The organism is Mariniflexile sp. (assembly GCF_052728615.1).
This window is the reverse complement of record NZ_JBFVFE010000027.1, coordinates 1-56,798: the sequence shown is the minus strand read 5'-3', so window position 1 is coordinate 56,798 and position 56,798 is coordinate 1. Positions and strand designations below refer to the sequence as shown.

The following is a 56,798-nucleotide window of genomic DNA, read 5'->3' as shown; positions in this document are numbered from 1 at the left end:
TGCTTGTGATTTTCTGCTCATCGGTTTTTAGGTCAAAGATAATATTTTTTGGAAAATGGAAATTTGTCGTACACCCAGAAAAAAGGAGTTACCGATGAGGAAGAATTGGTTATTACAAATCAAATCAATTCATTAAAAAATGACAGTCAACAGCTCTACACTTTAAAAAACAAAAATGGAGAACGAGTTCCAATTAAAAAGGTTAGGGTAAGAGAGGAAATGTCCAACGCCCAAAAATTAAAGGAAACAAATCAATATGTGAATCCGAGAAATAATCATCATATTGTAGTTTATGAAGATGGCAAAGGTCAACTAAAAGAAACCATTGTCACATTCTGGGAGGTTGTAGAAAGACGAAAACAAAATCAAGACATTTATCAGCTTCCTGAAGCGGATAAAAACGGTAAAATTATAAATACCTTACAAGAAAATGATATGTTTGTTTTGGGATTAAATGATGAGGAATTTAATGATAATAAAATAGACTATAAATATGTAATACAATATTTATATCGAGTTCAAAAAATATCAGCTGGAGATTATTCATTTAGACATCATTTGGCATCTACACTCGGAAACAAGGACGAGGAAGTTAGGATTGCAAGTTTAAAGAAATGGACTGAAATGAATCCTATTAAAGTAAACCTAACAGAAACAGGTTCGATAATTTTAGCTTAACAAATTGACAAAGTTCTTTGACATAAAGTTATAATCTTAAACAGCTAAAAAAAACCACAACAAAATCTCGCTTCGCTCGATTTTGTTGTGGTTTGATTAAAGATTAGAAAACACGATATTTGCAAGGTGGCGAATATATTACCGGCTCCAGTTGTGGTTTGATTAAAGATTAGAAAACACGATATTCTTTTCACATTGTGAACAAGAATCCTTAACGTTGTGGTTTGATTAAAGATTAGAAAACACGATATTCCGCGTTCTCTGCTATTAATATCCCTTTTTGTTGTGGTTTGATTAAAGATTAGAAAACACGATATTTGTTGCCCGTAAATAACGGTGGAGTAGCTTGTTGTGGTTTGATTAAAGATTAGAAAACACGATATTTATAATTGTGAATATCTATTGTTTACGCATGTTGTGGTTTGATTAAAGATTAGAAAACACGATATTGTAGATTTATTAACCGTATCGCAGGAATTAGTTGTGGTTTGATTAAAGATTAGAAAACACGATATTTTTCAGGTGATATGCTTTTAGGTACAATACGTTGTGGTTTGATTAAAGATTAGAAAACACGATATTCGTACAAAGGCACAATTAAAAGCTTTGAGGGTTGTGGTTTGATTAAAGATTAGAAAACACGATATTCAGCCTTTATGTAATAAGCATCATAATAGTGTTGTGGTTTGATTAAAGATTAGAAAACACGATATTCAGAACCATAAAACAAACCCATGGCGCGTTGTTGTGGTTTGATTAAAGATTAGAAAACACGATATTAACGATACGGTATGTCGCCCGTGCGTGGTTGTTGTGGTTTGATTAAAGATTAGAAAACACGATATTAAACAATCTGAAATAATTTGCCATCCTTTTGTTGTGGTTTGATTAAAGATTAGAAAACACGATATTAGTTTATGAACTATTATAAGCTTAAACTGAGTTGTGGTTTGATTAAAGATTAGAAAACACGATATTACCTATTTAGAGTCTTCTGGAATGTTTTCGGTTGTGGTTTGATTAAAGATTAGAAAACACGATATTCTATCTTTTCATTATCTGTTAAGTTATACAGTTGTGGTTTGATTAAAGATTAGAAAACACGATATTTTTAGGCATAAACTATATACCGTGTTGTAGTTGTGGTTTGATTAAAGATTAGAAAACACGATATTTGGTTGTATGTCATAACAACGGGGTCTTTTGTTGTGGTTTGATTAAAGATTAGAAAACACGATATTTTAACGCCTCCAGTAAAATACCGAGTCGCGTTGTGGTTTGATTAAAGATTAGAAAACACGATATTTTTGGTTTTACCGAAAGATTAAGCTCATTAGTTGTGGTTTGATTAAAGATTAGAAAACACGATATTAGTTGGCTTGTTACCTTCTAACCATCAAACAATTAAAGTTAAATATCGTAAGGAAAAATGCTTCTTTTTTGCAGTGATAAGGCAAGATTGAGGCATTTTTTTGTTTGTAGGGACAGCTAGCTGACCTTCTCCGTACAAGATTCAAATTCCAATCCCTTTTATAGAAATACACAATTTTGTAATTATCCACCAATCATGTACGTCTGCTTATAGAAATAGATGGTTTGAACACACAAAATATGGCAGTTAAATTAAATAGCTGTCTGGTTTAATGGCTGCGTTTAAAACTACCTCATCCAAATTGGTACATGAATCCGGTATTATGGATTTTGTGTGGTGTGGCAACCTTCTTTCCATGACCATATAACCAGGAATGAAAAACCGTATAAAAATATCATGAATTATATATATTTGAATACGAAAAAACAAAATTAAGATCACTTTTTTATGTTGATAAATAATTAAAACACTGATTTACAAATGTTTAATATAAATTATTTGTAAACTTTATGACATTTATCATGTTCCTATATTAAAATATTTTGTTACTTTGTGCTGTAATTAATCCATAAGCAAATTAAAATAGCATGAGTACAGAAGTCACCAAAACATTACCAAGAACCTATTCACAAGATGAAGCATTCCAGGCTTCCTTAAACTATTTCAATCAAGATGATCTTGCTGCCCGTGTATGGCTGAATAAATATGCCTTAAAGGATTCTGTGGGCAATATTTATGAGCTAACACCAAACGACATGCACCGCCGTATAGCCAAGGAATTGGCAAGAGTGGAAAAAAAATATGCCAATCCCTTATCTGAAAATGATATTTTCGATTTAATAAAAGATTTTAAATACATCGTTCCACAAGGCAGTCCTATGGCAGGTATTGGCAATCCGTACCAAATTGCATCGCTCTCCAATTGTTTTGTTATTGGCAATTCGGGGAATTCAGATTCTTATGGAGGCGTTATGAAAATTGACCAGGAACAGGTGCAACTTATGAAACGGCGCGGTGGTGTGGGTCACGATTTGTCGCATATCCGTCCAAAAGGTTCTGCGGTAAACAACTCCGCGTTAACCTCTACAGGCATTGTTCCTTTTATGGAACGCTATTCAAATTCTACCAGGGAAGTGGCCCAAGATGGTAGGCGAGGTGCACTTATGTTATCGGTTTCCATTAATCACCCAGATGCTGAAGATTTTATAAATGCCAAGTTGGAACAGGGCAAGGTTACAGGCGCCAATGTGTCGGTTAGAATAGACGATGCTTTTATGGAAGCTGTCAAAAACAATACGGAATACACCCAAAAATATCCCATTTTTAGCAGTGAGCCTAAAGTATCAAAAACGATTGATGCCAATTCCTTGTGGAAAAAAATTGTATATAACGCTTGGAAATCCGCCGAACCTGGCATGTTGTTTTGGGATACCATCATCAAGGAATCGGTACCGGATTGTTATGCCGATTTAGGCTACAAAACGGTTTCAACAAATCCATGTGGCGAAATTCCGCTGTGTGCTTACGATTCATGCCGATTGTTGGCTATTAATTTGTTTTCGTATGTTGAAAACCCATTTACAAAAGAAGCTAGTTTTAATTTCGATCTGTTTAAAAAACACATAGCCACGGCACAACGCATTATGGATGATATCATCGATTTGGAATTGGAGAAAATCGATAATATTTTACTTAAAATTGATAAAGACCCGGAATTGGATGAAGTAAAAGCTAACGAACGCAATTTATGGATGAACATAAAAAAGAAGGCACAAGAAGGAAGAAGAACGGGTATTGGCATTACTGCCGAAGGCGATATGTTGGCCGCTTTAGGTATTCAGTATGGCAGTGGAGCCGGAAATGCGTTTTCTTTGGAAGTCCATAAAACCATAGCCATTGAAGCGTATAGAGGTTCGGTGCATTTGGCAAAAGAGCGCGGGGCCTTTTTGGTTTTTGATGCGGAGCGCGAAAAAAACAATCCGTTCATTAAACGCTTAAAAGATGCCGATAGTAAATTGTATTATGAAATGTTGGAACATGGCAGACGCAATATTGCATTGCTTACCATTGCACCAACAGGAACCACCAGTTTAATGACGCAAACAACCTCTGGAATAGAGCCTGTTTTTTTACCTGTTTATAAACGAAGACGGAAAATAAACCCTAATGATAAGGAAGCGCGCATCGATTTTGTGGATGAGGTAGGCGATTCTTGGGAAGAATATGTGGTGTTCCACCACCGTTTTAAACAGTGGATGGAAGTAAACGGTATCGATACTTCCAGAAATTATTCCCAAAAAGAAATTGATAAATTGATCAAAAAATCGCCCTATCATAAAGCGACTTCCAATGATGTGGATTGGATGAGCAAAGTGAGCATGCAAGGGGCCATCCAAAAATGGGTGGACCACTCTATAAGTGTGACTATCAATTTGCCCAATGATGCTACCGAAGATCTGGTGGGCGCATTATATTTAAAAGCCTGGGAAGTGGGCTGCAAAGGGGTTACCGTTTATAGGGATGGTTCGCGTTCCGGGGTGTTGATTGCCAATGATGAAAAAGATGACAAAAACCAAAATATACTAACCGCATTTCCTAAAAAACGCCCGGAAATTTTAGAAGCCGATGTGGTTCGTTTTCAAAATAGCAAGGAAAAATGGATTGCTTTTATTGGCATCATAGATGATAAACCGTATGAGATTTTTACAGGTTTGGCCGATGATGAAGATGGAATTTTAATTCCGCGTTGGGTAAACGAAGGGTTGATAATAAAGAACAGAAATGAAGATGGCAGCTCGCGTTACGATTTTCAATATAAAAACATACGGGGCTATAAAACCACTATTGAAGGACTGTCGCATAAATTTGATCCTGAATTTTGGAACTATGCCAAACTGATTTCTAGTACGCTTCGCCATGGCATGCCCATCGATAAAATCGTTGATTTAATCAACAGTTTACAACTCGATAGCGCCTCCATAAACACATGGAAAAATGGGGTAGTGCGAGCATTAAAACGCTATGTGGAAGATGGTACACAAGCCAAAGGGCATGTGTGCGAAAATTGTAAATCTGAAAATCTGATATACCAGGAAGGCTGCTTGACTTGTAAGGATTGCGGATCCTCTAAGTGTGGGTAATGGTATTTTTTAAGAATTGAATCAATTAAATACACATATTTAAAATGAACCTCTCAAATAAGTCCTCCCCTTTTTTAAGGGGAGAGCCTGTGCCGAATTTATTTCGGTATGCCTTTAGGCGGAGGGGTCAGGAAGTTGGTTTTATAATTGGCTTCCTTTTTTTTTTGAATTTATTGATGTATTCTTATAACTTGCTTGTATATCTTGAAAGGTAGAAGTTTTGTATGTGAAATTTTCGTGCTTAAACAAAAAATAGCAGAAAAGAAATAAACTATTGATTTAGTTCTTAACTGCTATTTTCATAGGACACCTTGTTATAAGCTGCTCTTTTTTCCCATTCAGTTTAAACCCTTGTTCAATTAATAACCGTGGAAACAGACTGACTACAACCATTACTATTACAAGCCCGTACACTTACATTCGTATTACTGCTTGAAAATTGTAGAAAAATAATACTACCATCATTTGGTTTAGCATAATAACTATCACTTGTAGTCCATTCCCAATAATCCACATCACTACTAATGCCGTAATAGTAAACTTTCACCATTTTCCATTGGCTATAAGGGTAAACATTATAGTCATTTTGAATTCTTTGAATAGAAATATAATTTTCATTTGGTAAAACAGGTGGTGGGATGGTATTAATTGGAAACTCTTTATAAATACCATTTCCGCCTGTTATGCCCATATAAATCCAACCTGTACCGGAGTTTGAAGAAGAAGAAATTAAATATGCATAATTGGAACTCACATAATCAAACGTTAAGCCACTTGAAGCATATGTATCAGATATTTCGCCACATCCGTTTGTGTTTATAAGGTCAATAAGAACGTCACCACCTGCATCAATGCCATTTTCAAGTCCTGTAACATCCACATTATCGTTTTCGCCAACTTGGATGTTTTTTGTTTTGGTAACCGTTTGCAAGCAAGTGTTTTGTAAAACAACGGAAAGCGTTATTGTACCATTTGAAACTCTTGTAACCGTTATCGCGTTATTTGAACCCAAACTTACGGTTGCGATATTGTTATTGGATGAGCTTACGGACTGGATTGAAGCTCCACTAGGTATATTGTCAACGGTGTATATTCCAGAGGCACAAACATAATTGTTACCAGAAATTGATAATGAACCCACAGAAAACGAAGCTCGAGTAACATTAAAAGTTGCAGGTAGTTGGTTTTGCCCGTTATAAATCGGAGTAACCGAAATATTTGAAGGTAATATGGTGCCAGAATTTGGTGTAAGAGTAATTGAACTACCGCTCCCTACATTACCAGACCAACCGTTTCCAATGTTCCATTGGTAAGTTACACCATTTAAGTTAGAACTGTTTGTAACCGTAAATGTTTTTGCTGATATATTGCCACAAACTAAATATAAAGGATTTTGTGTCGGTTGAAAAGAGGGTGTCTTAATAATTGTTTTATGTTGAGATTCCCATTCTGCCCCAGGCTGATTATTCTGTTTTAGCGTAGCAGAAAGATAATTGCCATTTCCAAAATCAATTTCTGATGCAAGAATATCAAATCCAAAATTAGCTGAAGTTCCTGTGATAAATTGACTTACAGAAACATCCGCTGTTCTTTTTTCAGTGCGATTTCCTGAACTATTGAATACATCAATAAAAACCTTTGCAGGACCAATTGTATATGATGATAGCTTTGTTAAATCTACCCTAAATGTTACATTAATAGAGGCATCACTTCCCATATTTATTGATGAGCCATTGGATACGGCTACATTGTTTGCTTTTAAATTTTCTATTTTTACGGTAACATTTTGAGAGAACGAAACCATTGATAGTGTTACGATAATAAGTGATAATATTTTTTTTATTTTTTATTAAGATTTTATGGTTTTTCTAAATTTACTTGGATGCCAAATCCTAAAAGCAGATCTTGGCTACCTACATACTCATTTTTTGATTTTGAATTTAAATAATTGAGGGATACCTCTAACGCCACACTACTGTTTAAAAATATAGCGACACCTCCTTTTAATGAAAATTCTGTAGAATTGTTCTCATTTAAGATGGCATACCGATAGGCACTTTCTAAAAAGACATTAACAGGTTTATCGACTTCTAAAAAATAATACCTTGCAAAAGGTGCTATCAAAAGACGTTCAAACTCTGAAGTTCCTCTTTCAAATTTAGATTCTGAAAATGTATAATTGACTTTTGCGCCAGCAGCAATTTTATTAAAAAAGAAGTATCCAATATTTGGTGAACCCGTAACTGTGAAAGTTTTACCAGCAATATCAGATTTACCCTGTGAGTAAGTAAAAGAGACATCCCCCCCAACCATCCAATTACCTTTGGTTAATTGGGCGTTAACAGTCAATATGGTTGCAAATACAATTAAGAAAAATAATGTTAATGTTTTCATTGTTTGTTAGTATTAATAGGTTAAAAATTTGCAATATCAATTCTTACCCGATAGGCAAACGGGGTTACCTATTAAGTTTACGGCTTACTGCATACAAATAACCTAAGCGTTTTTTTGTCTATGCAGTCTATAAATTTTAGTCTATGAAAGCAGTCTATTTTTTTTTTTGGTCCAAGCAGTCTAAAACCCAAACCTATTTTATTTAAGGGAGAATAAAATAATCAGCGCTGGTTTGTTGCAACATGTTGCCCAAAAACATCTTTTTGTATAGACTAAACAAAACTTTGCTCTTGAACAGTATTAATATAAAAAACAAAGGAATAAAACACAACTTTTTCTTTCAAAAAAAATAAGAATTTTTATTTTACGGGTAACCCGTAATGGTGTTGAAGAAAAGTACTTCTTAGTGGTATTTGCAAAGAAAAAATTATATGGAAGATGGTACGCAAGCCAAAGGCCATGTGTGCGAAAACTGTAAATCTGAAAATCTGATATACCAAAAAGGCTGCTTAACGTGTAAAGATTGTGGGTCTTCTAAGTGTGGATAATGGTATTTTTTTAATTAGATAATAAATCAATTAAGCACAAATCATTAAAAATAAGCCTCACAATAAGTCTTCCCCCTTTTATCTTTTACAATTTCGAGGCAAATAATTTCACATCGGTTTCGCTCACTTCAGTGCCTCCAAGAATAATCAACCGTTCCACCACATTGCGGAGCTCACGAATATTTCCCGTCCAATCATAATCTTGAAGGAGCTTTATGGCACTATCTGAAAATACTTTTTTGGTATTACCCTGCTCCCCTGCTATTTTTTCAGCAAAATAATTTACCAATAATGGAATATCATCGCGCCTATCATTTAAAGAAGGTACTTGTATTAAAATAACGGCCAACCGGTGGTACAAATCTTCACGAAACCGTCCTTCGGCTATTTCCTTTTTTAAATCCTTGTTGGTCGCCGCCACCACCCGAACATCCACTTTAATATCCTTATCGCTGCCAACCCGCTGAATACGGCTTTCTTGCAACGCCCGAAGGACTTTGGCTTGCGCCGGCAGACTCATATCGCCTATTTCATCTAAAAAAATAGTGCCGCTATTTGCCGCTTCAAATTTACCGGCTCTATCTTTTACGGCACTTGTAAACGCACCTTTTACATGGCCAAAAAGTTCACTTTCTATCAACTCACTTGGTATGGCAGCACAATTAACCTCAATCATGGGGCCATTGGCACGCTCGCTTTTTTGGTGCAGCCAGTGTGCCACCAACTCCTTACCGGTGCCGTTTGGACCCGTAATAAGTACGCGCGCATCGGTTTGTGCCACTTTTTCAATAATGTCTTTTATATGTGAAATGGCATCACTTTCACCTATCATTTCAAAATTCTTGCCGACTTTCTTTTTGAGCAGTTTGTTTTCAACCACCAATTCCTTTCTATCCAAAGCATTCCGAACGGTATTTAAAAGGCGGTTTAAATCGGGGGGCTTTGATATATAATCAAAAGCGCCCAAACGCATGGTATTTACCGCGGTATCCAAATCGCCATGGCCAGAAATCATCACAATGGGTATTTCAGGTTTTATCTTTTTGGTAGCCTCCAACACTTCAACACCATCCATTTTCGGCATTTTTATATCGCAAAGAATCAAATCATAATCCTCATTTTTTATTCTTTCTAAGCCTGCCAATCCCTCTTCTGCTTCTTCTACTTGATAGGTGTCATTTTCTTCTGAAAGAATCTTCACAAGCACTCTTCTGATGGCGGCTTCGTCTTCAATTATTAAAATTTTTGGCATATTTTTTTTAAGATTTTAGAATATAGATTTAAGACAAAAGACATCTACATTCGTTAATTTTTTGATTTTCAAATTATATTAATCTTTGCTCAAATTCGTATTGAAATCGGATTGATTTAACCGTAGGCTTACACTTTGATCGGGCTTTTGAATGATATGGATATCGCGTTGCGGAAATGGGATGCTAATATGGTTTTCCCTGAACAGTTTATCTATTTCAAACCGAACCTCACTGCGTATGGCATTGGCATTAAAACTATCGCTGATGGTGAAAACAACCCTAAAATCCAACGAACTATCTCCAAAATTTGTAAACCGCACAGCAATGTCATTTTTGTCCAATACATTTGGATTTGCTTCTGCTGCTTTTACCAATACCTTCTTAACCAATTGCACATCGCTTCCATAAGCAACCCCAACATCTACATACTCCCTGGTGTCAGATCCATTTTGTGTCCAGTTATATAGACTGTTCTCCAAATACAAATGATTGGGGATTACCAATACTTTATTATCGATGGTAACAGCCCGGGTAGTTCTTAACTTAATTTCTTCAACCCTGCCAACTTTTCCATCTATTTCAATAATATCGCCCACATGCACGGTTTGGTCTATCAAAATAAAAATCCCGGAAATAATATCTTGGAAAAGCGTTTGCAATGCTAAACCAATACCAATCATTAATGCCGCCGAAGCTGCAAAAACCGCTGTAACATTTACTCCTACGGCGTTTAAGGTCATAAGCAAAATAAGCAAATATACCAGCCACCGGAAATAGCCATACACCACATTAAACTTACCTTTATCCTCTTCTGGAAGTTTTCTTGTGAGGATCTTTAAAACAAATCTTAGGATGACTGTTGTTACAAAAATAACGGTGATGATAATCAATATATCTTTTACTGAAATACCAATCTTGTCACTAAAATCGTATTGTTGGTTAAGAAGCTCTTTAATATCTTTCCATATAGAACTTTTTTCAACGGTTCTTTCCACTTTTTCTAGTTCTTGGTCCATTTTAATATTTAATCCATTTTATTATCTCCTTATAACTTGGCTTTTTGCCATACATTAAAATACCAACGCGGTAAATTTTTGCTGCAAACCACACCGTAAACATAAAGGTGCCAACCAATATCAACAACGATAGCAATTGTTGCCACAGAGGCACCCCAAACGGAATACGCATAAGCATGATCACGGGCGAAGTTAAAGGTATAAACGAAAATAACGTAGAAACCGTTCCGTGTGGGTCTTCAATAACTGTAAAGATACCAATATAAACCGCTAAAATTAAAGGCATTATTATGGGCAACATAAACTGTTGGGTGTCGGTTTCATTATCTACTGCGGCGCCAATAGCGGCGTAAAACGAACTGTACAATAAATAACCTCCTATAAAAAAGAATATAAATGCAATGACCAAATTAAGCAACGGAAGATTATAAAAAGCCATAAAAGCTTCTTGCAGGTGCATGTTTGATTCTGGGTTTGCCATGGCTTGTTGCATGAGTTGTTGATTTGGTGTTGGTAAGTTGACACCAAATATAACGGACACCAAAGTCAATAAAACTCCTCCAATAACGATCCAAATAACAAATTGGGTAATGCCGGCCAACGAGGTGCCAATAATTTTACCCAGCATGAGCTGTACGGGTTTTACCGACGAAATAATAACTTCTATGATTCTGCTGGTTTTTTCTTCTATAACACTGCGCATAATCATGTTACCATAAATAATGATGAACATAAACAGCAAATAACCCGCAGCGCCACCAAAAATAAGTTTGACCACACTATCTATTTTGGAGCTCTTCTCGCCCGCAAAACTTTCTTGTGCTATATCCACTCTTATTTTTGACGCATTGATCATGGCCACATCCACACCATTTTCCAGAAGTTTAGTGTTTGTGAGTTTATTTTCCAGTTTACTTTCCAAATCTGAAATTAAACCAATGGAAGGCGACTCTTCTGAATAAAATTTAATATGGTTGGAAATATCATTCACGTTTTCAACCCTGCCAATATGCAACAAACCTACCGAACCCATCTCCTTTGTTACTGTTTTGGCATCATTTAACGACATATTTTCCAAAACAGTATAGGTTATGTTATCGGTATTTTCAAAAACACCTTTTGCAAAGCCTGATTCGTCCAAAACGGTAATAACCCGAACTTTATCATTGTTCAATTGCGATAAATAGGCAACAAATGAAATTAATGCAATCATGATGAACGGACTTAAAACGGTCATCACAATAAATGATTTGTTCTTAACTTTTGCTAAGTATTCACGTTTTATTATAAGTGGTAAATGGTTCATTGGGTTTATTGGATATTGTTTATTGCTATTGGGTTATTAGTTTATTAGGTTATTAGGTTATTAGGTTATTAGGTAAAATATTAAATTTTTTGCAAGTTTGGACTAAATAACCAAACAATTTTATAATAGTTGTTGTCCGATAAAAATTTTTAGTGACAATCATTATTTCCACTTCTAGGACGCTTTGCTCTATTATTAGACTTTCAGTCTAGTTTCAGAATCTTAACAAAATTTTATTAAATATCTAAACCGTTTATCAATTAGTTACGACCAAGTCTTTATTCTTTTCCCGATAGCTATCGGGACTAACAGCGAAGCGGTCTTGATTCTTTGTGGGACAAGAATGATTTATAGCCAATAACTTTTAACAATTATCAATTGCTCTTTACGGTTTGAATAAAAATATCGTTTACACTGGGTATTAATTCCACAAAATGGGACACCTCGCCTTTTGATGTTAAATAGCCCAATAAATCATTCGGTTTATCGCCAGCATTTAGTTTAATGGAGAGTTTTAAATCGTCTTCCAAGGTTTTAAAATGAGCGACGGACACCTCAAATTTTTGCGACAACTCCTTCTGTAAAGCTTCTTTATCGGGGGAATGGATCCCAACCTCAAACGTGTTTATTTTGTACTGGCGCTTAATGTCAACCAATTTTCCGTCAAGGATTTTATTCGATTTATGGATCAAGGCAATATCATCGCACAATTCTTCCACCGAATCCATCCGGTGTGTTGAAAAAATAACGGTAGCACCATTATCGCGCAAACGCAAAATTTCATCTTTAATCAAGTTGGCATTTATGGGGTCGAAACCAGAAAAGGGCTCATCGAAAATCAATAATTTTGGTTGATGCAATACGGTAACCACAAACTGTATTTTTTGAGCCATCCCTTTTGATAGCTCTTGGATTTTTTTGTTCCACCAATCGCCAATTTCCAAACGCTCAAACCAATAGTTCAATCTCTCTTTAGCTTCGGCTTTAGTCAAACCTTTTAACTGCGCCAAATATAAGGCCTGCTCCCCCACTTTCATGGTTTTGTACAAACCGCGCTCCTCGGGCAAATAGCCTATGTCTTTAATATGTTTTGAATTCAGCAATTCGCCATCCAAATGCACCGTACCGGAATCTGGCATGGTAATTTGGTTGATGATGCGTATTAAGGTTGTTTTGCCTGCTCCGTTAGGCCCCAACAATCCGAAAATACTGCCTTTGTTAACAGAAATAGACACTTTGTTAAGAGCTTTAAAATCTCCGAAACTTTTAGAAACTTCATTAACTTCCAATAAGTTACTCATGTATGTTTTTAATTGACTTGTAGATGGTAAATATATTAAATGTTACGTGAGAAGTTAGGGGATTTATATATAATTTAAGATTTTGTTGTCGCGCAAAGCCGCAAAGGCGCAAAGGTAAAAAAAAATGGACGGGTGACGGGAGACCGATGACGGAAAACGGGTGATGGAGGAAGGATTTGGACTGGGTAAAAATTGTGGTTGTGGACTATTTCACAGAAGTTTATAGAGGAAGTACAGAGCGCACAAAGGTTTAAAAAAGGCACGCAAAGGCGCAAAGGTAAAATTAATCAATAGTTAAGAGATATTCTTGATTTTAATTTTTTTTGAAGGATTAATAACTTATGAAACGTGAGTTCGACATAACAATTTAGATTGAAACCGAGTGAATTCCCTACTTGAGGAGGATTAGGGAAGTGTTTTTCAAAACGATTACACCCCTATAATCCCCTCTAGGGGATAACCAATCCCTAATATAATCCATAAACATCTTGTTTTCATTACAATAATTCTAATCTTATATCGAACTCACGTTATAAACAAAAAAACATTCGTGCTCCCGATAGTTATCGGAAGAGCCTCCGCACAATAGCGCATGTAGTTGATATTCGGTTGTTTTATGTCAAATTCAGGTTGTTCAGTGAAAGAAAACTGAAAAACAACTTTGGCACCTGGAAAGGAACTTATTTTTACATTAAAACCATGATCATGTTGCTTTTTCCATCATCTATGTCCCTAAAGGGACAAAATATGGGTAGCCCAACAATATCCAGTTTTAAAGTCGTGCCTTTAGGTACGACAGATGTGATCTATGTCCCTTTAGGGACAAAATATGGGTAGCGGCGATTATATCCAGGAGTGGATTCGTGCCTTTAGGTACGACATAGCAGCATTTAAAGAAGGATATTTGCAATCTGATTTCATGTATGGCATTGTTTTAAAATCCGCTTTCCCATCCCGTACCTAAAGGCACAGAAAACCAGCGTATTGATATGCCACTGCACAAGAAGTCCCTAACCGGGGCAAACGCTTTTATGGACTTATTGATCTTTGTGGTTCCGATAAATCGGGACTTGTAATACTTTGGGTGCCTTCCTAAAGGCCTGTCGGCAGGTGTGTTACAGCTATTGCACAGGATACACAAAGCAAAACCATTACATATAAGGAGCTTATCATGAGCCATATAAGAACATTTTTTAAAGGCGTTTGCCCTGATTATATGACAAAAAGTAGTTAATTTTAATAGTTTATATCATTGAACCCTCCGCCTATCGGCATACCGAAAAATCGGCACAGGCTCTCCCATCAAAAAAAGGGGAGGAATTAATTTTTAATGATTTGAACTTTTTGTTTTAATTTTTGTAATGTGCTTATTCAACTCCACTATAAAAGTAAAAACATTCTCGACCCGAGCGAAAGCGAACAGGCGAAGCAATTTGTGGCTAAATTTTAAAATGAACTCATTTAAAGTTTTTGGATTGAGGCGAAAATTAATCATTTTGTGACCAGTTGAAGGCTTTTTTTGGTTGCATAGCATCGCTACGTAACTAAAAAAAGGTAAAAAATGGGTGCAAAAAGATAATTTTTTAGCCAATTGAAAAACTTTAAATGAGTTCAATATCAACAAAAGATATATAAAAACAAAACCCACCCTTAAAAAAGATTAAGGATGGGAAAAAAATTGCTATGAAAAAGAAAAATTACCACTAAAGTAAATTAGTGATGAACCAAATATAGTTTTTTTTTCTTAAAAACCATTAACTTTTTTAAGGAAGTTTGAAAAAAAACGCCTTAAAAATGTTGATTTCATTTTTTTGGGTTTTTCTAAGAAAACATATCTTTTACCTTTTCAAAAAAAGATTTATCGGTGCTGTCTGGTTTCGGTGCAAAATGCTCATCGTTCTGCATCGATTCAAAAAACTCACGTTGTTGCTTGTTCAAGGTTTTTGGCGTCCATACGTTAACATGTACCAATAGATCGCCTCTGCCATAACCGTTTATACTCGGGATTCCTTTTCCGCGCAAGCGTAAAATTTTACCCGACTGCACCCCCGCATCTACTTTTATACGCACTTTACCTGTTACGGTATCAATTTCTTGCGACGTTCCTAAAACAGCATCCGGATAACTCACATACAGATCGTAATGTAAATTATCGCCTTCACGCTGTAATTTTTCGTGTTGTTCCTCTTCAATAACCACAATAATGTCACCCGAAATACCATTTCCTGGTGCTTCATTACCTTTACCGGATACTTTAAGTTGCATGCCATCAACAACGCCGGCCGGTATTTTGATAGACACCGTTTCTTCCTGAACTTTCAGTCCTTGCGCATCGGCATCCGCAGGTTTTTTATCAATGGTCTGTCCGGCGCCACCGCACACGTTACAAGGTGCCGATGTTTGCATTCTGCCCAAAATAGTGTTTGTAATACGGGTAACCTGCCCGCTACCATGACAGGTAGAACAGGTTTTATACGTAGTACCCGGTGCTTGGACTTTACGTTTAACCTTTATTTTTTTCTCAACGCCATTGGCAATTTCCTCTAAAGTCAGTTTTACGCGAATGCGCAAATTGCTTCCCTTAACACGACGCTGGCCACCGCCGCCGCCAAAACCAGAAAAGCCGCCACCAAAGCCGCCGCCACCAAAAATATCACCAAACTGGCTGAATATGTCGTCCATATTCATGCCTCCACCGTTAAAACCGCCATTACCTTCAAAAGCTTGGTGACCATATTGGTCGTAACGCGCTTTTTTATTACCGTCACTTAAAACCTCATAGGCTTCGGCTGCTTCCTTAAATTTAGCCTCGGCGTCTTTGTTATTTGGGTTTTTATCCGGATGGTGTTCAATCGCCTTTTTACGATATGCCTTTTTTATTTCTGCAGCTGTAGCACCTTTGCTTATGCCCAATGTGTCGTAATAGTCTCTTTTTGCCATGTTCTATCTTAAATCCTTTTCTGTGGAAAGTACGCTTATAAATTTATATTTAGTGTCCGATAACAACTTTTGGAAAACGAATGATCTTCTCTCCAAGTTTATAACCTTTCTCGACAATATCTATAATTTTTCCTTTTAAATCGTTGGTTGGCGCAGGTATTTGCGTAATGGCTTCGTGGTTATCGGCATTAAAGGGGTCGCCTTTTTCAACCGCCACAACTTTAAGTCCTTTTTGCTCTAAAGTGCCTACCAATTTATTGTAAATCAACAACACGCCTTTGCGCAACGCTTCTGCTTCTTTATCGTCGCCAATATGGCTTAATGCACGTTCAAAATCGTCCAATACTGGTAACAAGGTTTTCATAACGTCTTCGCTCGCTGTTGAAAACAACTCCATACGCTCTTTCGAGGTACGTCTTTTATAATTTTCAAACTCAGCAAAAAGGCGTAAAAACTTATCTTTTTCTTGCTTTAATTCACTTTGAAGTTTCTCCTCAACCGTTTGTTCTTCAACAACTTGCTCCTCCACTTCAGCGGTTTCTATGTGTGCAGACTCTAGTTCTTCTTGTTCTAAGTCTTTTTTATCTTTTTTACTCATGGGAAATTCAATTTTTTGCAATACTAAAATTAGTTGGCAAAAGTACTGCCATTCTTTTTAAAATGTCATAATGTCATTAAAATATTTTTTGGGGTTTTTTGGAATTTGAATTGGATTGTTATTTGGGAATATTTTTATTTTCTAATGAACTTGATAATGTGAGAAAAAAATTATAGCTTCGTTTAACATCATAGTTGTACAACATTATGACAAAAACAAATCATATGAACGTAACAAAAGTATTAATACTAATTTTTACAATTTCAATTATATCATGTTCATCTAATAAAACTGAGGATGAGAAAAATTTAAAGATTTTTGATGGTGATGTTTTTTTACGGACTCAACAAGAGGTAAATGAATTTGGAAATAGCAACTATTCTGAAATAACAGGTCATTTAATAATTGAAGATTATTATAACCCTAGTAATGAATCAGTAATCAAAACTTTGGAACCTTTAATTGACTTAAAAATAATTAGAGGAGGTTTATGGGTTTGGAATAATTATTCTTTAAAAAATCTAACTGGTCTTAATAATCTAGATTTATTAGAAAACAAATTAGTTATTGAAAACAATAAAGAACTTATTGAAATCAATGCTATTAATAAGTTAGCCTCACTTAATTCTCAGGTAGAAATAATTAGCAATGAAAAATTATCATCAATCAATGGATTAATTGGTTTAGAAAGAATTGATGGAAATCTAATGATTCTTGACAATAAAACCCTTCCAAATCTAGAAGGTTTAAATAACCTACGCGAAATATCAGGCAGATTGGACATTATTGACAATGATTTACTTTTGGAAATAAATTCTCTGAAAAATCTCACTTCACTAGGTTCTGATTTATATTTGGGACATAACGATAATTTAAGTCAAATAGATGGCTTAGCGGGTATAAACTTTGTTAATTCAGAATTATTCATTATCGGACACCCGAATTTGAATAATTTACAAGGTTTAAAGAACCTTAAACATGTTAGTAGTAATTTGAGTATTAGCTTTAATGACAAAATCAATCATCTTAATGATTTAGACAAACTAGAATTTGTTGGTGGCGGAATTAGTGTAATTTACAATATAGAGTTATCAGATTTATGTGGCATTAAAACATTAATTCAAAGTAACGGATTAATTGGAAATTACGAGGTTTTGAACAATAAATTTAACCCAACAATTGTTGAAGTTAAAAACAATAATTGTAGTCTTTAATAAATTATTAAGAAAATAAATAACGTTGTACCACACCGTAAAAATAATTGCGGTTTAGCAATAAAACAAAGATAGTTGCGTGTTTGCTACATCTGATTTTCCTTCGAAAAATCCTCGCATACAAAATCGCAACGTTCCTCCTTACACATAAACGTCAAATGAACCCACCCAAACCCCATCACCCCAACAAATCCTCCAAAGCAGGTTGTAAATGGTGGTATTCAAAATAAAAGCCTTTATCTTCTACTTTTTTTGAGCTTACGCGTTGGCTTTCAAACAGTAAAATATGCATGTCGCCCAAAACAAGTTTCATAAAAAACTTGGGAATGTTGGGCAAAAACAAAGGCTTCTCCAACGTGTTTGCGATGGCTTTTGTGAGTTCCTGGTTGGTTACCGGGTTTGGTGCCACAGCATTATAAACACCTTCCAATTGGTGTTTTAAAACATATAAAAACAGTTGTGCCAAATCGGAAATATGTATCCACGATTGCCATTGTTTGCCGGTGCCAAATGCAGCGCCTACACCAAATTTTATGGGTTTTGCTATTTCGGTAAGTGCACCGCCCTTGTTGGACAAAACCAAACCAATCCTGACTTTGGAAATTTTTATATTTAATTTTGAAAAGGCATCCACTTCGTGTTCCCATACTTTTACAACAGCTCCCAAAAAGGAATCCGATACGGTTTTATAAGTTTCATCATAATAATTGATCAACGAATCTGGGTACACCCCAATGGCACTCGCCGAAATAACGTGTTTAATTGTATGTGTTTCTCCTTTTAGGGTATTGACCAATAATTGGGTGGTTTCTTTTCTACTCGCCAAAATTTCCTTTTTATAAGCTGGAATCCAACGTTTTGATATGGTGGCACCTGCTAAATGGATGATGGCATCCACATCTTTAAAACAATTTTTATCTATTTCTTGTTGCTTGGGATTCCAATAAAATCCTTTTTCCTTCTCCGATGGATCTATTTTTGACTTATGGGTGGTTAAGTAATTTACATCGATATTTTTTTGGCGACAATGTTTTACAATCTCCTGCCCAATAAGTCCCGTTGCTCCTGTAATCAATACGCGCATATTCAATTTTTATTTAAAGTTACGGAAAGACATTAGCTTCTACCAAGGTTTTGTAATAGGTTTAACAGAAATAATGAAGAATTAAAAATGAAGAATCAAGAAACAATGCTCGCAAGGAGCCGAGGAGACGCAAAGTAAAACTTAATCAACTAATAAAAAATGCGTACTGAAACTGTTTGCTGCAACTGAAAACCAAAACTACCCCCTTCTAAACTCACTCAACAAAATAGCGGTTGCTGTGGCCACATTCAAACTTTCGGTAGCTTGCAAATCCCCAAACCTTGGTATGGAAATTTTTTCTGTTATGGCAGCTTCCACTTCTTTGGAAATGCCGTGTGCTTCATTTCCCATTACCAAAACACCATTCTCTGGAAGTTGCTTTTTGTACACATTGCAACCTTCCATAAACGCTCCAAAAACAGGTAGTTTATTAGCCTTTAAAAAGTCAACCAAGTCAACATAATTGATATGTACTCTGCTTATGGAACCCATGGTTGCTTGTATTACTTTGGGGTTGAAACAATCGACCGTTTCATTACTACAAACTAAATTTTTCACACCAAACCAATCGCAAAGTCTAATGATGGCCCCTAAATTCCCTGGGTCCCTAACCGCATCAAGAGCTACAATAAGTCCGTTGGTTTCTATGGGTTTTGGTTGCGGAATTTTAAAAATTGCCAACGCTTTATTAGGTGTTGTTAAAAAACTGATGCGTTTTAAATCGGCTTCAGAAATCAAAACTTCGTTCCGATAGCTCCCGATAGCCATCTGGATGGGATTGGCATCAATATGGAATGTTTCTGTTGTATATAATTGGTGAAGTACTAATTGGGATTGTAATAGTTCTTTGATTGTTTTAACACCTTCAACAACAAAAAAGCCTGATTGCTGTCGCTGTTTTTTTTGCTTTAAACCCGTTATTGATTTTATTTGATTTTTAGACAGCATGGGGCCAGATTGATATTTGATTAATATTAAAAAGTGAAAAATGTTACCGCCATAGCAAACATGTTAAAAAAATAATGCCACAAATTGCTTCGTCTGTTCGCTTTCGCTCGGGTCACGAATTTTTTTAATTTTTTGCGGCATGGCTTTAAAATAATGTCACAGATTTTAAAAAATTCCAAAAGAATTTTTACTTAAAAAAGCAATCAATATAATTCGTGTATTCGTGGCTTTTTTACCCATAATTTATTGTAATGTTTTGACCCTGAGGTAACGCTTTTAAACTTAAATTATTTAAATATTATTTTAGATATAAATAATGTATTTTTGAGTCTGTAAAGATCAACATTTTTTTATAAATCATTCCTTTAAACCTATACAAACCAAATTAATTTTTATTTCATTTGAAATGAGTTATACAAAACTCCATAACGCAGTACTGGTTTCAATATTAGGAATTACATCTGTAACTCCCGATAGCTATCGGGATAAAAAAATAAAAATCAGCAGATGAAACTACGGCTCTCAAAAATAATGATATTATTCTTAATTACTTCGCATTTAGTATCCTGCAATGCAGTAAAGCGGGTTGCAGAAAACGAGTATTTACTTACCAACAATAAAATAATTGTAAATGGCAAAAAAGACCAAAATGAAGCTCTGAATAATTTATTATACCAAAAACCAAACAATAGAATACCCTTGATTAATACCTCTTTACGTTTGCAATTTTATAATTTAGCACGTCCAAATTTGGACTCTATTTTGAATGCCAAGATTTATAGCAACCCAGAAAAGGTAGCTTGGAAAATTAAAATGCTTTCAAAAAAACAATTTGATAAAGATATTGAAAACAGAATGGCCTTTAATAGTTGGCTAAAAAGAACGGGGGAAGCTCCTGTAATTGTAGATGAGGAAAAAGCAAAAAAATCTGTAATACGGCTTAAAGATTATTACATATATAATGGTTGGTTTGATGCAAACGCCACTTATAACATTAACAAAAATGAAAATAAACGTGCCGAAGTAGAATATGTTGTAAAAACAGGAAAACCTTATATTATAGACAGTATTTCTGAGAAAATCAAATCGCCTGTCATAGAATCCATGTATGATAGAATTAAAAAGAATGCTTTAATAAAACCTAGCGAGCCATACAAATCGGCCGTTTTTGGGCAGGAACGCGAACGTATTGCCAATGTGCTGCGCAATTCAGGCATTTATCATTTTAACCAAGATTACATCACTTTTGAAGCCGACACCCTGGGCACCAATAAAAAGGTAAATGTTACGGTTCAAATTCAAGATAGGACCATAAGAACCGCAGATTCCATACGGACAGAGCCTTTTAAAATATACAAAATAAAGGATGTCAATATAATTACCGATTATTCATTTGAAAACAGAAACAGACCATTTCAAGACTCTGTAGCATACAAAGGCTTTAAGATTTTTAGCTATGATAAGATCAAGCACCGCCCAAAGGCATTGACCGATGCCATATTTATAACCCCAGGCACCATTTTTAAAGATAGCGACAGAAGCTTGACATACAGACATATAAATGAGTTGCGCACATTTAAATACCCCAACATTGATTATACTGAAAACCCTGATAACACGCTTACCGACACCATAAGGTTGACGCCTTTAAAAAAATTCAGCTTAGGTTTTAGTGCCGATACTTCCATAAGCAATATTCAAATCGTTGGCTTTTCATTGAACCCAAGTTTATTGATTCGGAATGTTTTTAGGGGCGCTGAAACATTAGAGCTATCTGCCATTGGATCCATTGGCGCCTCAAAAGACAAAAACAATCCAAACGACCCGTTTTTTGACATCAATGAAATTGGAGCCAATTTAAAACTTGTCATCCCACGGTTCTTTTTTCCGTTCAATACTGAAAAAATAATCCCAAAACACATGTTGCCAAGTACCCGGATAAGTTTAGCAACTACCAGTCAAACCAATATTGGGTTGGACAAACAAACCTTCAGTGGCATTTTCAATTACAACTGGCTACCTTCTGCCAAAGTAACAAATAGATTGGATGTTTTTAATGTTCAATATGTTAGAAATTTGAATGTTGATAATTATTTTAAAGTATATGACAATTCTTTTCGACGATTGGAGAACATAGCGCTGGGGCCTTACAACACGCCCTCAGAATTTATTGCCTTGAACGATAATGGTGATCAAATCTTGATTAAAGAAAAATCTGATAAATTCATTGGTTTGGTCTTAGCCGACACCAATTTTGAAACAAATAACATCAATGAATACAAAGAAGTTAGCAGCATAAACGAACGTAAAAACAGATTGACCGAAAACAACCTTATAATTGCATCCAGTTTTGGTTTAACCAATGATGAGCGCACCAATTTATTTGATGAAAATTTTTCGATATTCCGTTTTAAACTGGAAGTTGCAGGGAACTTGCTTTCAAGCGTTTCTAACCTGATAGGACTTAAAAAAAACGCGAACAACCGTTACGAACTTTTTAACGTAGCCTATTCCCAATATATTAAAACCGAATTGGATTATGTAAAACATTGGGATCTAGGCAAAAAAAACATACTTGCCGCCCGAAGTTATTTTGGAATTGCCATTCCCTATGGGAACTCAAGTAACATCCCTTTTTCAAAAAGTTTCTTTGCTGGAGGCGCTAACGACAATCGTGCTTGGACCGCTTATCGTTTGGGCCCGGGAAGTTCAGAATCCACCAACGAGTTCAATGAAGCCAACTTAAAATTGGCTTTAAGCGTAGAACAGCGTTTTAACATGTTCGGAAAATTAAATGGTGCTGTGTTTATCGATGCCGGAAATATTTGGAATGTTTTGGATGATGTGGAAGCGGGTAATGCCACTTTTTCAAATTTTAATTCCTTAAAGGACATTGCTGTAGGTTCTGGTTTTGGTTTGCGTTACGACTTTAGCTTTTTTGTGTTTCGTTTTGATGTGGGCTTTAAAACCTACGACCCTTCTTACCAAAACCAAAATAGATGGCTTAACGATTATAATTTTTCCAACGCCGTATATAATATTGGTATCAACTACCCATTTTAGAAGCTGAAAATTTAAGAATAAAAAAAATCTTGAAACCGACTATCCTCGAGGCAGTCCCGAACTATCGGGACATAGAGGTATTTCGCCGTCCCGATAATTATCGGGATCATATTTTGCCCCTCCCGGAATTGCGAAAAGACAATTCCGACCTCCCCAAAGCGGAGGTAAATTCGGAAACCCCGAGGTAGAACCGTCGGGGAATTATTTAGATTAAACTATAACGTTTTAGTGGTATTTTAATATTTTCAACTACTGAGATCTGCTATAAATATTTAAAATTTGATTACTTTTGAACATTAAAACTAAAATTTAAAATTTTTAAATACCATGGGACACAACATAAAACCAGGCGTTGCTACTGGAAAAGAAGTACAAGCAATTTTTAAACTAGCTAAAGAAAAAGGATTTGCTTTACCAGCGGTAAACGTCATTGGTTCTAACACCATTAACGGGGTATTGGAAACTGCTGCTGCATTAAATGCGCCGGTAATTATTCAGTTTTCCAATGGTGGCGCACAATTTAATGCTGGGAAAGGTCTAAATAACGAGGGTCAAAAAGCCTCCATTGCAGGTGCTATTGCGGGTGCTAAACACGTTCATATCATGGCAGAAGCTTATGGTGTTCCCGTGATTCTTCATACAGACCATTGCTCAAAAAAATTATTGCCTTGGATAGATGGCATGCTTGATGCCAGCGAAAAACATTTTGCCGAAACTGGAAAATCATTGTTCAGTTCGCACATGATAGATTTATCTGAAGAGCCCATTGAGGAAAACATAGAAATATGTAAAAAATATTTGGCCCGTATGAGCAAAATGGGTATGACACTTGAAATTGAATTAGGTGTAACCGGTGGTGAAGAAGATGGTGTTGATAATACGGATGTGGATGATTCCAAACTATACACACAACCCGAAGAAGTGGCGTATGCTTATGAAGAATTGAGCAAAGTAAGCGACCAATTTACCATTGCAGCGGCTTTTGGAAACGTGCACGGGGTTTACAAACCAGGAAACGTAAAATTAACGCCAAAAATCTTAAAAAATTCCCAAGAATTCATTTCCAAAAAACATGGTGTTGGCAATAACCACATCGATTTTGTATTCCATGGTGGCTCCGGTTCTACGGTTGAGGAAATTCGTGAAGGCATTAGCTATGGCGTTATAAAAATGAATATTGATACCGACATGCAATACGCATTTATGAGCGGCATCCGTGATTACATGAGCGGTAAAAAAGATTATTTACAAGCTCAGATTGGAAGTCCCGACGGTCCAGATTCACCTAATAAAAAACACTACGACCCACGTGTTTGGTTACGTGCCGGCGAAGTTACTTTTGTAGCCAGATTAAAAAAGGCCTTCGAAGATTTAAACAATGTGGATACATTATAAGAAATCAATTTATGTGAGTTAAAAATCCTGTTAATCGCAGGATTTTTTGTTTATACCATTGAAAATGAACCCCGAAAGGTTTGCCAAAAAAGAATTTCAGTAATAAAAACCTAAGGACGTTACCTCAAAATTAAAAAAAGGTTTAATTTTGTTTTAGGCTTTCAGCAATTACTTCCTATAAAAAGTAATGGTTCAAGTACTGGAAATGTCGCAAACCACAACCAGTTTAAAAGCTTTTCAATCTAAAAATCGTAAATCATAAATCGTAAATCATAAATCGTAATTAATTATGTCTTGGTTTAAAAGAAAAACAAAAGGAATTACCACCACCACCGAAGAGAAAAAAGACACTCCCAGAGGGCTTTGGTACAAATCGCCCACCGGTAAAATTGTTGATGCAGACGAACTGGAGAAGAATTTTTATGTAAGTCCGGAAGATGGTTACCATGTGCGTATTGGGAGTAAAGAATATTTCGAAATTCTTTTCGATGACAATCAATTTCAGGAATTGGATGCCAATTTAGAATCGAAAGACCCTTTAAAATTCGTCGATACCAAAAAATACCCAGAACGCTTAAAAGCGGCCCAGGAAAAAACAAAACTAAAGGATGCCATTCGCGTAGCCGTTGGCAAATCCAAAGGAAACGACTTGGTAGTTGCCTGTATGGATTTTGCGTTTATTGGTGGTTCCATGGGATGTGTTGTGGGAGAAAAAATAGCAAGGGCTGCAGATTACTCGTTAAAAAATAACGTTCCATTAATGGTCATCTCTAAATCTGGGGGCGCCAGAATGATGGAAGCCGCCTTATCTTTAATGCAATTGGCAAAAACATCGGTAAAACTGGCGCAATTATCCGATGCCGGTATTCCATACATTTCGTTATGTACCGACCCAACAACGGGTGGTACTACGGCATCATTTGCCATGTTGGGCGATATTAACATTGCTGAACCTGGCGCATTAATAGGCTTTGCAGGCCCTAGAATAGTACGCGATACCACAGGAAAAGAATTGCCCGAAGGCTTTCAAACTTCTGAGTTTTTATTGGAGCATGGCTTTTTGGATTTTATCGTTTTTAGAAAAGAATTAAAAACCAGAGTGAACCAATACTTGGATTTAATTTTGAATCAGCCTTTAAGAGCGTAATCATCATAATATATACATTCAGACCTGTCAGGTGGGGTGTCAAATTTGAAGTATCTAAAATTTAAAATTCCGTTCTCTTTTTTATCTTCAATAATGAATTTAAAAATGACTTAAAGCCTTTATTTTACTAACTTTTTAGGTTTTAAACACCGAAAAAGTTTAAAAAACAGACTGAACGATTTTTTATGAATACGCACAAATTTGACACCCCACCTGTCAGGTTTTAAAATATAAATGTCCGGAAGTTGAAAATTTTTGATAAACCGTTCCCCTCCCAAGAGGGGAATTAAAACGTGTTTAATTTTAAATTAAAGGTTTTCATCAACTATTTCATCCATTTTTTTGTCAATATTTTGTCTTCCGAACGCTTATGTTTTTAAAACCTGACAGGTCTTTTGTTTAAAAAAAGTATCTATTTTCAACCTGCTTTCAAAAAAATTGAAAACTTTGTTCCAACATCCACCTGGCTTTTCACTTCTATATGCCCGCCCAAGGATTCTATATGGTTTTTTGTGATAAAGAGCCCGACGCCCAAAGCATCTTTGTTTTTATGGAAGGTTTTGTACATTTGAAACAACTTGTCGCCAAATTTATCCAAGTCTATCCCCAAGCCATTATCTTCTATATGGAACACCACATGGCCATTTTGAATATTGCTGGATAGTTTTATAAGGACATCCCTTTTATCAGAACGGTATTTGACAGCCTTCGTAACCTGTAACGTAAAAAAAATCATGCTACCATTGAAAATATCGCTGAAAAGCCACTTCTAAAACAACACATTCATTTTTCCCAACGCTAAATCCAACGCTTAAAAAATAAAAGAGCTGTTTCTGCCATTGCGCTCAAAAACCGTTAACAAGATTGTGAACAAGCTCATTTAATAAAATTGTGAATTGCCTTCAGAATTTCGTTACTTTACGAATTACTATGCAAAAAAAATATTCCGACATAAAAGAGAAACTTCAAATTGAAGTAGAAAGAGAAAATGAGAATCAATTAGCTCATTTAACCCATTACTTCCATAACCATAAAAATGGTGTTTCCCAGCATTTTAGAGAAAATGCAAAATACTGTTTAGAAAGCTTGCACAAATAGTACAATATTGTTGAAGAACCAGATTTTCAATATTATCTACCTATCGATTGGGATATTCCATTTCCACCACAAAAAGATGTTTCATTTAAGTTCATTGACCTTTTTGCAGGGATTGGTGGATTTAGAATTCCGATGCAAGAAGTTGGTGGAAAATGTGTGTTTTCATCAGAATTTAATCATCATGCCCAAAGAGCTTACGAACTAAATTTTGGCGAAGTACCATTTGGCGATATAACGGATTTAGATTTAGAAATCGTGGCAAAACACGATGTTCTGTGTGCAGGTTTTCCTTGTCAACCTTTTAGTATTTCGGGCAAAATGAAAGGCTTTGAAGATACAAGAGGAACACTAATATATCACATTTTCAAAATAATTGAGAAACGACAACCCAAGGTTGTACTACTAGAAAATGTAAAACATTTAGTTTATCACGATAAAAATCGAACACTCGCAACGATAGTCAAACATTTAGAGGAATTAGGTTACAAAGTATCTAAAAAAGTGCTCAACGCATCCGACTTCGGAGTTCCTCAAAATCGTGAACGCATTATAATTATCGGACATCTTGAAAAAAAGTTTGATTTTAGTAAGTTAGAAACATTACCGAAACCAGTTTTAAAAGATTTTCTTGATAAGAAAAATGACTTTGAATTTTTAGATGAGCCTTACACGATATTAAAGGAAAAGAAAAGACAGGTTTCAGGTCTTATTTTCGCAGGTTATAGAAATAAAGCAATTAGAATAGCAGGCGTTAGACCAGATACCGAACATCTTTCACGAGTTCACAAACAACCCAATAGAATATATTCGACAGAAGGAGTTCATCCAGCTCTACCATCGCAAGAATCATCAGGTCGATTTTGGATTTGGCATAAAAATAAAGTTAGAAAGCTTACTATTGAAGAGTGCTACAAGATTATGGGTTTCCCAAATGAATTCAAATTCATAAACAGTAAATCCGAACTTTATAAACAAGTTGGAAATTCAGTTGCTGTTCCTATGATTAGGGAAGTCGCTAAACAAATAAAAAAACAATTATTAACTAATATTACAATACTTAATGGAGCCAAAAGAATATCTTGAAAAGCTATATGATGAATCTTTAGCTTTAGTTGGCTCGGGAAATGAAATAAAGAGTGACTTGTCTAAATCTATTAAACAGGATTTAGATATTATTTTAGAATTTTCGGAAAAAAGAAAAGGAGTTATTACTGTTCTTTTCACTTCAATGATTTACAAATCATTGTTCCCAGAACAAGACGTCAGAAAACACCAATCTCAAATGGAAGACGGTTATTCTGGTAGAACATTTGACACAAAATTTATTACGCCATTTCTGCAAAATAAAAATTTTCCTGCACCATCAGAAACTGGTTGGTTAACAAGAAGTCTCGAAACTAACAGCCCTTATTTTCTTGACTATAAACCCAATATTACACCGAAAAACATTAAAAACAGCTTTTCTAAAGATTTTAGACCAAGCAAACACGAAGGAATTAGCTGAAAACTGTTCTTACTATTTAATTCAAGGTTTAATTATACAGAGAAACAGTCAAGAGATTGATTTGGCAAAACCTGCGGATTTACCAATTTCAGTTATTATTAGATTACTTAAAGCTCATTTTAATTCATCATATACGTCAGAAGGAGCATCAAGACTTCCAGTTTTAGCATTATATGCAGTTTATCAATGTTTGATGAACGAGGCCAAAAGATTTGAAGGTAAAAAACTGCTTGACATCGAAAGTCATACTTCAGCCGATTCAAGAAGTGGTAGAATTGGCGATGTTGATATTGTCGATGAAAACGAAAAGGAGTTTGAGGCAGTTGAGGTCAAGTTCGGCATTCCAATAACAGCTCAACTCATACGTGGTTCATTTGAGAAGTTTAAGACAACACAAGTGAAACGGTATTATTTGTTATCGACAGCAAACATCGATGAAAGTGATAAAGAAAATATTGAAAACGAAATTGAACGAATTAAAAACATTCACGGCTGTAATGTAATTGCTAATGGACTTATACATTCGCTGAATTATTATTTAAGATTAGTGTCTGATACTTCCGAGTTTATTTCGAATTATGTTGATTTAGTTGAGCAAGACGGTGCGTTGAAATTTGAGCACAAACAACAATGGAACGTGATTATTTCAAGCTGATAAACCAACGCCACGGGCCATACACAATTCCGGTCGCTACAGCCAATGCCCCAACCATGTCCTTGAACGACATGTTATAAAGTTCCTCTTCAGAATACCCTAAAAAATTGGTAACACTTTTATTGACCTTTATCCATTGGCCATCCAGACTCACTATTGCTATTCCTCCTCTAGCATAATTGAAGATATTCTCAAATAGTTTGTTCTTTACAAGGCTTGGATTTTTAGGCATGGATAAGAGGGGATAAAGATAAACACTTTTAAATATAGCGATTATTTTCGAAAATATCACTTTTCTTTATACGAACTCATCTTGACTTTTTCTATTTCCTAAAAAACGGCTAAAATTCGTCCATATTTCGTTACCTTTTTTATGCGTAGCGATGCTATGCCTTTCAAAAAGTGCCTCATCTGAACAAATTTTATCTCGTTTTCGGTCAAAAACAAAAAGTCAAGATGAGTTCTACGATAAGTATTACTTTAAAAAAGAATTGGTACTAATATTAAATAAAATTAATTTATTCACTATATTTGCCGCTCGAAAGAAAGGCTTTCGTGTACATAAAAATTATTTACAACAATATTAGCATGTATTTAGATCAAAAAGAAAAAGAAACCATCTTTACAAAACACGGTAAAGATGCCAAAGACACAGGTTCTGCAGAAGGACAAATTGCTTTATTCACTTACAGGATCAACCACTTAACAGAACACTTAAAAAAGAACCGTAAAGATTATAACACGGAGCGTTCATTAGTGAAATTAGTAGGTAAAAGAAGAAGCTTACTAGATTACTTAACCAAAAAAGATGTTTTAAGATATCGTGCGATAGTAAAAGAATTAGGATTAAGAAAATAAAAAAAAGAGGCTTTTCAACCTCTTTTTTGTTTTTGCGTTAGGGATTGAAGCGGTATCCTTTTTAAAACTTTAAAACAAAATAACCGTTGTGAGACTGAAAATTTGGCAGATTGCCACGTCCTTGGTCCTCGCAATGACGTTTTAAAAAGATATAGCGGAAAGCCCGACCTCCCGATAGCTATCGGGATGGTAACGCCCAAATAAATAAAATGTTACATGGTCATTACGAGGAGAGTAACTAGCCTGCGCTGAGCGCAGTCGAAGCGTGGTAATCTTTCCAAAAGGAACAGATTGCCACATCATGCCAAAAGCATGGTTCGCAATGACGCAAAATTGAAGAAGCTCATTATTGTTTTTCATTGGTCACACAACAACTACACACAACGACCATTGTTTAATTAGAATTTAAAAAATTTATGATTCCAAAAGTTTTTAGAGAGGTCATTGACCTTGGTGATGGAAGAGAAATCTCCATTGAAACCGGAAAATTAGCAAAACAGGCACACGGGTCTGTTGTTGTACAATCAGGAAAATGTATGCTTTTGTGTACAGTTGTTTCCAACTACCAACAAAGCGATGTTGACTTTTTACCGTTAACGGTAGATTACAGAGAAAAATTTGCTGCTTCTGGACGTTATCCTGGTGGTTTCTTTAAAAGAGAAGCAAGACCGAGCGACGGCGAAGTATTGACCATGCGTCTTGTAGACCGTGTTTTACGTCCGTTATTTCCAAAAGATTATCACGCTGAAACGCAATTGATGATCCAGTTAATGTCCCATGACGACGATGTGATGCCAGACGCTATGGCTGGATTAGCGGCTTCTGCTGCGATTCAATTATCAGATTTACCATTTGAGACCCCTATTTCTGAGGCCAGAGTGGGTCGTATTAATGGCCAATTCATTATCAACCCCACACGGGCACAATTATTAGAGTCTGATATAGACATGATGATTGGAGCTTCTGCCGATTCAGTAATGATGGTGGAAGGTGAGATGGGTGAAATTTCTGAAGAAGACATGGTGGAGGCTATTAAGTTTGCCCACGATGCCATTAAAGTACAATGTGCTGCCCAAGTAAGATTGGCCGAAGCTTTTGGTAAAAAAGAAACGCGTGAATATGAGACAGAACCTGAAGATGACGCATTAGCGAAAAAAATCAATGGGTTAGTTTACGATAAAGTGTATGCCGTGGCACGAGCTGCATCGGCAAAACACGAACGCAGTGCTGCATTCGATGCTATAAAAGAAGAAGTAAAAGCCACTTTTACAGAAGAAGAGTTGGCTGATTATGGCGGTATGGTCTCTAAATATTTCTACAAAGCTGAGAAAAAAGCGGTAAGGGATTTAACCTTAAATGAAGGTTTGCGTTTAGATGGGCGTAAGACCGATGAAATTAGACCTATTTGGTCTGAAGTAGATTATTTACCATCTACACATGGTTCAGCAATCTTTACGCGTGGAGAAACCCAAGCCTTGGCAACCGTAACTTTAGGAACCTCTAGAGAAGCCAACCAAATAGATATGCCATCGTTTGAAGGTGAAGAGCGTTTCTATTTACATTATAACTTCCCTCCTTTTTCAACTGGTGAAGCACGCCCATTAAGAGGCACGTCGCGTCGGGAAGTAGGGCATGGAAATTTAGCACAACGTGCCTTAAAAGGTATGGTACCTGCTGATTGTCCTTACACAGTAAGAGTCGTGTCGGAAGTATTGGAATCTAACGGTTCCTCTTCTATGGCAACGGTTTGTGCTGGCACCATGGCTTTAATGGATGCGGGGGTTCAAATCAAGAAACCGGTTTCTGGTATTGCAATGGGATTGATCTCGGATGCTGATACAGGAAAATATGCAGTGCTGTCTGATATTTTAGGTGATGAAGATCATTTAGGGGATATGGACTTTAAAGTAACCGGTACTGCCGATGGGATTACGGCTTGCCAAATGGACATAAAAGTAAAAGGACTTTCTTATGAAATTTTAGTGAATGCGCTCAAACAAGCACAAGCAGGACGTTTACATATTTTAGGCAAACTTACCGAAACCATTGCTGCACCAAATGCAGACGTAAAAGCACATGCTCCTAAAATGGTGACCCGTGTGATACCAAACGAGTTTATTGGCGCATTGATTGGACCTGGCGGAAAAGTGATCCAGGAACTGCAAAAAGCCACTAAAACAACGATTGTTATCAACGAAGACCCCATTACCGAAGAAGGTATTGTGGAGATTTTAGGAACAGGACAAGCAGGTATTGATGCTGTTTTAGCTAAAATTGATTCATTAATGTTCAAACCAACGGTTGGTGGTACTTACGAAGTGAAAGTAATAAAAATGTTGGATTTTGGTGCTGTTGTGGAATATATGGACGCACCAGGAAACGAAACCTTATTGCACGTAAGCGAATTGGCTTGGGAACGTACTGAAAACGTAAGCGACGTAGTGAATATGGGCGATGTTTTTAAGGTAAAGTATTTTGGAGTAGATCCAAAAACACGTAAAGAAAAAGTATCCCGTAAAGCGTTGTTGGACAAACCAGAAGGTTATGTTGCTAGACCACCAAGAGACAATAACGACCGTGGTGGACGTGATAACCGAGGAAGGGACAATCGTGACAACCGTGGACGCGATAACCGCAGAGACGATAGAAGACCAAGAGAAGACAGAAAAGACGATTAGTTCTTTTTATGTGTTTATATTATTTGTTTTTTATTGGTCATCCCGTATTCTATCGGGATTTCCATTTAATCATTCCGTTGGGTATCAAAAACTCGTTATGGAAGTTTCATGAATCTATAATGTATGGAAGCCTGTTTCAACCCCGATAGCTCTATCGGGAGAAACAGGCTTTTTTATATATACTTTTACACTACTAACCGACTACATTAAAAATGGGACAAAACATCCACTCGATCCTCATAAAAATTAGGATTGCTTTTTAAAACAAGGCACCTACCGCTTCCTCTAATTTCAGAATAACGTGGTTTGCATATTTTTGGGAATGAAACCTTGTCGATGCTGCTGACCGACCAATCTTGTTTTTTTGGAATGAAAAATTAACAAATGGCTTGAAAATTGGCTGACCGACAAACTTTTTTTCAATATCTTTGGAATTGATCTTATAATTTTTGGCTTTTGCAAACATTAAATTATGAAAAAGGGTAGCTTTAAAAAATTAGCCCTTTGAAGTGAAAATATTTAGCCGGTCAGTACTGAAAAAACATGAACCTAAACTTAAAAAATAAAAACGCTTTGGTGTGTGGAAGCACGCAAGGTATTGGAAAAGCAACCGCCATAGCACTTGCCAACGAAGGTGCAAATGTTACTTTGGTTGCCAGAAATAGAGATAAATTAAAACAGGTTTTAGCGAAATTACCAAATAGCGAAACCCATGGTTTTATAGTAGCAGACTTCTTGAAACCAAGAGATTTGCAGGAAAAGATCATCAAGTTTATTGATGATAACCATGGATTCCATATTCTTGTAAACAACACCGGAGGCCCAAGAAGTGGCGACATTTTATCGGCAAGCTTGGATGAATTTGATAATGCGTTTACCATGCATTTAAAATGCAACCACATTTTAGCACAGGCTACCATTCCGTATATGAAAGAAGTAGGATTTGGCAGAATTATAAACGTTATTTCAACCTCGGTAAAAGAACCCATTCCGGGGCTTGGGGTAAGCAATACCATTAGAGGTGCGGTTGGTAATTGGAGTAAAACCTTATCGGTTGAACTCGGTGCTTTTGGTATTACCGTAAACAATGTATTGCCCGGTTTTACAGATACCGAACGTTTGGCTGAGATTATTAAAATCAAAGCGAATATTGAAGGCACAACCATTGAAGACATGACCGAAACTATGAAAAACCACTCGCCCGCGAAACGCTTTGCCCAACCCGAGGAAACCGCAAACGTGATTACTTTTTTGGCCAGTGAAGCGGCTAGTTATGTAAACGGAATTAATGTTCCTGTGGATGGTGGTAGAACGAAGAGTTTGTAAAATGCCTCTCCCTAACCCTCTCCAAGGGAGAGGGAACCCTGCTGGAATTAAATCACTTATTTTAGTTTTTATTAGTATTTTTAAGCTTTATTGAAATTTTGTAAAACAAAAATTCAAAACTCCCCGTTTTGAGTTTCTCCCCTTTGGGGAGATTAAGAGGGGCTTATTATGAGCAAATTAATTTCTCCTTTAAATTTTAAAGCTTGGATTGAAGAACACAGGCACCTTTTAAAACCGCCTGTTGGCAATAAAGTGGTTTGGAAGGATGCCGAAATTATTGTGATGGTGGTTGGTGGCCCAAACAGCCGAAAGGACTACCATTACAACGAAACGCCTGAGTTTTTCTATCAGATTGAAGGGGACATGATTTTGAAAATCATGGACGGCAAAACCCCTAAGGATGTGCATATTAAAGAGGGCGATATTTATTTATTGCCCGGAAAAACCCCACATTCGCCACAGCGCATTGCCAATACCGTTGGGTTGGTTATTGAGTATCCGCGTACTAAAAAAATGAAAGACGCCCTGGAGTGGTACTGCGAAAACTGCAACCACTTACTATATAAAAAAGAATTTGAATTGGATGACATTGAAATTGATATGCCCAAAATTTTTGATGAGTTTTACGGTAGTGAAGAAAAGCGCACGTGTAAAAAATGTGCCACCGTTATGGAGCCGCCTAAAAAAGTTTAAAGCTACTTTATTAAATTTTAAGAAATGGGTTCATATTGAAAGTAGCGTGATTGAGAAGTCTAACTTGTATGACCGATGTAATTTCTCCTTTTAATCGAAATGACTGTAATATATTGTCCCCTCGAGCGCAGTCGGGAGGTTTTATAAAAATTAAATAGGTCTCGACTGCGCTAGACCTGACAAAACCCGACTGCGCTCTACCTGATAAGCATGCATTTTATACCCGAAAAACTAGACGATTACGTAGTACAGCATTCTGAAAATGAACCAGAATTATTGCAGCAACTTACCCGTGAAACCTATCAAAAAATACTGCAGCCACGGATGCTTAGCGGGCATTATCAAGGGCGTATATTGAGCCTGGTCTCTAAATTGGTACATCCGAAAAACATATTGGAAATAGGGACTTACACAGGATATTCTGCGCTGTGTTTGGCAGAAGGTTTGCAAAAAGATGGCGAACTGCATACGATTGATATTAATGAAGAGTTGGTGGATTTTCAGCGCAACTACTTTGATAGATCTGAATATGGCCCCCAAATTTTTCAGCATTTGGGAAATGCCTTGGAAATTATTCCGAAGTTAGAAAAAACCTTTGATTTGATTTTTATCGATGCTGATAAAGACAATTACCCTAATTACTTTCATTGTATTATTGACAAATTGAATGCAGGCGGCGTCATTTTATCTGATAATGTACTTTGGAGCGGAAAGGTACTGGAACCTTTAAAAGCAGATGACATGGCTACCAAAGCACTTTTGGAATACAATACCTTGTTGAAAGAAGATAAAAGGGTTGAAACGGTGTTGTTGCCTATAAGGGATGGGTTGACAATTAGTAGGAAGTTGTAAAGCGTCTCAAAATAGAGACTGATTTACTCAAATCCACCAACTATTTCCAAACAATTACCCACTTTATTTGATTTCTTTTGTGGAAGAAGTGGTATTTAAATTCCTGTTTTAAGCATACAATTCTTCAGAAACCATCCTCATAAATCCCCAACCTATTTTTTACACTCCTCAATTCATTTTGCAGATGTTCAATTTTTTCCAATAAATTTAAAACCGTGTCTATGCCCTCAAAGTTAAGGTGCAAATCGGCGTGCATACGTATCATGGATTCTAAACTTTTTATATGGTTTTGATGGATGCAGGGCAATTTTTCAATGGTAGTGACCTCAATCAGTCCATACTCATTCAGACTTTCCAAAAAGGTAGTTTCCACTTTATAGTGTGTGCAAATGGTTTTTATGGGAATATAGCTTTCCGTGTTCATGAGTTTAGATTTTTTAGTTCATTGAACAATTCTTTTTCTTTTGAGGATAGATTGGTGGGCATTTTGACCTCGTAGGTAATGTATAAATCGCCATAATGGCCCTCTTTTTTGTAAATAGGAAAGCCTTTGCCTTTTAGTTTCACTTTCGTTCCGTTTTGTGTTTCGGGCTTTACTTTCAATTTCACTTTCCCGTCAAAGGTATTGACAGTGACGTCGCCTCCCAACAAAGCGGTGTATAGATCGATGGTTTCGGTGCTATATAAATTTGCGCCATCCCGTTTAAATTTGGTATGATTGGCAATGGTAAACTGAATGATCAAATCGCCATTTGGACCTCCATGGGTTCCTTCGCCCCCTTTTCCTTTTATTTTGATGACCTGACCATTTTCCACACCAGCAGGAATGGTAAGCCGTATATTATTGCCATTAACGGTCAAAACGCGTTTATGGGTTTCATAAACGTCCTTTAAATTGAGATGCAGTTCTGCATTAAAATCCTGACCTCTAAAAGCAGCCGTTCTACCACGACCACTGGAAGCGCGACTTCCAAACATGGACTCGAAGAAACTGGAGAAGTCGCCTCCTGAAAAGTCGCCACCTGAATTGCCTTCAAAACCTCCAAAACCGCTCTGTTGCCCGTTTGGTCGCCGTTGGCGTTTTGCCTGCTCAAACTGTTCGGCATGTTTCCAGTCTTTGCCATATTCATCATATTTTTTACGGTTTTCTGGATGGCTCAATACCTCGTTGGCTTCGTTTACAGCCTTGAATTTATGTTCAGATTCTTTGTCGTTAGGGTTGAGATCGGGGTGGTGTTTTCGAGCCAGTTTTCTGTACGCCTTTTTTATTTCGGCTTCGGTGGCGTTCTTCGGAACACCGAGAATTTTGTAATAGTCTATATAATCCATAACTGGAAAAGGGTCTTTTGGTTTGTGTCCTACTCTTTTACTTCCACTAAATTAACCAATTTTTCGTTTAATTTCAATTGTTCTTGTGTTAAGAAAATCCTATTTGTGAAGTTACTCAAATATTAATTCCAAATCATTGTTGTCCGGGACAGAATCAATAACCCTTCGATAGTCCCGATTAGCTATCGGGAAAAGAACATAGACGGGATTGTAACCCATTGATAAACAATTTGATTTTTTTTAGAATTTTTGATAACTCTGTTTTTTTTGTATAAGAACTCATCTTGACTTTTTCTATTTCCTAAAAAAAGTCAGGGCAAACGCCTTTAAAAAATGTTCTTATATGGCTCATGATAAGCTCCTTTATGCAATGGTTTTTTGCTTTGTGCATCTCAGTCCAATAGCTGTAACACAAAGGCATACAAAACATTACACGTCCCGATGGCTATGGGGACCACAAAGATTATTAAGTCCATAAAAACGTTGCCCTGTCCCGTTAGGGACTTCATTTGGGTAGTGGCATGTTAATACGCTGGTTTTCTGTGCCTTTAGGTACAGGATGGGAAAGCGGATTTTAAAACAATGCCATACATGGAATCAGATTGCAAATATCCTTCTTTAAATGCTGCCCTATGTCGTACCTAAAGGCACGAATCCACTCCTCGATATAATTGCCGCTACCCATATTTTTTCCCTAAAAGGACATAGATCACATCTGTCGTACCTAAAGGCACGACTTTAAAACTGGATATTGTTGGGCCTCTTTGTTTCTACAATACCTGATGCTCTTCGGGCAAGAGAATCTGCTACTGAAAAAGATGTATCCACACGATAGGATGGATATCGGGGCCAAAAAAAAAAAAAAAAAACGACTAAAAGGGCCAACTGTTTGGCCTTTGCGAAATTGAATAGTGCGGTAGTCCTTAAAAAAAAAAATTACAATTTGCGTCTCACAGAACCTGTAAAATCGTCTAAATCGTCTTTTACACTATCCAGTTGTTTTTTTACATCGGAAACAATGCTGGTATCGATACCATTTTTGTCGGCCGATTTAGTGATTTCATTTTTAATATCGTTGGTAGCATCTTTTAGAGTGCGCATACCTTTGCCCAAACCACGGGCAATTTCCGGTACCTTATCGGCACCAAAAACCATGACGACAATAAATAGAATGAATGCTATTTCTGCGCCACTAATGAATAAAAATATAACTTGTAGTCTCACAATACAAATATAGTAAGTTGTTTTATACTTTTTAAAATTGTAAAGTTAAAAAAATAAAGAGACTGTGTAAAAATTTTTCACAAACTGTCGTTGCGATGGAGGAACGACTGAAGCAATCCCATGATGTTACTTCAAAGTTTATTATAACTTACAATAAACAGATTGCTTCGTACCTACCATTGACAAGTATTTTAAATATTTGATTTTAAAGTATTTAAATATCAATCAAATTTTAAAAACACCCCTGAAGTCCCCTCTAGGGGACAATCCATATTTTCAAATTTTCAGTTTCAAATTCAATTTAATTGTCAACAATATCGCTTGATAAATTATTTTATATGTTGCCTCGCTATGACGATTTTTAGTGGCTTCAAAATAATTTATCCTTTAACTTTTTTCTTGAATTTATCAAATTCATTTTGTTTGACTTCTTTAGGCCATGAATTGTTGGACGTATCAACATCTGCGGTTTCTAAATCGGGGTCTACCGCAATTCTTACAATTTCCTTGTCCGAAGCAATGGCTTTGCTTATTTCATTATCATTCAATCTCCAAATTTCAGCGGGATAGATTTCTCTTTTAGTGGATCCATCTGCATAGGTATACTCCACAATTATGGGCATTACCAATCCGCCTGGTTTTTCATAAGTTACATTATAAAAGTACTTAGGCTCTTTAATGGACTTGCGTTGTTCTTCTGAAAAATTGTCCATCAAATACTCTTTAAGTGGTTTTGAATTATCCAATAAGGTCCCCTTTTTCAAGCTTTCTTTATAATCCTCGCTACCTTCTTCAACCATATAAACCAATGGCACCAAATCTTTGGCACTTCTTCCTTGTTTTGCCAAATAATCCTTGGTATATTGATTAGGCTCTGAAGATACATAGTATTTTTTAACTTCCTTTATACCAATATCTACCCAATCGGTGGTGTAAAACCAACCTCTCCAAAACCAATCCAAATCGAAAGCAGAAGCGTCTTCCATGGTCCTGAAAAAATCTTCTGGAGTCGGGTGTTTAAACATCCATCGATGCGCATATTCCTTAAACGCATAATCAAACAGCTCGCGCCCCATGACGGTTTCTCTTAATATATTTAAAGCAGTTGCGGGTTTGCCATACGCGTTATCACCAAATTGGTGCACATTAAGGCCTTTGCTCATTATTGGGGAGATAAAATCTTGGTCGCCCCCCATATATTGGACAATATTTTTTGCCGGCCCTCTCCTGGAAGGGTATGTATCATCACCAGGAGACAAAGCACTTGGATACCATTCGGCAAAATCCGTTTCTGCAACATATTGTAAAAACGAATTCAGCCCTTCATCCATCCAAGTCCATTGACGTTCATCGCTATTTACGATCATGGGGAAAAAATTATGCCCAACTTCGTGGATAATAACGCTCATCATACCGTATTTAACACGGTCGCTGTAAGAGCCATCTTCTTGAGGACGCCCATAGTTCCAACAGATCATGGGGTATTCCATCCCTTGATTTTTGGCATGCACTGAAATTGCTTTATGGTAGGGATAATCAAAGGTCATTCTGGAATAGGATTTTAAGGTACTTGCAACTGTAATGGTTGACCACTCTTCCCAAAGCGGATTCCCTTCTTTTGGGTATAACGAAACCGCCATCACATCTTTATTTCCTATTTTAACCGCCATCATGTCCCAAATAAACTTTCTGGATGTTGCGAATGCAAAATCGCGCACATTGTCGGCGTGCAATTTCCATGTTTTTGTTTTGTCTGAAAAACTTTTTTCAGCAGCTTCGGCTTCAGCCTGTGTTACAATTAAAATAGGTTTATCGTATGATTTTTTTGCTTTCTCAAAGCGTTCCATCATGGTTTTGGTAAATACGTCTTTTCTATTGGTCAATTTGCCCGTTCCATCCAAAATATGGTCTGCGGGCACGGTGATATTTACGTCGTAATTTCCAAAAGGAAGTGCAAACTCATCGCGTCCCCAAAATTGGGAATTCTGCCAACCCTCCACATCATTATAGACCGCCATTCTTGGAAAAAACTGTGCAATAACATAGGCTCTATTGCCATCCTTTTCAAAAAATTCGTAACCGGAACGGTCTCTATCTGGAACATGGTCATTGATTTTATACCACCATTTTATAGAGAATGAAAATTTTTCCTTAGGTTTTAAGGTTTTGGGCAACTCTACCCGCATCATGGTACTATTTATCATGTATTGAAGCGGATTACCATTAACATCCTTGACTTCCTGAATATTAAAACCACCATCAAATGGATTGTTCATATAGCCTTTAAAAAACTGCTCCGGTCTTAGCACAGGGCTAACTTTACTGGTTTCTATTAATGGGCTTTTAGAATCTTTCGCTCTTTTGTTTTGATCTAGCTGCACCCACAAATAATCCAATCCGTCTGGTGAGTTGTTGCTATAGGTAATGGTTTCAAAACCTGATAATTTGGTGTTTTTATCATCCAAGACAATATCCATTTTGTAGTCTGCTTGTTGTTGATAATAGGCAGAACCCGGGGCACCTGAAGCAGCCCTATACATGTTGGGAGTGGAAAACTCGTCATACAACTGTTTGAATTTATTGGTATTTGTATGCCCCGGTTTACGAGGTTGCTGTTCTTGGTTTTGGGAAAACAACGTTGTTGATATAAACAATACAGACAGAAAATAATACGTGGATTTGATCATTATGGATTTGATTTCATTTAAAAAATTACAGTATTTTGCAATTTTGATTGTTTTATATTGAACTCATCTTGACTTTTTCTATTTCCTAAAAAACGGCTAAAATTCGTCCATATTTCGTTACCTTTTTTATGCGTAGCGATGCTCTGCCTTTCAAAAAGTGCCTCATCTGAACAAATTTTATCTCGTTTTCGGTTAAAAACAAAAAGTCAAGATGAGTTTATTTACAAAAAACGAAAAAACACAGAGAATAGTAAAAACAATTAACTTTTTTTAGTTGAATTTTAACAAAGCACTGTCTTTTTGAGGGATAAGAATAACGCTTTTTTGTTTGGAGTAAATATTAGTTTTAACAATGTTTTGCTGGCCATCGAACACATCGAACAACACTTTATTACTGATTTCCAGAGATTCGATTTTTTTGATGTTTTCAACCTCTAAATAGCATTTTACAAGATCGGTATCGTACTCCTTTCCAATGTACAATAGCTTCACTTCCTTCCCGTTAACCTTAATTTGTATTTTTTCAGTCAAGTATTTTTCGATGTAAAGATCGGCGGTACTTGATTCGTTTTTACCTGCCAAGATTATGGTCTCGTCATACCGCTCCCGCAATAACTTTTCAAGATCATCAATGAAAATTCTTGAAGTTATTTGAAGCGACTGCTTATCTTGTACATAATCTATTTGGGTTACACTAATATAGTATTTATGCAGTGTGGTAAACGAAAAAAGTGGCACTGCCAAAATCAATAACAGTTGTTTTAAAGGGTTCATCAACAAATTTTTTATAAAGTAATTATTTTACCGAACTGGTTTCAAAAAGCATTCCAAAAGACATGTCAAGCGCGTTAAAAAATTAAGACACGAATTTGCTTCGCCAGTGTCCAGAAGATCAGTCGGTAGGCTTATTCAAATTTTCCAAATACTGATTGTATTTCATTCTTAAAAAAGTCAAGATATTGAAGTCGGTTTGGTTTTTACAACGCTTTATAAAGTTTTCATCATCAGCACAGAAATAGAAGAAATCCATCTTAAGTGCTTCATCTAAAGGGTTTGAAACAAAAAAATCCTTTGACAATCTTCCTTTTATGCTTTGCATCAATTCGTCTTTTTCTTCAAGCTTCACTTGGTTTTTCAATTGTTTTGTGCGCCCGGAAATGGCATTTAAAATGGGATTCAATGGAATTGACCCTGTTAAAGGTGAATACCATTTTAACTTTTGCCCGTTAGATCCTGTTGTTGCTTCGTTCATCCTACGTTCACTTTGTGTCGCTATTTTCCCTGTATAACCCGGAATGCCCACATCGTAAAAATTAATGGGCGGGTCGCCTTCTACATTCTTAACATCTGAAAGTAAATTTCCTGTTAAAACCCTGCCAACCGTTACTTCGTCCAATTCATTGATTTGTTCTTCCAAAGTAACCCTAAGGGTTTTAAAGAGAATCATGCTTTCATCAATAATGACCGATTTCGATTTTTGCTGAATGGAAGAAAACACAATGGTATCATGTAAACTTACCGGAATTTCAAATGCGCCTTTACGGTTGGTTATGGTAAACGTTTGTGCTGTTTTGTTGATAACATGAATATTTTCAACATCTACATTACTTTCAACTTTACCTTTTATTTGTACAGACTGGGAAAAATTTATTTGCACACCTACAAATACCAAAATAACAAAGCAATTAATTTTTAGCATGTTGACTATTTAAAAATAATTCACTTTGTTTTACTAAAAATTCGATTAACAACAATTCATTTTCCTTTTTTAAATAATCAGGATTTAATCCATTAGCTTCAACAAAAGCCCTAAATGCTTCCACGTTTTCCTCTGGAATATTAAATGTTTCAGTAATATACTTATTGGAAAAAATTTCGGTTAATGTTTTCTGTTTTTCCTGGCTTAAAGGTATATTGTTAGATGGTTTTCTCGATTTAGATTTAAACAGCATACTCCCTATCCCAATAAAATTTATGCCATTATAAAGTCCGCCTTTATTAACTAGTGTACTTAAAGCATCTTTAACAACTTGATTATCAAAAGCCCGTTCGTTAAAAAATTCTAAGTTATCCAAGTTACCTAACTCCATCGTGATTTTAGGACGCTCTTTTGCTTTTTCAACATCCAGAGCCAAAAGTCCGGACAACCCCGAGCTTAGCAAAATGGTATCTAACTGATTAATTTGTTCAGATAAATATATTTTCAATAATTTGGATGCTATAATTTCTTTGGTGATAATAATTGAAACCATTTCAAATTGTAAGGCAGATACCTCTACAACATCATTTACAGTTACGGCAATAGTAAACGCTCCTTTTTGGTTGGTAACAGTTCCGGAATTTGACGACGTATTGTAAATCACAACCCCTTCAATATCGGTACCCTCAGCACTAATAACACCGTTTAATAATATGCGCTCAACAGTCTGTCCCAGTGCAGAACTTATTGAAAAAAGCAATAAATTACAAATAAGTAGTTGTTTCAATAGGCTTGTTTTATTTGATAAAGAACGTATAAGATTTCTTAAATAAAATAAAAAACAGATTTAAACTTATGTTAAAGTGTTAATTGCCAATATAAAACCCGTATAGTTACTTGCTTTGGTCTTTATTTAAAAACTGTAAACTTTTATTGTGAAGTAGTTGTAAAAACTCCATTTCCTTCCCATAATTAAGCAAGGAAAAATCGAAATTCTCACTTCCAACATATCTTATGAACTCTTCTACCCTATGCTTTGGAATACCAAAATTATCAGTCAAAAATTCAGAGCCAAAATAGTGTTTTATTGATTCTTCCGGAACTTCTGGAATTCCTGAATCTTTTTTATTTTCAGCTTTAGATCTGAACAAAGGGAGCAATAACTGGTCGACAACATTCACAATATTAAGGCCGTTAATCATTCTTTGCCGTTGCGTATTCATGGTGGTATTGCTTACAGGCGACTTATTATCGGGCTTGAAACCATATTCATCGCTACGTTCAATACCAAAATACAAGGCATCCAATTTTGGGTTGAACGTTTTGGTGGTTTTTATATCCGTTGCCAAATATCCGGACAAACCTGTTTTTGACACAATAATTTCATCCAGTTCATTAATTTCTTCGATCAATAAAATTTTCATGTTTTTAGATTGAATAATTGCCTTATTAACCTGAAAATTTATGTTTTGAAATTGCAATGCACTTACCTCAATAAGATCATTTAAGCCTACGGATATAACAAACTCGCCATTTTCATCTGATATGGCAACAGCGTTTGATGATTTGTTGTAAATAGTTATTCCAGAAATATCACAACTTTCAACAATTATTTTTCCATTGATATCGACCCGTTTTGAATCTTGTGAAATTGCTTGCAAACCTGCCAAAAGCGCAAAAACGAATATAATTTTTTTCATAGTGTTTTTTTATTTTAAAAATAAACCTTAAAAACTGATTTCAGGAACTAACTCTCTATAAATTTTTGTTAAAACGCGCAAATGGCTAACTTTACCCAATAAACCAGGCTTCATGAAAAACTTAATAATTGCCAGTACATCTACACTTCACAAAGATGGTTATTTAGATTATATTTTAGATGAATTAACTGTTTTTTTTAAAGATGCCCCTAGCATTTTATTCATTCCGTATGCACGTCCCAGTGGCATATCGTATGAACAATATACGCAAAAAGTAGCGGAAGCGTTTGCGAAAATCGACAAAACGGTAAAAGGCATCCACGAGTTTGAAAACCCCATTGAAGGCATTAAAAACGCCCAAGCCATTTTTGTTGGTGGCGGCAATACCTTTGTTTTAACCCATCAGCTCTACAAAAACAACCTCATAGGCGTTTTACAGACCGCCATAAAAAACGGCATACCCTATTTGGGCACCAGTGCGGGCAGCAATATTTGTGGCCTTACCATAAAAACAACCAATGATATGCCCATTGTATATCCGCCCAGTTTTAATGCCTTGGCAGCAGTACCTTTTAATATCAATCCGCATTATTTGGACCCAGATACCAACAGCAAACACATGGGCGAAACCAGAGAGACCAGGATACAGGAATTCCACAATTTCAACACACCGCCCGTTGTGGGCTTGCGCGAAGGCAGTTGGCTGCATGTACATGGTAATTCCATTATTTTAAAAGGCCATTTAAATGCCCGTATTTTCGAACATAACAAAACACCTTATGAAGTTGAAACAGGCACCGAACTTAATCATTTAAAATAGAATTAGGGCGTGCCCCTAAAGGGTCGGGCTATACGCTACAAGTCCTCGCACCCCCGATAACTATCGGGGTCGCTGTGGGCTTTCCGCTTCTATCCCTCACGCAACCCACCAGCCAAAACCTGTAACAGCACAAACACCAAACATTTCAGCATAAAAAAAACCCCCATATTTCCATGAAGCTTTTAGAGCGGGAGACCGGGTTCGAACCGGCGACATTCAGCTTGGAAGGCTGACGCTCTACCAACTGAGCTACTCCCGCAATTATTCAAATTTATTTCAAAAAACCTGTTTACAACGCTCTACCATCCCGATAGATTGGGAGAGCTACTCCCCCAATTTCTGCACAAATATATAAAAACAGTGTCTTAAAACGCAAGAAAAAATCACAGCTTTTTTAAAAAATGATACCCTAAAATCTTAAAGTCGTCGTTATAATAAAATTTGTGCGACCCATAGTTGGTTACGTAGGTATTTAACTCTGCTGCTTCACAACCTTTATCTTTTGCATAGCTATAAATCCATTTAAAAAAATCCTTGCCCAAACCTTTTCCTCTGTAATTTTCATCAATATAAACATGGTCCACTTCCATACTTTTGCCTGCATAATGCCTTGTACAAAACCATAGACCACAAATACCGATCAATTTTTCTCTATCATAAACACCGGCACATTCATAATTTTGGGTCACCATTTCTAAAAAACGCTTCTTTAAAACATCCGAAGACACCGCATAATTATTCAGTTTTTCAACCAAAGGAATGATGGTTTGTATCTCTTGGTTCGGTATGATTTTAAATATAAACGGCATGCTTATTTTTTTTATGTGAAGATAAATAATTTCCAATTGTGCCATCCATCAAAAAATAATTTTGTTTAAGAGTCTGTTCAAGAATTTGTGATTAGATTTTTTATGGGTTATTTTTGATGCAGCATGAGGCAAAATTTTTGAACATAGCTTAGTTACGTTTCAAAATTTTAACGAAATAATGCGCAAAAAGAGACATGAAAAAATAATTAACGAGATCTTAAACAGGCTCTAAGTTTGAACAGATGATTTTTAAAACACTTTTTTAAATTTTGAATTACATAATCAAAGAAACATCAGCCCTTGAAACCTACCCCGTAAGACATCCTGTTTTACGCACGGGAAAATCCGTTGAAGCTTGTGCTTTTGATGGTGATGATCTGGAAACCACGTGTCATTTAGGAATTTATATAGACGGCAAGCTTGTTGGCGTGAGTTCCTTTTTAAAGAGCAAACACCCTTTATTACATGAAGAGTTTCAATACCAGCTGCGGGGTATGGCAGTTTTAAACGCATATCAAAGTTTGGGGTTAGGGAAATTGATTTTAAACCACGGCGAAAACCTATTGAAAAAACAGAACGTTCAAATAGTGTGGTGCCATGCCCGCCAAAAAGCAGCAAATTTTTATAAAAAAAATGGTTATGAAATAATCGGATTACCATTTGACATTAAAGACATAGGGCTACATTATATTATGTACAAAACGTTATAAACCATTCAATGTAAGCTACTGCTAAGCACAAAAAAACCCTGAGATTCAGGGTTTTTAAGAGTGACCAACCCAAAAATAATTATATAGATTCAATTATTTTTCATTTAATGCGTGTTCAAGTATTTTATGGGCATCTTTAGCACCGTGCAATTTTGCATACTGAATAGCGGTCATTTTTTTGTTGGATGTGGTTTTTAAATCGGCTCCTTTCGCAATCAAAAGTTCTAAAATTTCTGTGCGGTTGTACTTCGCAGCATACATTAAAGGGGTCATGCCATTGGATTTTTGATTCACATCTTCTCCTAATGAAAGTAATTTTTTAACCGTTTCAATATCACCTTTGGCTATTGAAATACAAAATGGGTTCACTTTAAAAACGGTTTCTACGTTGTAAGTGCCAACGTTTAAATGGGTAGATGCTGCATGTACTGTTACCACAGCGAAACCTAATGCCATGGCGGAAATAATGATTGTTTTTTTCATGATGAATGATTTTTTGATTAATGAAATTGATATACTAAAGAGACGACCAAAACTCAAATCTGTTACACCAAAAACAATTTATAATAGATTTTTAACGTTTAATTCACATTTGTCCAACGGAATGCCTCATTTTTGAATTTCTTTTAAAAATCAACCATACTCGTGGTTTTTCGGCTTGATTTTCCACACTATTATATCAAACTTCAGTATCTTTGGGTATCTTTAAAATTTCAAAAAAAATGAACAAAAAAGTGATACTAATGATACTTGACGGATGGGGAAATGCTCCCGATCCTAAAGTCTCTGCCATCGACAATGCAAACATTCCGTTTATAGATTCTCTTTATAAAAAATATCCTTACGCCACTTTAAGGACAGATGGTTTAAATGTGGGGTTGCCCGAAGGACAAATGGGAAACAGCGAAGTAGGCCACATGAACCTGGGCGCCGGCCGCATTGTGTACCAAGATTTGGTTAAAGTGAATTTGGCGGTAAAAAACAAAACACTGCATACCGAACAAGTATTGGTGGACGCTTTTAACTATGCAAAAACCAACCATAAGGATGTGCACTTTTTAGGATTGTTAAGCGATGGTGGCGTACACTCGCACATTGACCATTTATTTGGCTTGTTGGATGCAGCCAACGATTTTGGTTTAAAAAACACCTACGTGCATGCGTTTACCGACGGGCGTGATGTAGATCCAAAATCCGGTTTGGGATTTCTCACGCAATTAGAATATCATTTAAAAAACACCAACAGCAAATTGGCTACCGTTACCGGCAGATATTTTGCCATGGATAGAGATAAACGTTGGGAACGGATAAAATTGGCTTATGATGCTATGGTAAACAGTGTTGGCGAGCAATCTACCAATGTTACTGCCACTATCCAAAAAAACTATGATAATGATGTTACCGATGAATTTATTAAACCCATTGTTATGGTTGACGATGCCGGTAAACCTGTAACCCATATTAAGGACGGTGATGTCATTATCTTTTTTAACTTTAGAACAGACCGTGGCCGCGAATTGACCGAAGTATTGTCGCAAACCGATTTTAAGGAGCAAAACATGCACAAATTAAACTTATATTACGTAACGCTTACCAATTACGATGACACGTATAAAAACGTAAAAGTTATTTTCAATAAAGATAATTTAACAGATACGTTGGGTGAAATATTGGAAAAGCACAACAAAAAGCAAATCAGAATTGCTGAAACCGAAAAATATCCGCACGTTACGTTCTTTTTCTCTGGAGGAAGGGAAGCCCCTTTTGAAGGCGAAACACGACTTTTAAGAAACTCCCCTAAAGTGGCGACTTACGATTTAAAACCAGAAATGAGCGCTTACGAATTGCGTGATGCCTTAATACCCGAATTAGAAAAAGGCGACGTGGATTTTGTGTGTTTAAACTTTGCCAATGGCGATATGGTTGGGCATACGGGCGTTATGGAAGCAGCCATAAAAGCTTGTGAAGCGGTGGATGCGTGTGTAAAAGATGTGGTAACCGCAGCTTTGGCCAATGGTTATACAACCTTGATTATTGCAGACCATGGTAATTGCGAAACCATGATAAACCCCGATGGGTCGCCCAATACGGCACACACCACCAATCCCGTACCAGTAATTTTAATCGATAACGAATTAAAAACAATCAAAGACGGTATTTTAGGCGACATGGCCCCAACCATTTTAAAATTAATGGGTATTGAACAACCTAAAGCCATGACGCAGCATGCTTTGATTTAAAGATTTAAGAAATAAATTATTGTACTTTTGCGTTTTTTAATACTAGCCCTTAATTTAAATGAAATTTACCGAACACCTAATCATTGCTGTCGATTTTGATGGCACCATAGTTGAAGATGCCTACCCAAAAATAGGCAAGCCCATGATGTTTGCTTTCGAAACTTTAAAAAAAATGCAGGAAAAAGGACATCGCTTGATATTATGGACCTACAGATATGGTACCCGTCTAGACGAAGCCGTAAGTTTTTGTGAAGAAAACGGGGTGTTTTTCTATGCGGTAAATCGTAGCTTTCCCGAAGAAGAATTAAATGAAAACATGAGTAGAAAAATTCATGCGGATTTATTTATTGACGATAGAAATGTAGGCGGTTTTTTTGGCTGGGGAGAAATCTATCAGATGCTTACAAACACCAATCCAACTACCATAGTGCAGAAGAAAGGCTTTTTTGATTTTTTTAAGTAAACTCGTTTAAAAAAAGCATTCCAAAAAACCAACAAAAAGCTATTCTGCCATTTTAAGTATCTTTGCCATTATTTTTTAAGTATGATTGTAATAAAAACAAAAGAAGAAATTGAACTTATGCGCGAAAGCGCATTGATAGTATCAAAAACGCTTGGTATGCTAGCTAAAGAAGCGAAACCTGGAGTTACCACGGACAAATTAGATAAATTGGCAGAAGAATATATAAGAGAACAAGGAGCTCTACCTGGTTTTTTGGGATTGTACAACTGCCCTTCCACCCTTTTATGCAGTGTAAATGAAGCCGTAGTACATGGTTTGCCAACAAACAAACCGTTAGTTGAAGGCGATATTGTATCTATAGATTGCGGTGCTTTAAAAAATGGATTTTATGGCGACCATGCTTATACCTTCGAGATTGGAGAGGTTTTGCCTGAAACAAAAAAACTATTGGAAGTAACAAAAGCATCCTTATATATTGGAATTAAAGAATTGCAAATCAACAATAGGGTTGGCGATGTTGGTTTTGCCATTCAAAATTATTGCGAAAGCCACGGGTACGGTGTCGTTCGGGAATTAGTTGGCCATGGTTTAGGAAAAAAAATGCACGAAGACCCAGAAATGCCCAACTACGGCAAACGAGGTAAAGGCAAAAAGTTTATGGAAGGCATGGTTGTGGCCATTGAGCCTATGATCAATATGGGAACCCATAGAATAAAACAACTTAAGGATGGTTGGACCATTGTTACATTAGATGGCAAACCTAGCGCCCATTTTGAACATGACGTAGCTATCATTGATGGCAAACCAGAGATTTTATCTACGTTCGCTTATATCTATGAAACTTTAGGGATTGAAAGCGATGAGGAAGATGAATTCCGGCAGAAAGTTTTGGTGCTTTAGTTATTTCGCAGAGTTGCGCAGAGAATTTACAGAGACACACAGAAAAAGTGGATGATATTTTAACTGGTAAAATTATCGGAGCAGCCATCGAAGTTCATAAAAATTTGGGGCCTGGTTTATTGGAATCCGCATATCAGGAATGTCTGTTTTATGAATTAAAAACTAAAGGGCTCAAAGTTCTAAAAGAAATACCTCTTCCAATTATTTACAAATATATTATACTAAATCATGGATACAGAATTGATTTGTTAGTAGAAAACGAAGTCGTCATTGAACTCAAAACTGTTGAGAAATTCACCTCAGTGAAACTCTGTGAATTCTCTGTGAAACTCTGTGAAACAATTTGAAAAAATTCTTTAAAATAATTCTAAATACCATCCCCAGACCAATACTGATTAGGTTAAGTTATTTGGTCCGTCCTATTTTAGCTTTCTATTTAAAAGGAAATAATTTTACTGATCCCATTGATGGTAAAAGTTTTAAAAGCTTTTTACCTTACGGATATGGAACACAACGCAACAATATACTTTCACCTTCAACTTTAAGTTTAGAACGTCACCGACTGCTTTGGCTGTATTTAAAAAATGAAACTGATTTTTTTTCTTCGGAATTGAAAATTTTACATTTCGCACCAGAACAAGCGTTTTACAATCGGTTCAAAAAAATGGAAAATCTGGATTATGTGACAACTGATTTAAATTCCCCTTTAGCCGATGTGAAAGCAGATATCTGCAATTTGCCGTTTAAGGATAATGAATTTGATGTGATTTTATGCAACCACGTGTTGGAACATATTCCCGATGGTACCAAAGCGATGCAAGAACTCTATCGCGTCATGAAAATTGGCGGTATGGGCATCTTTCAAATTCCGCAAGATTTAAATCGTGAAACCACATTTGAAGATAATAGTATTACCGGCAAAAAAGAACGCGCCAAGATTTTTGGGCAATACGACCACGTTCGTGTTTATGGTCGTGATTATTTTGACAAGTTAAGACGTATTGGTTTTAAGGTTGATGGAGTGGATTACACGTCAAAACTTTCAGAAGAAGATATTGCAAGGTATTGTTTAGCGAAGGGGGAAATTATTCCTGTGGTTTACAAATAGGTTGGATTATTGCACAGAGATGCACAGAGGTTTTTTCTCGCAAAGCCGCAAAGCCGCAAAGCGTAACGTAACCATCTGAAAACTGAGACTGAGACCGAAAACTGATTAATTATTGCACAGAGACCCTTATCTTCACAGATTGTATAAAAATCAAATGCAAGAAGAATGCGAGGAACTTTATGGAAATCCAATGTATTTTAAAAAAACTTCTTATCCAGTTTTAATTGCAAGTCATACCCAGCCTTTTATAGAATATGATGAAAACGAAGCTTATGACCCAAATAATGGATTACCATTAAGTCGTACAATTGACTCGTTGTTTAACCTTAAATATATATCCTTTAGTGACCAAGGATAAATGTTGTTTTCCAAAAGAATTTCCCCAGACGTTAAGGATTTTTGGAAAGACTACAAACTCGAAAACATTATACTCAATGACCAGCGAAAAGGATATTTAGTGCATCACAGGCATTTAATGGGCGGCATAGAGCCAACGCCTAAATGACATACACACTTAAAATTCGCACCAGGTAACACTAAAAATTACACAAAAGTTTGTCTTTGCAAACGTCAGCAAGTTTACGGAAAGAAAAGATAGCCAAAACCAAAACTCACCCCTTCCTATCAAACCTAAAAACAACCCCATGCTGTTTCACATGAAAAAATTTGCAGTTTGAATAAGGCACAAATTCAAAAGGTTGATGGTAATTAAAGGTATCGTTTTCAACCAAAAACAGCGCTTCAACATCTATATTGCCAACAGGTGAAATCCTTTTAAAAAGATATTCCTTGTCGTTTTCTGTTTTATGCAACTCGAACCATGCTCCGGCCGCAATTCCTGATAACCACTGTGCTTTTTCATGTACCCCTTCAACAGGCTTTGGGTGTAAAGTACCCACAAAATTTGGCGTATGGCTTTTAAGCTTATCTAAAAAATTGCGCACATTCTCACTTTTTTGTGAGCCTTTAAATTTTGAAATATCTCCAGTTTCGCTTACTTCAAAAACATGCGTTTCGGTATTTGTCAACAATACATTGCCAACCGTACTGGGTGTAAACCATTTGGAGTTTTGAAGGTTCTTTTTGATGGTACTATCTGTTACCGAAGCAATCAAGGTATCGGTCGCAAAACGGGCACAATTGGACGCCTCTTTTATAAAGGCGGCATATCTAATAAAATGCTTTTCCTGCATGTAGGTAATATGCTCACGGGCTTTGTTATAATCAATGGCTTTACAAACCGATGCCAGCATGTTTCCATCGCCATGTGTGAGCTTGGGGTGCGTTGCCAAAAACTTTAAAATAGCGTTTAAATTGGTAATTTCATTACCTTTTATGTGTGCCACCATAGGGAAATGCAATTCGTTATCGGTATCGCTTCCGCGTACACGCCCTGTGGGTTCGGGCGTGATGTAGCGGCCAAAATCGTGATATTCTAATATTCCCGTTTCTTTATTTATAAGCACTAAAGCAGCATGACCTGCCCGTACGTAATTTTTTTTGCCAACACCTAAATATCTTAAAAAAGGCGAAAACCATTCTTTGGAAACCATTACAATAGTTTCTGGATAGGCTAAGGTTAAAATAATGCCTGTGTTAGTCATTTACGGTTTCATGTGATTATATTATTTGTTTTTTAACGGTCACATGCTGTTCGCTATTAGTCATTTCATTGGGTGATAAACTTTTTAGCATGCTCGTTTCATGTGATTATATGTATTTTTTTATCGGTCATCCCGATAGCTATCGGGACTTCCATATAATCATCTCCTAAGTTTCAAAAATCAGTTATGGATGTTTCAGGAATATGGAACGATTTACTGGAGATGGTTTTATTTTGAAGGTTTTCATAATACATTTCAAACGACTCGCCGAATTTTTCAATTTGCGTGATACTCGTGGTTTTTACAAATCCGCGATTCATGATAACACCGTAATCCTGATTGCCAATGCCTGCAGTTTTATGGAACCTCAACAATGCCTGTGCATTTAAACTGTTCTCCAATTTAAAATCTTCAAACCACTGCCAACGTTGCTGCTTCATTTCAGGATTATAAAGTGTAGAAGATGACCAGATTTTAGGTTCTAAGGGCAATGCTTTAAAGTGTTTTTCTGCGCCGTTCCAAACCAATTCATAAAACCTCAGTGTCTTATTCCAATCGGCTATTACCATGGTAAAAGGTTCGATGCCTTCTAAATCATAATCTTCAGCAGTGGCTAAAATATTTTCAGACACCATAAAATCCAATGCCACCACACCACGGCTCAATCTGTAAGATGGTTGCTGGTCATGGCGGACAAATCCACCATTCAACACACAAACCATTCTGTTTTTTTCGCTTACACCAATCCAAGTCCCACCAGATAACACATCCATAGGGAACAAAAGTGTGGTTTCCTTGTTTGTATAAAAATCGGGCGCAACTGATAGTCTGTTTGGTGCTTCATCCCTGTTGGAAGTCAGCACAAAATCATTGTTGCCTTTAGGGAAAATCGTTACTGTACACATAAAACTGTAGTCTGAAAACAGATGGGCAACTTACAAAAAATAAATAAACTTTAACGTGCTTTTAAGAGCTAATCAACCCCATAAATCGTTTAAAAATTATTAAATTTGTAGCCTATTTGCTGATAATTCAATAACAAAAATAAACAAATTATGGGAAAAGGTTTTTTTAATGTACCAATTGCTGTTAACGAACCTGTTAAAAGTTACGCACCGGGAACCCCTGAACGCGATGCTGTACTACAGGCTTACAAAGAAATGTATAATAGCACCGTAGAGGTACCATTATATATAAACGGAAAGGACGTAAAAACTGGAAATACCAAAAAAATGTCGCCTCCACACGACCATAAACACGTGGTTGGAACCTATCATTTAGCTGAAAAAAGACATGTTGACGCCGCTATTGCAACGGCTTTGGAAGCCAGAAAAACATGGTCCCAAATGCCTTGGGAGCAACGTACAGGCATCTTTTTAAAAGCTGCTGAATTGATTGCGGGCCCTTACCGTGCCAAAATAAATGCTGCCACCATGATGGCGCAATCCAAAAACATATACCAAGCAGAGATTGATGCTGCGTGCGAATTGATTGACTTTTTACGTTTTAACGTGCAGTTTATGTCCGATATTTATATGGAACAACCAGAAAGCACAAGTGATGCTTGGAACCGTATAGAATACCGTCCGTTGGAAGGGTTTACCTATGCCGTTACACCCTTTAACTTTACTGCCATTGCTGGAAACCTACCTTCGTGTATGGCATTAATGGGCAATGTTGTGGTTTGGAAACCAAGCGATAGCCAAATATATTCCGCTAAAGTAATTATGGATGTTTTTGAGGAAGCTGGCGTACCACCGGGAGTTATTAATGTGGTGTTTGGCGACCCCGTTATGATTACTGAAACGGTTTTGGCCAGTCCTGATTTTTCTGGATTGCACTTTACAGGTTCTACTTTTGTTTTTAAAGAACTTTGGAAGCAAATAGGAAACAACATCCACAACTATAAAACATACCCACGCATTGTGGGCGAAACTGGTGGAAAGGATTTTATCATCGCCCATAGATCAGCCAATGCAAAGCAAGTCGCCACTGCTATTGTTCGTGGTGCGTTTGAATTTCAAGGTCAAAAATGTAGTGCCGCATCAAGGGCTTACATTCCTAAAAGTTTATGGAGCGATGTGAAAAAATTCGTTATTGAAGATGTAAAATCCTTTAAAATGGGTTCCCCAGAGGATATGGGCAATTTTATTACGGCCGTTATACATGAAGGGTCTTTTGATAAATTGGCAAAATATATTGACCAAGCGAAAACGGACAAAGATGCCGAAATTATTGTTGGCGGCGGACATGATAAAAGCAAAGGTTATTTTATTGAGCCTACCGTCATAGTCACTACCAATCCGAAATACACAACGATGTGTACGGAATTGTTTGGACCTGTAATGACTATTTATGTGTATGAAGATGGCGCTTACGCGGAAACTTTAAAACTGGTTGACGAAACCAGTGAATATGCCTTAACCGGAGCCGTTTTAGCAACCGATAGATATGCTGTAACACAAGCCACGGAAGCCTTGCAAAATAGTGCGGGTAATTTTTATATTAACGATAAACCAACGGGTGCCGTTGTGGGGCAACAACCATTTGGTGGCGCCAGAGCATCTGGAACCAACGACAAAGCGGGTAGCGCACAAAACCTATTGCGTTGGGTGTCGCCAAGAATGATAAAAGAAACCTTTGTAACGCCAACGGATTATAGATACCCGTTTTTGGGAGAATAAATAAATTCCTGTGAAGGCAGGCATCTCAACACAAAATTCTCAAACGTATTTTATTAAATCCGTCAAATTTGGCGGATTTTGCTTTTATAAATTGAATTCAGCATTTAAAAATCCACTCCTAAAATAGTAATGCACAGAATTCCATAATGTTTGAAAAAAGTGCCTCATCTGAACATCCCGAACCTAGTAATAGGAAGTATCAAAACACTGATAATTATATGATTATCAGTGTTTTTTGTTTTTATTGGTTTCAATTGGGTGCACGACAAATTGCATCTAAGCGGCATTTCTAGCAATATCGGTAATTTTATCCCATAATCCACTTTCGGATGCTGATTTGAGTTGTATTGTTTGCTGCAATCCTTCTTTGGTCCAATGCTGTCCTGACAGTTTGAATCTTTGTTGATAGACCCTATGGGCGGATTCTATTGCTCCAGAACCAATCAGCAATCCCTTTTCCCTGAAAACCTTGTACTGCATCAGGGCATTCGCTTTTAAACTTTGAGTATTAATTCTCTGTAAGTGTTATTGGCAAAGGCTTTTAATCGCTTTCTGTTTTTGGACTTGGTAAAGGTTTTTTCTTGTTCAAGCATTATCATAGCCAATTTTGCAATTAAATTGGCATTTTCTATAGCCGTTTGATTTCGCTTAGCCTGATTGTCTTCTTTGAAAATGACATCTAAATTCCAGTGTAAATTATTTTCAATGGACCAATGAGAACTTATGGATTCATTTAAAAGCTTAGCATTAGCGGGTAATGAGCTGATGTAATATCTCGTTCCCAGGATTTCTTTTGCTGTTTTTTTGAAGTACGTTTTTGATTCAATTCTGACTATGGTTTTTAAATCCTTCCATTTATGGGCATTTTCTATAAATTCTAAATCGCTTACAACACTGCACTTACGAACTTCAACTCGCCCATGTCCACAATCTTCTGTGATGTCTATATCTGTTGTTTTTTTAACCGAAAAAGAATCTTCAATGTTTTCTAAAAGTGTCTTTTGGTTATTTTTTACCTGCAAAACATACTCAGCTTCCTGTTTTCTGATCTTAGTTGCAATTTCCGTCTGGCAACCCATGGCGTCAATGGTAACAATACTGTTTTTAACGCAGACCAACTCCAATAGTCGTGGTATTGCAACTATTTCATTTTCTTTTCCATCTACTGATTTCTGTCCTAAACTCATTCTGTTATTGGCGCAAAAAGCAGTAAGGATATGCATGGGATAGCCCTCTTGGTTAAGAAATCCCTTCACCGTTTTTCCGTCAATTGCTATGACCTTGGTATCTTGTTCTGCTAAGGATTCCGTAAACTGGATCAAACATTTTGAGAACTCTTTTGGGTTGAGCCTACCGTACAGTTTGCCTAAAGTATCGTGGGAAGGAACACCGTTTTTGTATGGATAATAGGACCTTAGCCAGTCCAGTTTTTCTTGGCCAAAGCCCTCTATAAGTTCATAAGTTTGAAAACCGCTCACTACAGCGGCTATGGTAAGGAATATCAGCTCTTCCAAACTGTATCTTATATTTCCTCTATTGGTTCTTCTTGGATCTTTCAAAGTGGTGAAGCAGTCTTTGAAAAGTAAATTTTCTAATTCCGGGCCCTGTCTGGTCATTTTTTTTTAATGGCAGACCGCCTACCATCTATATTTCAAAGATAAATCTTTTCAACCGAAGTTCAAAAGGGTGTACGACAAATTTCCCTTTTTCGGAATTCATCCGATAACAAATATGGTTTCCACTAACGCCCCTGAATATGG

Annotated in this window: 50 protein-coding genes, 1 tRNA gene and 1 CRISPR repeat array; of the genes, 24 read left to right on the top strand and 27 right to left on the bottom strand. The window is 36.4% G+C overall.

The annotated features are described in order from the left end of the window. Positions 1-48: 48 nt before the first annotated feature. Positions 49-678 (top strand): hypothetical protein, encoded by a 630-nt coding sequence (locus tag ACU1LP_RS11465; RefSeq protein WP_445736337.1) that lies wholly within the window; start codon positions 49-51, stop codon positions 676-678. Positions 679-762: 84 nt separating this feature from the next. Beyond that, positions 763-2,050: direct repeats of the CRISPR family, unit length 36 nt; unit sequence GTTGTGGTTTGATTAAAGATTAGAAAACACGATATT. A gap of 587 nt (positions 2,051-2,637) precedes the next feature. Then, complete coding sequence (locus ACU1LP_RS11460; RefSeq protein WP_445736336.1) at positions 2,638-5,190, top strand: adenosylcobalamin-dependent ribonucleoside-diphosphate reductase; 2,553 nt, start codon at positions 2,638-2,640, stop codon at positions 5,188-5,190. Between the two features lie 355 nt (positions 5,191-5,545). Here the strand turns inward: ACU1LP_RS11460 and ACU1LP_RS11455 are convergent, their stop codons facing one another. The 6 genes from ACU1LP_RS11455 to ACU1LP_RS11430 form a co-directional block, all read right to left on the bottom strand. After that, positions 5,546-6,994: a hypothetical protein gene (locus ACU1LP_RS11455; protein ID WP_445736335.1), complete on the bottom strand. Its 1,449-nt coding sequence runs from the start codon at positions 6,992-6,994 to the stop codon at positions 5,546-5,548. Positions 6,995-7,047: 53 nt separating this feature from the next. Then, positions 7,048-7,584 (bottom strand): hypothetical protein, encoded by a 537-nt coding sequence (locus ACU1LP_RS11450; protein ID WP_445736334.1) that lies wholly within the window; start codon positions 7,582-7,584, stop codon positions 7,048-7,050. A 633-nt stretch (positions 7,585-8,217) separates the two neighbouring features. Continuing rightward, positions 8,218-9,384, bottom strand: coding sequence for a sigma-54-dependent transcriptional regulator (locus tag ACU1LP_RS11445; RefSeq protein ID WP_445736333.1), 1,167 nt, complete (start codon positions 9,382-9,384; stop codon positions 8,218-8,220). Between the two features lie 78 nt (positions 9,385-9,462). Continuing rightward, complete coding sequence (locus ACU1LP_RS11440) at positions 9,463-10,401, bottom strand: mechanosensitive ion channel family protein (protein WP_445736332.1); 939 nt, start codon at positions 10,399-10,401, stop codon at positions 9,463-9,465. A 1-nt stretch (position 10,402) separates the two neighbouring features. Next, entirely contained in the window at positions 10,403-11,707 is a 1,305-nt protein-coding gene (locus tag ACU1LP_RS11435) for an ABC transporter permease (RefSeq protein WP_445736331.1), read from the bottom strand. Between the two features lie 374 nt (positions 11,708-12,081). Beyond that, positions 12,082-13,008 (bottom strand): ABC transporter ATP-binding protein, encoded by a 927-nt coding sequence (locus ACU1LP_RS11430; protein ID WP_445732875.1) that lies wholly within the window; start codon positions 13,006-13,008, stop codon positions 12,082-12,084. An 829-nt stretch (positions 13,009-13,837) separates the two neighbouring features. Between ACU1LP_RS11430 and ACU1LP_RS11425 the strand changes: the two genes are divergently transcribed. Then, complete coding sequence (locus ACU1LP_RS11425) at positions 13,838-13,972, top strand: hypothetical protein (protein ID WP_445736330.1); 135 nt, start codon at positions 13,838-13,840, stop codon at positions 13,970-13,972. Between the two features lie 857 nt (positions 13,973-14,829). On the opposite strand, the gene dnaJ is transcribed toward ACU1LP_RS11425, so the two are convergent. Both dnaJ and ACU1LP_RS11415 read right to left on the bottom strand, forming a co-directional pair. Continuing rightward, a complete protein-coding gene (gene dnaJ, locus ACU1LP_RS11420; RefSeq protein WP_445732873.1) occupies positions 14,830-15,948 on the bottom strand; it encodes a molecular chaperone DnaJ in 1,119 nt (372 codons plus the stop codon). Between the two features lie 49 nt (positions 15,949-15,997). Then, positions 15,998-16,546 carry a nucleotide exchange factor GrpE gene (locus ACU1LP_RS11415; protein ID WP_445736329.1) on the bottom strand — a complete coding sequence of 183 codons (549 nt, stop codon included), beginning with the start codon at positions 16,544-16,546 and terminating at the stop codon, positions 15,998-16,000. 224 nt (positions 16,547-16,770) lie between these two features. Here ACU1LP_RS11415 and ACU1LP_RS11410 point away from each other — a divergent pair, with 224 nt between their 5' ends. After that, complete coding sequence (locus tag ACU1LP_RS11410; protein WP_445736328.1) at positions 16,771-17,760, top strand: hypothetical protein; 990 nt, start codon at positions 16,771-16,773, stop codon at positions 17,758-17,760. 178 nt (positions 17,761-17,938) lie between these two features. Here ACU1LP_RS11410 and ACU1LP_RS11405 read toward each other — a convergent pair whose 3' ends face one another. Both ACU1LP_RS11405 and ACU1LP_RS11400 read right to left on the bottom strand, forming a co-directional pair. Continuing rightward, the gene (locus ACU1LP_RS11405) at positions 17,939-18,844 is read right to left on the bottom strand and encodes a TIGR01777 family oxidoreductase (RefSeq protein ID WP_445736327.1); all 906 of its coding nucleotides are present in this window, start codon (positions 18,842-18,844) and stop codon (positions 17,939-17,941) included. A 198-nt stretch (positions 18,845-19,042) separates the two neighbouring features. Further along, positions 19,043-19,792, bottom strand: a complete 750-nt coding sequence (locus tag ACU1LP_RS11400) for a TrmH family RNA methyltransferase (protein WP_445736326.1) — start codon at positions 19,790-19,792, stop codon at positions 19,043-19,045. A gap of 531 nt (positions 19,793-20,323) precedes the next feature. On the opposite strand from ACU1LP_RS11400, the gene tamL reads away from it, so the two are divergent. From tamL to accD, 3 genes are all read left to right on the top strand, one after another. After that, the gene (gene tamL, locus ACU1LP_RS11395) at positions 20,324-22,855 is read left to right on the top strand and encodes a translocation and assembly module lipoprotein TamL (RefSeq protein ID WP_445736325.1); all 2,532 of its coding nucleotides are present in this window, start codon (positions 20,324-20,326) and stop codon (positions 22,853-22,855) included. Positions 22,856-23,182: 327 nt separating this feature from the next. After that, positions 23,183-24,250 (top strand): class II fructose-bisphosphate aldolase, encoded by a 1,068-nt coding sequence (gene fbaA, locus ACU1LP_RS11390; protein ID WP_445736324.1) that lies wholly within the window; start codon positions 23,183-23,185, stop codon positions 24,248-24,250. A gap of 289 nt (positions 24,251-24,539) precedes the next feature. Beyond that, positions 24,540-25,397 (top strand): acetyl-CoA carboxylase, carboxyltransferase subunit beta, encoded by an 858-nt coding sequence (accD, locus tag ACU1LP_RS11385; protein ID WP_445733140.1) that lies wholly within the window; start codon positions 24,540-24,542, stop codon positions 25,395-25,397. A gap of 418 nt (positions 25,398-25,815) precedes the next feature. Here the strand turns inward: accD and ACU1LP_RS11380 are convergent, their stop codons facing one another. Then, positions 25,816-26,133, bottom strand: a complete 318-nt coding sequence (locus ACU1LP_RS11380; protein WP_445736323.1) for an ATP-binding protein — start codon at positions 26,131-26,133, stop codon at positions 25,816-25,818. A 368-nt stretch (positions 26,134-26,501) separates the two neighbouring features. Here ACU1LP_RS11380 and dcm point away from each other — a divergent pair, with 368 nt between their 5' ends. The 3 genes from dcm to ACU1LP_RS11365 all read left to right on the top strand — a co-directional run bounded on the left by dcm (position 26,502) and on the right by ACU1LP_RS11365 (position 28,654). Continuing rightward, a complete protein-coding gene (dcm, locus tag ACU1LP_RS11375) occupies positions 26,502-27,578 on the top strand; it encodes a DNA (cytosine-5-)-methyltransferase (RefSeq protein ID WP_445736338.1) in 1,077 nt (358 codons plus the stop codon). Next, positions 27,556-27,999: a hypothetical protein gene (locus ACU1LP_RS11370; protein WP_445736322.1), complete on the top strand. Its 444-nt coding sequence runs from the start codon at positions 27,556-27,558 to the stop codon at positions 27,997-27,999. The genes dcm and ACU1LP_RS11370 overlap by 23 nt, the downstream gene beginning before the upstream one ends. 61 nt (positions 28,000-28,060) lie before the next feature. Beyond that, positions 28,061-28,654 (top strand): hypothetical protein, encoded by a 594-nt coding sequence (locus ACU1LP_RS11365; RefSeq protein WP_445736321.1) that lies wholly within the window; start codon positions 28,061-28,063, stop codon positions 28,652-28,654. On the opposite strand, the gene ACU1LP_RS11360 is transcribed toward ACU1LP_RS11365, so the two are convergent. Then, positions 28,641-28,886, bottom strand: coding sequence for a PAS domain S-box protein (locus tag ACU1LP_RS11360; protein ID WP_445736320.1), 246 nt, complete (start codon positions 28,884-28,886; stop codon positions 28,641-28,643). The two genes, ACU1LP_RS11365 and ACU1LP_RS11360, sit on opposite strands and share 14 nt — an antisense overlap. Before the next feature lie 356 nt (positions 28,887-29,242). On the opposite strand from ACU1LP_RS11360, the gene rpsO reads away from it, so the two are divergent. From rpsO to ACU1LP_RS11335, 5 genes are all read left to right on the top strand, one after another. Next, positions 29,243-29,512, top strand: a complete 270-nt coding sequence (gene rpsO / locus ACU1LP_RS11355) for a 30S ribosomal protein S15 (protein ID WP_445736319.1) — start codon at positions 29,243-29,245, stop codon at positions 29,510-29,512. Between the two features lie 416 nt (positions 29,513-29,928). Beyond that, a complete protein-coding gene (locus ACU1LP_RS11350) occupies positions 29,929-32,190 on the top strand; it encodes a polyribonucleotide nucleotidyltransferase (RefSeq protein WP_445736318.1) in 2,262 nt (753 codons plus the stop codon). 543 nt (positions 32,191-32,733) lie between these two features. After that, the gene (locus tag ACU1LP_RS11345) at positions 32,734-33,516 is read left to right on the top strand and encodes an SDR family oxidoreductase (protein ID WP_445736317.1); all 783 of its coding nucleotides are present in this window, start codon (positions 32,734-32,736) and stop codon (positions 33,514-33,516) included. Between the two features lie 168 nt (positions 33,517-33,684). After that, the gene (locus tag ACU1LP_RS11340) at positions 33,685-34,209 is read left to right on the top strand and encodes a 3-hydroxyanthranilate 3,4-dioxygenase (RefSeq protein WP_445736316.1); all 525 of its coding nucleotides are present in this window, start codon (positions 33,685-33,687) and stop codon (positions 34,207-34,209) included. A gap of 210 nt (positions 34,210-34,419) precedes the next feature. After that, complete coding sequence (locus tag ACU1LP_RS11335) at positions 34,420-35,061, top strand: O-methyltransferase (protein ID WP_445736315.1); 642 nt, start codon at positions 34,420-34,422, stop codon at positions 35,059-35,061. Positions 35,062-35,185: 124 nt separating this feature from the next. Here ACU1LP_RS11335 and ACU1LP_RS11330 read toward each other — a convergent pair whose 3' ends face one another. From ACU1LP_RS11330 to ACU1LP_RS11295, 8 genes are all read right to left on the bottom strand, one after another. Further along, a complete protein-coding gene (locus tag ACU1LP_RS11330) occupies positions 35,186-35,485 on the bottom strand; it encodes a chaperone modulator CbpM (RefSeq protein WP_445736314.1) in 300 nt (99 codons plus the stop codon). Next, positions 35,482-36,390: a DnaJ C-terminal domain-containing protein gene (locus tag ACU1LP_RS11325; protein WP_445736313.1), complete on the bottom strand. Its 909-nt coding sequence runs from the start codon at positions 36,388-36,390 to the stop codon at positions 35,482-35,484. Before ACU1LP_RS11325 ends, ACU1LP_RS11330 begins: the two co-directional genes overlap by 4 nt. Before the next feature lie 936 nt (positions 36,391-37,326). Next, on the bottom strand, positions 37,327-37,614 hold the full coding sequence (locus tag ACU1LP_RS11320) for a Sec-independent protein translocase subunit TatA/TatB (protein WP_445736312.1): 288 nt from the start codon (positions 37,612-37,614) through the stop codon (positions 37,327-37,329). A gap of 380 nt (positions 37,615-37,994) precedes the next feature. Further along, a complete protein-coding gene (locus ACU1LP_RS11315) occupies positions 37,995-40,301 on the bottom strand; it encodes a M1 family metallopeptidase (protein ID WP_445734169.1) in 2,307 nt (768 codons plus the stop codon). Between the two features lie 270 nt (positions 40,302-40,571). Continuing rightward, entirely contained in the window at positions 40,572-41,075 is a 504-nt protein-coding gene (locus tag ACU1LP_RS11310) for a DUF6702 family protein (RefSeq protein ID WP_445734170.1), read from the bottom strand. 118 nt (positions 41,076-41,193) lie between these two features. Further along, a complete protein-coding gene (locus tag ACU1LP_RS11305) occupies positions 41,194-42,000 on the bottom strand; it encodes a hypothetical protein (protein ID WP_445734171.1) in 807 nt (268 codons plus the stop codon). Further along, on the bottom strand, positions 41,987-42,787 hold the full coding sequence (locus ACU1LP_RS11300; protein ID WP_445734172.1) for a hypothetical protein: 801 nt from the start codon (positions 42,785-42,787) through the stop codon (positions 41,987-41,989). The genes ACU1LP_RS11305 and ACU1LP_RS11300 overlap by 14 nt, the downstream gene beginning before the upstream one ends. Positions 42,788-42,893: 106 nt before the next feature. Next, on the bottom strand, positions 42,894-43,700 hold the full coding sequence (locus ACU1LP_RS11295; protein ID WP_445734173.1) for a carboxypeptidase-like regulatory domain-containing protein: 807 nt from the start codon (positions 43,698-43,700) through the stop codon (positions 42,894-42,896). Between the two features lie 112 nt (positions 43,701-43,812). Here ACU1LP_RS11295 and pepE point away from each other — a divergent pair, with 112 nt between their 5' ends. After that, positions 43,813-44,520, top strand: a complete 708-nt coding sequence (gene pepE, locus ACU1LP_RS11290) for a dipeptidase PepE (RefSeq protein WP_445734174.1) — start codon at positions 43,813-43,815, stop codon at positions 44,518-44,520. Positions 44,521-44,706: 186 nt separating this feature from the next. Here the strand turns inward: pepE and ACU1LP_RS11285 are convergent. Next, positions 44,707-44,779 (bottom strand) — tRNA-Gly (locus ACU1LP_RS11285). A 124-nt stretch (positions 44,780-44,903) separates the two neighbouring features. Beyond that, positions 44,904-45,329, bottom strand: coding sequence for a GNAT family N-acetyltransferase (locus tag ACU1LP_RS11280; RefSeq protein WP_445734175.1), 426 nt, complete (start codon positions 45,327-45,329; stop codon positions 44,904-44,906). Between the two features lie 269 nt (positions 45,330-45,598). On the opposite strand from ACU1LP_RS11280, the gene ACU1LP_RS11275 reads away from it, so the two are divergent. Continuing rightward, entirely contained in the window at positions 45,599-46,039 is a 441-nt protein-coding gene (locus ACU1LP_RS11275; RefSeq protein ID WP_445734176.1) for a GNAT family N-acetyltransferase, read from the top strand. Between the two features lie 93 nt (positions 46,040-46,132). Here the strand turns inward: ACU1LP_RS11275 and ACU1LP_RS11270 are convergent, their stop codons facing one another. Continuing rightward, complete coding sequence (locus ACU1LP_RS11270) at positions 46,133-46,522, bottom strand: ankyrin repeat domain-containing protein (RefSeq protein WP_445734177.1); 390 nt, start codon at positions 46,520-46,522, stop codon at positions 46,133-46,135. A gap of 239 nt (positions 46,523-46,761) precedes the next feature. Between ACU1LP_RS11270 and gpmI the strand changes: the two genes are divergently transcribed. From gpmI to ACU1LP_RS11240, 6 genes are all read left to right on the top strand, one after another. Then, positions 46,762-48,279, top strand: a complete 1,518-nt coding sequence (gene gpmI / locus ACU1LP_RS11265) for a 2,3-bisphosphoglycerate-independent phosphoglycerate mutase (RefSeq protein ID WP_445736311.1) — start codon at positions 46,762-46,764, stop codon at positions 48,277-48,279. A 58-nt stretch (positions 48,280-48,337) separates the two neighbouring features. Continuing rightward, positions 48,338-48,742: a BT0820 family HAD-type phosphatase gene (locus ACU1LP_RS11260; protein ID WP_445736310.1), complete on the top strand. Its 405-nt coding sequence runs from the start codon at positions 48,338-48,340 to the stop codon at positions 48,740-48,742. Positions 48,743-48,823: 81 nt separating this feature from the next. Beyond that, positions 48,824-49,642, top strand: a complete 819-nt coding sequence (gene map / locus ACU1LP_RS11255; protein ID WP_445736309.1) for a type I methionyl aminopeptidase — start codon at positions 48,824-48,826, stop codon at positions 49,640-49,642. A 47-nt stretch (positions 49,643-49,689) separates the two neighbouring features. Next, on the top strand, positions 49,690-49,989 hold the full coding sequence (locus ACU1LP_RS11250) for a GxxExxY protein (protein ID WP_445736308.1): 300 nt from the start codon (positions 49,690-49,692) through the stop codon (positions 49,987-49,989). Next, positions 49,986-50,750, top strand: coding sequence for a class I SAM-dependent methyltransferase (locus ACU1LP_RS11245; RefSeq protein ID WP_445736307.1), 765 nt, complete (start codon positions 49,986-49,988; stop codon positions 50,748-50,750). Before ACU1LP_RS11250 ends, ACU1LP_RS11245 begins: the two co-directional genes overlap by 4 nt. Before the next feature lie 154 nt (positions 50,751-50,904). Next, complete coding sequence (locus ACU1LP_RS11240) at positions 50,905-51,108, top strand: HNH endonuclease (RefSeq protein ID WP_445736306.1); 204 nt, start codon at positions 50,905-50,907, stop codon at positions 51,106-51,108. Positions 51,109-51,361: 253 nt separating this feature from the next. Here ACU1LP_RS11240 and ACU1LP_RS11235 read toward each other — a convergent pair whose 3' ends face one another. Then, positions 51,362-52,354 (bottom strand): DUF6695 family protein, encoded by a 993-nt coding sequence (locus tag ACU1LP_RS11235; protein ID WP_445736305.1) that lies wholly within the window; start codon positions 52,352-52,354, stop codon positions 51,362-51,364. Positions 52,355-52,527: 173 nt separating this feature from the next. Continuing rightward, positions 52,528-53,259, bottom strand: coding sequence for an NRDE family protein (locus ACU1LP_RS11230; RefSeq protein WP_445734840.1), 732 nt, complete (start codon positions 53,257-53,259; stop codon positions 52,528-52,530). Positions 53,260-53,409: 150 nt separating this feature from the next. Between ACU1LP_RS11230 and pruA the strand changes: the two genes are divergently transcribed. Beyond that, a complete protein-coding gene (gene pruA, locus ACU1LP_RS11225) occupies positions 53,410-55,038 on the top strand; it encodes an L-glutamate gamma-semialdehyde dehydrogenase (protein WP_445736304.1) in 1,629 nt (542 codons plus the stop codon). Between the two features lie 276 nt (positions 55,039-55,314). On the opposite strand, the gene ACU1LP_RS11220 is transcribed toward pruA, so the two are convergent. Beyond that, positions 55,315-55,518: a hypothetical protein gene (locus ACU1LP_RS11220; RefSeq protein ID WP_445734870.1), complete on the bottom strand. Its 204-nt coding sequence runs from the start codon at positions 55,516-55,518 to the stop codon at positions 55,315-55,317. 14 nt (positions 55,519-55,532) lie between these two features. Further along, entirely contained in the window at positions 55,533-56,654 is a 1,122-nt protein-coding gene (locus ACU1LP_RS11215) for an ISAs1 family transposase (protein WP_445736303.1), read from the bottom strand. Positions 56,655-56,798 lie beyond the last annotated feature (144 nt).

Coding starts and splice junctions, on each gene's coding strand:
- ACU1LP_RS11430 (WP_445732875.1), bottom strand. CDS start 13,008: ATGAGTAACTTATTGGAAGTTAATGAAGTTTCTAAAAGTTTCGGAGAT.
- ACU1LP_RS11380 (WP_445736323.1), bottom strand. CDS start 26,133: ATGATTTTTTTTACGTTACAGGTTACGAAGGCTGTCAAATACCGTTCT.
- ACU1LP_RS11240 (WP_445736306.1), top strand. CDS start 50,905: ATGCAAGAAGAATGCGAGGAACTTTATGGAAATCCAATGTATTTTAAA.
- ACU1LP_RS11310 (WP_445734170.1), bottom strand. CDS start 41,075: ATGAACCCTTTAAAACAACTGTTATTGATTTTGGCAGTGCCACTTTTT.
- ACU1LP_RS11435 (WP_445736331.1), bottom strand. CDS start 11,707: ATGAACCATTTACCACTTATAATAAAACGTGAATACTTAGCAAAAGTT.
- ACU1LP_RS11460 (WP_445736336.1), top strand. CDS start 2,638: ATGAGTACAGAAGTCACCAAAACATTACCAAGAACCTATTCACAAGAT.
- ACU1LP_RS11335 (WP_445736315.1), top strand. CDS start 34,420: ATGCATTTTATACCCGAAAAACTAGACGATTACGTAGTACAGCATTCT.
- rpsO (WP_445736319.1), top strand. CDS start 29,243: ATGTATTTAGATCAAAAAGAAAAAGAAACCATCTTTACAAAACACGGT.
- ACU1LP_RS11235 (WP_445736305.1), bottom strand. CDS start 52,354: ATGACTAACACAGGCATTATTTTAACCTTAGCCTATCCAGAAACTATT.
- gpmI (WP_445736311.1), top strand. CDS start 46,762: ATGAACAAAAAAGTGATACTAATGATACTTGACGGATGGGGAAATGCT.
- ACU1LP_RS11455 (WP_445736335.1), bottom strand. CDS start 6,994: ATGGTTTCGTTCTCTCAAAATGTTACCGTAAAAATAGAAAATTTAAAA.
- tamL (WP_445736325.1), top strand. CDS start 20,324: ATGATATTATTCTTAATTACTTCGCATTTAGTATCCTGCAATGCAGTA.
- dnaJ (WP_445732873.1), bottom strand. CDS start 15,948: ATGGCAAAAAGAGACTATTACGACACATTGGGCATAAGCAAAGGTGCT.
- ACU1LP_RS11450 (WP_445736334.1), bottom strand. CDS start 7,584: ATGAAAACATTAACATTATTTTTCTTAATTGTATTTGCAACCATATTG.
- ACU1LP_RS11400 (WP_445736326.1), bottom strand. CDS start 19,792: ATGCTGTCTAAAAATCAAATAAAATCAATAACGGGTTTAAAGCAAAAA.
- pepE (WP_445734174.1), top strand. CDS start 43,813: ATGAAAAACTTAATAATTGCCAGTACATCTACACTTCACAAAGATGGT.
- ACU1LP_RS11295 (WP_445734173.1), bottom strand. CDS start 43,700: ATGAAAAAAATTATATTCGTTTTTGCGCTTTTGGCAGGTTTGCAAGCA.
- ACU1LP_RS11340 (WP_445736316.1), top strand. CDS start 33,685: ATGAGCAAATTAATTTCTCCTTTAAATTTTAAAGCTTGGATTGAAGAA.
- ACU1LP_RS11315 (WP_445734169.1), bottom strand. CDS start 40,301: ATGATCAAATCCACGTATTATTTTCTGTCTGTATTGTTTATATCAACA.
- ACU1LP_RS11440 (WP_445736332.1), bottom strand. CDS start 10,401: ATGGACCAAGAACTAGAAAAAGTGGAAAGAACCGTTGAAAAAAGTTCT.
- ACU1LP_RS11280 (WP_445734175.1), bottom strand. CDS start 45,329: ATGCCGTTTATATTTAAAATCATACCGAACCAAGAGATACAAACCATC.
- ACU1LP_RS11445 (WP_445736333.1), bottom strand. CDS start 9,384: ATGCCAAAAATTTTAATAATTGAAGACGAAGCCGCCATCAGAAGAGTG.
- pruA (WP_445736304.1), top strand. CDS start 53,410: ATGGGAAAAGGTTTTTTTAATGTACCAATTGCTGTTAACGAACCTGTT.
- ACU1LP_RS11220 (WP_445734870.1), bottom strand. CDS start 55,518: ATGCAGTACAAGGTTTTCAGGGAAAAGGGATTGCTGATTGGTTCTGGA.
- ACU1LP_RS11270 (WP_445734177.1), bottom strand. CDS start 46,522: ATGAAAAAAACAATCATTATTTCCGCCATGGCATTAGGTTTCGCTGTG.
- ACU1LP_RS11360 (WP_445736320.1), bottom strand. CDS start 28,886: ATGCCTAAAAATCCAAGCCTTGTAAAGAACAAACTATTTGAGAATATC.
- ACU1LP_RS11330 (WP_445736314.1), bottom strand. CDS start 35,485: ATGAACACGGAAAGCTATATTCCCATAAAAACCATTTGCACACACTAT.
- map (WP_445736309.1), top strand. CDS start 48,824: ATGATTGTAATAAAAACAAAAGAAGAAATTGAACTTATGCGCGAAAGC.
- ACU1LP_RS11405 (WP_445736327.1), bottom strand. CDS start 18,844: ATGCGCGTATTGATTACAGGAGCAACGGGACTTATTGGGCAGGAGATT.
- fbaA (WP_445736324.1), top strand. CDS start 23,183: ATGGGACACAACATAAAACCAGGCGTTGCTACTGGAAAAGAAGTACAA.
- ACU1LP_RS11230 (WP_445734840.1), bottom strand. CDS start 53,259: ATGTGTACAGTAACGATTTTCCCTAAAGGCAACAATGATTTTGTGCTG.
- ACU1LP_RS11260 (WP_445736310.1), top strand. CDS start 48,338: ATGAAATTTACCGAACACCTAATCATTGCTGTCGATTTTGATGGCACC.
- ACU1LP_RS11415 (WP_445736329.1), bottom strand. CDS start 16,546: ATGAGTAAAAAAGATAAAAAAGACTTAGAACAAGAAGAACTAGAGTCT.
- accD (WP_445733140.1), top strand. CDS start 24,540: ATGTCTTGGTTTAAAAGAAAAACAAAAGGAATTACCACCACCACCGAA.
- ACU1LP_RS11215 (WP_445736303.1), bottom strand. CDS start 56,654: ATGACCAGACAGGGCCCGGAATTAGAAAATTTACTTTTCAAAGACTGC.
- ACU1LP_RS11350 (WP_445736318.1), top strand. CDS start 29,929: ATGATTCCAAAAGTTTTTAGAGAGGTCATTGACCTTGGTGATGGAAGA.
- ACU1LP_RS11345 (WP_445736317.1), top strand. CDS start 32,734: ATGAACCTAAACTTAAAAAATAAAAACGCTTTGGTGTGTGGAAGCACG.
- ACU1LP_RS11325 (WP_445736313.1), bottom strand. CDS start 36,390: ATGGATTATATAGACTATTACAAAATTCTCGGTGTTCCGAAGAACGCC.
- ACU1LP_RS11425 (WP_445736330.1), top strand. CDS start 13,838: ATGGGTAGCGGCGATTATATCCAGGAGTGGATTCGTGCCTTTAGGTAC.
- ACU1LP_RS11370 (WP_445736322.1), top strand. CDS start 27,556: ATGGAGCCAAAAGAATATCTTGAAAAGCTATATGATGAATCTTTAGCT.
- ACU1LP_RS11305 (WP_445734171.1), bottom strand. CDS start 42,000: ATGCTAAAAATTAATTGCTTTGTTATTTTGGTATTTGTAGGTGTGCAA.
- ACU1LP_RS11410 (WP_445736328.1), top strand. CDS start 16,771: ATGAACGTAACAAAAGTATTAATACTAATTTTTACAATTTCAATTATA.